This window comes from Aquabacterium lacunae, assembly GCF_004310865.1.
Classification (GTDB): Bacteria; Pseudomonadota; Gammaproteobacteria; order Burkholderiales; family Burkholderiaceae_C; genus Aquabacterium; species Aquabacterium lacunae.
Map to the genome: position 1 here is coordinate 627,068 of NZ_SIXI01000001.1, position 54,853 is coordinate 681,920.

Consider the following 54,853-nt stretch of genomic DNA (forward strand, 5'->3'; position numbering starts at 1 on the left):
TGCCGGCGGGCGCCCTGCTGTATTCACCCTGGACCGACCTGAGCTGTTCGGGCGAGACCATGCGCACCCTGGCCGACGTTGACGTGATGTTCAACCCGGAAGCCCTGCCCGAGGCCGCCAGCTTCTACGTGACCCCGCAAGACCTGAAGAATCCGCTAGCCTCTCCGCTGTTCGGGGACCTGACGGGCCTGCCCGAGATGCTGGTGATGGCCAGCAACCACGAGATCCTGCTGTCCGACTCGATTCGCCTGGTCGACAAGGCCCGACAGCAAGGCGTGAAAATCGAATTCATCCGCCGCGACAAACTGCCCCACGTGTGGCCCACCATGGTCATGCTGCCGGAAGCCCGCCGCGACCTGAAGCTCTCCGGCGAATTCGTTGCCCGCGTCACCCGCGGCTGATCCACCCCATTTCACATCCAGCACCATGAAGAATTTCAAGGGCAAGGTCGCCGCCATCACGGGCGCCGCATCGGGCATGGGCCGCTCACTGGCCATCGAACTGGCACGCCGTGGCTGCCACCTGTCACTGTCTGACGTGAATGAATCCGGGCTGGCGGAAACCGCCGCCATGGCCGGCAAGTTCGGCGTGAAGGTCACCAGCCAGAAGCTGGACGTGGCCAACCGCGAGGCCGTGTTCGCCTGGGCCGACCAGACGGTCATGGACCACGGCAAGTGCAACATGATCTTCAACAACGCCGGCGTGTCCCTGACCGTGAACCTGGACATCGTGCAGCAGCGCGATTTCGACTGGATCATGGGCATCAACTTCTGGGGCGTGGTCTACGGCACCCAGGCCTTCCTGCCGCACCTGCGCAAGGCCAATGAAGAAGGCCACATCATCAACACCTCCAGCCTGTTCGGCCTGATGTCGGTGCCCACCCAGGGCTGCTACAACGCCACCAAGTTCGCGGTGCGTGGCTACACCGAAGCCCTGCGCATGGAGCTGGAGATGGCTGGCGACAAGGTCAGCACCACCTGCGTGCACCCGGGCGGCATCGCCACCAACATCGCCCAGGCTGGCAAGATCGACCCGAACATGGAGCGGGTATCGGGCGTGAGCATCGAAAAGCAGCGCAAGATGGCCAACAAGATGATCAACCGCACCACGGCCGATTCCGCCGCGTTGCAGATCCTCAAGGCCGTGGAAAACAACGAACGCCGCGTGCTGGTGGGCGCCGACGCCAAGGCCCTGGACAAGGTGGTGCGCCTGCTGGGCTCGGCCTACCAGGTGCTGATCATGCGTCAGCTGGGTCGCATGCGCCCGCGCCCGGCCCGCTGAAACCGGGTCAGAATCGCGCTGTTCTTCGGCTGACACGGCGGTTCACGGCATGCGCATCTGGTTCAAGCGGCTGTTCACTTCCAGCGTGATCTTCGCGCTGGGTGTGGCCCTGGTCGTGTGGTCCACCTGGGAGCCCGACCGGCAACTGGGCAAGCTGGTCGAGCGTTGGGCGCAGCAGCCGTCGGCCTTCATCGAACTCGACGGCATGCAGGTGCACTACCGCGACGTGGGCCCGCGAGACGACACCGATCCCATCGTGCTGATGCACGGCATGTCGTCCAGCCTGCACAGCTTCGAGGTGTGGCAGCAGGTGCTGTCCGACCGCCGCCGCGTGATCACGGTCGATCTGCCAGGCTTCGGCCTGACTGGCCCCAGCCCTCAAGGAGAGTACCGCATCGAAGCCTACACACGCTTCACGCTGCGGCTGCTCGACGCACTGAACGTCAAGAAGGTGATCCTGGGAGGCAACGCCCTCGGCGGCGAGATCGCCTGGCAGACCGCCTTGCTGGCACCCGACCGCGTCAAGGCGCTGATCCTGGTCGATGCCGACGGCTACAAGCTCTCACGCTTCAGTCAGCCCATCGCGTTCAACATTGCCGGTGCCAAGACCTTGCGCTGGGTGTCAGAGCGCATCTTGCCGCGCAGCATCATTGCATCGAGCGTGCGCAATGTGTTCGGCGACCCGGAAAAGGTCAACGACGTGCTGATCGACCGCTACTTCGAGTTGAACCTGCGGGTGGGCAACCGACGGGCGCTGTTCCAGCGCATGGACCAGGCCGAACCCGGGGCACGTCAGGACAAGATCCGGCTCATCAAGCAGCCCACGCTGGTGCTGTGGGGCGGTCAGGACCGCATGGTGCCCGTGGAATGGGCCCACCGCTTCTGTGAAGACATCTCGTTGTGCACCAAGGTGATCTTCCTGCAACTGGGACACCTGCCTCAGGAAGAGGCCCCGTTCATGACCCTGGCGCCCGTGAAGGCCTTCTTGCGCCTGACCGACCAGCCCGCCGATTGACGCACGGATGGGTGCGCGACGGGCCGGCCGATGCAGGGTGCCTCAGCCTTGCAGGCGCCAGCGGGCCTGACGCACCACCGAGGCCACCACCTTGTCCAGCAGCTGGTCCATGGGTTCGCGCGTGAGGTTGCCGGCTTGGTCGAACGCATCACCGGCCGAACCCAATGCCATCTGCTCGGGCACGGCCACCATGGCGAAGTTGGTGCTCAGGTAGGTGCGCACGATGGGCAGCTGGCGAATGCCACCCAGCGCACCGGGCGAGGCGGCCAGCAAACCCACCGGCTTGCCCGCCGTGGCACCGGTGCCGCCGGGCAGGCTGCCTTCGGCCTTGACCACCGAGAGCCAGTCGAAACTGTTGATCAGCAGGGGCGTGGGCAGCGCGTTGTACTCGGGGCACGACAGCAGCAAGCCATCGTGGCTGGCGAACAGTTCGCGCAGCTGCAGCGCACCGGCCGGCATGCCGTCGCGGGCCAGCAGGTCGTCGTCATAGACCGGCAGGTTCAAGGCGCGCAGGTCGACCGTGGTCACGCTGGCGCCCAGGGCCTGGGCCTTGCGGCCGGCCAGTTGCACCAGGCGCTGGTTCAACGAGCCTTCGCGGGCGCTGCCCGAGATGAGCAGCAGTTTCGGGGAGGTGGTCATGTCATGCCTTCAAAAAATCAGGCCGAGAATTTAGCCGTCACAGCGGCCACGCGCGCTCCGAACAAACGCGCGGTCTCCAGGTCGCCCGGCAGCATCTCGTCGACGCTGGCGTCAGAGGGGGTCGATGCCATGGCGCCGCTGAATGAGGCCACGTAATTCACGTCGTTGCGGGTGGCGGCCTTCGCATTGCTGGGCATGAGGCCCGTGCCCACCCAGACCATGCTGTGCTGCATGGCCACGGTGAACAGGTAGTGCAGGGTCGACAGCTTGTCGCCGTTCATCGAGGCGCTGTTGGTGAAGCCGGCCGCGATCTTGTCCTTCCAGCCCTGGTTGAACCAGATGCGGGAGCTGGCGTCCAGGAACTTCTTGAACTGCCAGGGCACGTTGCCCATGTAGGTGGGCGCACCGAAGATGATGGCGTCGGCCGCGTTCAGCGTGGCCCAGCCGGCGTCAGCCAGGTTGCCCTCGGCATCGACCTCGACCAGCTCTGCACCGGCGCCGTTGGCGACCGATTCGGCCATGCGGCGGGTGTGGCCGTAGCCGCTGAAATAGACAACTGCGATTTCCTTGCTCATGGTGTTTCCTTTCGGGTGGTACCCTTGCGGGCATGTTCAGTTACCGACACGGCTTTCACGCCGGCAATCATGCCGACGTCCTCAAACACACGGTGCTGGTGCAGCTTCTGGCGCACCTGGCACAGAAGGACAAGGCCTTCTGGGTGGTCGACACCCATGCGGGTGGCGGCCTGTATGACCTGACGACCGGCTTTGCGGCCAAGAGCGGTGAAGCCGGTACCGGCATTCAGACGCTGTGGGCCGCGCGCAAGTCGGGTCTGCCGGAAGCGCTCAAGGCGCTGGTTCAGCAGATCCAGGTGTGCAACGAAGGGCCCGACCTGCGCTGGTACCCCGGCTCGCCCCAGCTGGCGGCGCAAATGCTGCGCCCGGGCGACCACCTGCGCCTGTACGAGCTGCACTCGACCGAAAGCCGCGCCCTGGCGGCCCACTTCGCCGACGTCAAGCGCGGCGTGAGCCTGCAGGTGGCCGACGGCTTCGCGGGCCTGAAAGCCTGCCTGCCGCCGCCCCCAAAGCGTGGCCTGGTGCACATCGACCCGCCTTACGAGAACAAGGACGACTACCGCCGCGTGCAGCAGGCGCTCAAGGAGGCCATGCTGCGCTTCCCCACGGGCACCTACGCCATCTGGTACCCCATGGTGGCGCGTCGCGAGTCCGAGCAGCTGCCAGGCCAGCTCAAGAAGCTGGTGCCGGGCAAGTGGCTGCACGCCCAGTTGCGCGTCAAGGCCACGGCCCGAGATGGCCTGGGCCTGCACGGCAGCGGCATGTTCATCGTCAATCCGCCCTACACCCTGTTCGACAAGCTGGCCGAGGCCCTGCCCTGGATGGTCGAGCACCTGGGCCAGGACATGCACGCAGCCTACGAGCTCGAGTCCGAAGCGGCCTGAGACCTGCTTCGGCAGGGCGGGGTTCAGGGCGACAGACATGGCGGTGATTTGCTGAATGTGGCCGCGGGCGCTCAGGCCGCCAGGTCGAACACCAGCACCTCGGCGCCTTCGCCGCGGGCCAGGGTCAGCAGCGATTCGCCCTCGATCTTGAGCGCATCGCCCTGCGCCAGGGCCTGGCCCATCACCTCGATGCGGCCCCGCGCCACCTGCACATAGGCCTTGCGGGCCGGGTTCAGGGGTACCTCGGCGCGCTCGTCGCCATCGAACAGGCCGGCATAGATGCTGGCGTCCGAGTGAATGGTCACCGAGCCCTCGGCCCCATCGGGCGAGGCCACCAGGCGCAGCTTGCCGCGCTTGTCGGCTGCCTCGAAATGCTTCTGCTCGTAGCCCGGCGCAATGCCCTGGGCCTTGGGCTGGATCCAGATCTGCAGCAGGTGCACCGGCTCGCGCGGGCTGGGGTTGACCTCGCTGTGCATGATGCCGGTGCCGGCGCTCATGCGCTGCACATCACCCGGCAGGATGGTCGCGCCATTGCCCAGGTTGTCGCGGTGGGCCAGCTGGCCTTCCAGCACGTAGGTCACGATCTCCATGTCGCGGTGGCCGTGCATGCCGAAGCCACGGGCGGGCGCCACCCGATCTTCGTTGATCACGCGCAGCGGGCCAAAGCCCATGTGCTGCAGGTCGTAGTAGTCACCGAAAGAAAAGCTGTGCTGGGCGTACAACCAGCCGTGGTCGGCCTGGCCCCGTTGGTCAGCGCGTCGCAGTGTCCACATGGTGTTCTCCTGAGTCGGGCACCGCGTCAGGCGGTGCGATGAACTGAACTTTAGGCCGCGCCCCCACCTGCACCGTGCCAGCCCAGTGATGGCATCATTCGATTTATTTGAACGACACCCGAGCCGCCATGCACAACCGCCGACAGGTGCTCACCCCCGACGCGCTGGAAATGATGGACACCATCGAGCGCACCGGCAGTTTCGCAGCCGCCGCGCGCGAGCTGGGCAAGGTGCCCTCGGCCTTGACCTACAGCGTGCGCCAGCTGGAAGACGCACTCGATGTGCTGCTGTTCGACCGCAGCAGCCGCCAGGCCCGCCTGACCGCGGCCGGCGAAGAGCTGCTGCGCGAAGGGCGCCACCTGCTGGCCCAGATCGACGCGGTGGCCAACCGCGTGCAGCGCGTGGCCTCGGGCTGGGAAACGCAGCTGACCCTGGCCATTGATGGCGTCATCAGCCAGGGGCCGGTGTTCGACCTGGTGGAGGCCTTTTACGCCCTGCAGCCCCCCACCCGCCTGAAGGTGCGGCACGAGGTGCTCAGCGGCACCTGGGAAGCCCTGGCCAGCGGGCATGCCGACCTGGCCCTGGGCGTGGGCGCGGCCCGCAGCGACAACCCCGACATCCGTGTGGAGCTGCTGGGCGAGATGGCCTTCTGCTTCGTGGTGGCGCCCCACCACCCACTGGCCAGCCTGCCGGAGCCCCTGCCCGCCACCGAGCTGATGCGCCACCGCGTGATCGCCGTGGCCGACACCACCCGCAACCTGGAAGGCCTGACCGTGGGCATCCTGCCCGGCCAGGACGTGCTGACCCTGCCCAGCCTGCGCGACAAACAGGAAGCGCTGCGGCGGGGCCTGGGCTGCGGCCACATGCCCCAGTACCTGGTGCAAAGTGATCTGGCGACCGGCAGCCTGGTGCGCAAGGCCGTCGACCAGCCTCAGCGCGTGGCTTCGCTGAATCTGGCCTGGCGGCACAAGGGCCGCGAGCCAGGCAAGGCCCTGCAGTGGTGGCTGGAGCACCTGCGCCACCCGGCCACACGCACGGCCCTGCTGTCGAACGCCCCGGTGTGCGCCTGAACGGCCAACCCGCCTGCCCGCTCGCGCCATGCCTGCCTACATCGGACGTTTCGCCCCCTCGCCCACCGGCCCCCTGCATGCGGGCTCGCTGGTGGCCGCGCTGGCCAGCTGGCTGGATGCCCGCGCCCATGGCGGCCAGTGGCTGGTGCGCATCGAAGACGTGGACACCCCCCGCTGCGGGCCCGGCGCCGCACAGACCATCGTGCAGCAACTGGCCGACTGCGGCCTGGTCAGCGACGGCCCGGTGCTGTGGCAATCGCAGCGTGAGGCCGCCTACAGGCGGGCCCTGGACGCGCTGGTGGCACAAGGCCTGGCCTACCCCTGCGCCTGCACACGCGCCGACATCGCCCGCGCGCAGGAGGCTTTGGGCTGGCGCAAAACGCGCCACGGCGACCTGGTCTACCCCGGCACCTGCCGCCCCGACCATGGTGGCCTGGCCGGTCGCGAAGGGCGCGCCTGGCGCCTGCAGGTGCCGCACGACACCCCGCTGTGGCACTGGAACGACCGGCTTGCGGGGCCGCAGCAGCAGGACCTGGCGCAGGCCGTGGGGGATTTCGTGATCAAGCGCGCCGACGGCCTGTGGGCCTACCAGCTGGCCGTGGTGGTCGACGACGCCGAACAAGGCGTCACCGACGTCGTGCGCGGGCTCGACCTGCTGGACAACACCCCCCGCCAGCAATGGCTGCAACGCTGCCTGGGCCTGCCCACACCGCGTTACCTCCACACCCCGCTGGTGATGGCGGCCGACGGGCAGAAACTGTCCAAGCAGAACGGTGCCACAGCGCTGGACACCAACCGCCCGCTCGAAGCCCTTCAGCAGGCTGCCACAGCCCTCGGGCTGCGTGTGGGCACGGCCACCGCCGTGAACCACTGGCTGGCCCTTGCCACACAAGCCTGGGCCGACAGCTCCTTCATGCGCCCGGCTGCTCGATGACCACGAAGTGCTTGCGCACCGGCGTCAGCACCTCGAACGCGCCCTCGAACCCGGCCGGGATCACAGCGCCCTGCCCGGCCACCACATCGGTGTAGCCTCCCTGGGCATCGTGCAGCCGCACGTGCCCCTCCAGCACGAAGAAATACTCGGCCTTGTCCGCTGGAAACACGATGCGCCAGCGCCCCACCTCGCAGGCCCATACCCCCACCGACAGGCCCAGCGGGCCCGATTCGTACAGCGACCAGGTCTGGCGCAGCGGGTTGCCTGCCTCCAGCCGGTCCGGCCGGGGTCGGTCAAACACCGGATCGCCCTGAGGGGGATCCAGGCGCACAATGCGGGGTGACAGCGTGCGGTCAGAGGCCATGCCGGGGTGCTTTCGGAAAACTCAGGCCGCGATGCTAGCAGCCACTCCCAGCCCTCCCTTGCCGCATGAACCTCCTGCTGCTCGAAGATGACCTTGACCTTGGCCAGGCCGTGGCCGACCACCTGCGTGCCCACGGCCACACCGTGCACTGGGCCCAGCGATGTGACGATGCCCGCCAGGCATTTGACAACCCGGCGCACGACATGGCCTTGCTCGACCTGCGCCTGCCCGATGGCAGCGGCCTGGACCTGGTGCGACAGTGGCGCCAGGGTGGCGACCGCCGGCCCGTGCTGGCCCTGACCGCACGCGACCAGATCAGCGACCGCATCGAAGGCCTGCAGGCCGGTGCCGACGACTACCTGGTCAAGCCGTTTGATCTGAACGAACTGCTCGCCCGCATCGACGCCATCTGGCGACGCTGTCAGCCCACACCCTCCGGCAGTCCGGTGCCAAGGCCGGGCACAGCGCCGGCCATCACGCCGCTGACGCTCGACTTCGACCGCCAGATCGCCCGCCGACACGGGCAGCTCGTCAACCTCACGGCCATGGAATGGTCGCTGCTGGCGGTGCTGTCGCGCCAGCCCGGCAGCACCGTCTCGAAAGAGGCCATCCGCCAGGCCTTCAGCCAGGGCGGCCGCTTCGACAGCGACAGCAACTCGCTGGAAGTGATCGTCAGCCGGCTGCGCCGCAAACTGGGCGCCGACCTGATCACCACCCACCGGGGCCTGGGCTACCGCCTTGAAATCAGCGCCTGAACACCCGCCCAGCCTGCGCCGCCAGTTGCGCAACCGGCTCTGGCTGATGATCGCCAGCCTGTGGGTGCTGGGCTCCGGCGTGGCCCTGTCGGTGCAATGGCACGAAACCGACCAGCTGCTCGACCACGCCCAACGCGAAACCGCCCGGCTGGCCCTGAGCCTGCCGCTCAATGCCGAGGGCCCCACCGCCACGCCCACACCCGACGCCAACGACACCTTGCAGATTCAGGTGTTCGACGCCCAGGGCGGCCTGGTGTGGCGCTCTCCCCGGGCACCCGACGCCCCCCTGGCATCCCTTGAAGGCCCCACCGAGTTTGAAGCCGACGACCGCCGCGTGCTGGTCATGCGCGACGCCGCCACCGGCCGTGCGGCCGTGGTGTCGGCCTCACTGGCCGAACGCGAATCGACGCTGCGCAATGCCACCGAGGGCATGGTGCTGACCCTGGTGCTGCTGCTGCCCCTGACGGCCTGGGGCCTGTCCTGGGTGCTGCGGGCCACCTTCGCGCGCCTGCAGACCATGCAGCAGGCCCTGGCCCGCCGCTCGCCCGAGGCGCTGCAGCCCCTGCACGTGCCCGGCATGCCTCGGGAGTTCATCCCCATGGTCAGCGAGATCAACCGCCTGCTGGCCCGGCTGGAGCAGGCCCGCCACGCCGAGCGCAACTTCGTGGCCAACAGCGCCCATGAACTGCGCACGCCGGTGGCCGCGGCCCAGGCCCAGCTGCAACGCCTGCAAGACGAACTGGCCCGCGGCCCGAACGGAGACGCGCAGCAGGCCCGCACCCAGGCGCTGGCCCGCCAGCTCGACCGGCTTCACCACCTGTGCGTCAAGCTCATGCAGCTGGCGCGGGCTGAATCGGCCGTGGTGCGTGACCGCAGCACCTTCGATGTGGTCACCATCGCGCAACTGGTGCACGAAGAGTTTGACCGTCAGGGGCACCGCGAACGCCTGCGCCTGCTGCACCCCTCCGAGGCCGTGCAGGCCCGGGGCGACATGGACGCCCTGGCCATCGTGCTGCGCAACCTCATCGAAAACGCCTTGCTGCACACCCAGGGCACCGTGACCGTGCAAGTGCACCCCGATGCCAGCCTGAGCGTGACCGACCAGGGCCCCGGCATCGAGCCCGCGCGGCTGGCGCAATTGTTCAAACCCTTCGAGCGGGGCGACACACAGGCCCAAGGCCACGGCCTGGGCCTGGCCATCGTGCAGGCCATGAGCCGACAGATGGGCTGGGGCCTGAGTTTCCAGAGCCCGCACGACCAGGGCCCAGGCCTGCGCGCCGTGTTACGCCTTCAGGCCCCCTGAACCGGCTCGTCAGGCGACACCTCCGGCGCTGACAGAAAGTGCGTGCGGTAGTACAGCAGCTCGTCGATCGACTCGTGGATGTCGGCCAGCGCGGTGTGCTTCTGTGCCTTGCGAAACCCGCTGACCAGCTCGGGCCGCCAGCGACGCGCCAGCTCCTTGAGCGTGCTCACATCGAGGTTGCGGTAGTGAAAGAAGGCTTCCAGCCGGGGCATGTAGCGCGCCAGGAACCGACGGTCCTGACAGATGCTGTTGCCGCACATCGGCGAGCGCGAGGCCCACACGTGCTTTTTCAGGAACGCGATCACCTCGGCCTCGGCTTCCGCCTCGGTCACGGTGGAGGCCTTCACGCGCTCGATCAGGCCGCTGCGGCCGTGAACACCCTTGTTCCACTTGTCCATCTTGCCCAGCGTCTCGTCGCTCTGGTGGATGGCGAACACCGGCCCTTCGACCCGCACGGTCAACTGCGGGTTGGTCATCACCACCGCGATCTCGATGATGCGGTCGCTGTCGGGCTTGAGGCCGGTCATCTCCAGATCGATCCAGATCAGGTTCAGCTCGTCCTTGGGCAGCAGGGGCTGTGCAGGGGCAGCGGGAACAGGGGGCGTCGTGTCGACAGGTGAAACGGCGTCAGGCATGAAACCTCGAAGGCGCAGGGGGCAGGCCCCGCATTGTCGCCCAGGGCATGGCGGGCAAACCGTACACTTGCGCGCATGTCTGCCGAACTCGCCACCTCCGTGACCGCCTCGCTGGCCCTGCCCAGCGTGCAGGCCCCTGCCCTCACCCTGGCCTTTGCCGTGCTGCTGCTGACCAACCTGCTGGTGAAGTTCTGGCTGGCCAGCCGCCAGATCCGGCACGTGGCCCAGCACCGAGGGCGCGTGCCCGAAGCCTTTGCCGCCACCATCACCCTGGAAAGCCACCAGAAGGCGGCCGACTACACCATCGCCCGGTTGCGCCTGGGCCTGGTGTCCACCGCCGTGGGCACAGCCACCTTGCTGGGCTGGACCCTGCTGGGCGGGCTGGATGTGCTCAACAGCACCCTGCGTGACACCTGGCAACTGCACCTGCCATGGGCCCAGCCCTGGCAAGACCTGGGCTATCAGCTGGCCCTGTTCGGCGCCGTCTCGGTCATTGGCGCCCTGATCGAATTGCCGCTGGACCTGTACAGCACCTTCCGCCTGGAGCAGCGTTACGGCTTCAACCGCATGACCTGGGGCCTGTGGCTGCGTGATGCGGTGGTCGGCACCTTGCTGGGCGTGGCCATTGGCGGCCCGCTGCTGGGCCTGATCCTGTGGCTGATGGCCGCCGCCGGCCCGCTGTGGTGGCTGTGGGCCTGGGCTGTGTGGACGGGCTTTTCACTGCTGATGATGGTGATCTTCCCCACCTTCATCGCCCCGCTGTTCAACAAGTTCGAACCCCTGACCGACGAGCCCGTGAAGGCCCGCATCGAAGGCCTGATGCAGCGCTGCGGTTTTGCCTCCAAGGGCCTGTTCGTGATGGACGGTTCGCGCCGCTCGGCCCACGGCAACGCCTACTTCACCGGCCTGGGCGCGGCCAAGCGCGTGGTGTTCTTCGACACGCTGCTGGCCCGCCTGAGCCCCACCGAGGTCGAGGCTGTGCTGGCGCACGAACTGGGCCACTTCAAGCACAAGCACATCACCAAGCGCATGGTCATGATCTTCGCCGTGAGCCTGGTCGCCTTTGGCGTGCTGGGCTGGCTGTCGCAGCAGGTGGGCTTCTACGTGGGCCTGGGCGTCAAGCCCAACATGAGCGCCCCCAACGACGCCCTGGCCCTGCTGCTGTTCATGATGACGATGCCGCTGGTGCTGTTTTTCACGGCACCGCTGATGGCCGGCTTTTCGCGCAAGGACGAGTTCGAAGCCGACGCCTACGCCTGCACCCACGCCTCGGGCGCTGACCTGGCCCGGGCCCTGGTCAAGCTGTACGACGACAACGCCTCCACCCTGACGCCCGACCCGCTGTACGTGCGCTTTTACTACTCGCACCCACCAGCGTCCGAACGGCTGGCTGCCATGTCGCAGCGCCGGGCAAGCGCCTGAGCTCGCACGCCTTGTCCAGCCTCACGTCCAGCCCTGTGTCCAGCCCCTTGTTCACCCCCCTGCACGCATGACCACGCCCACACCCTCGGCTTCGCTGCAAGCCCTGCACCTTCAACGCTGCGGCCACCAGAGCGGCCCAGCCCTCAGCCCGGCCGGCCAGACGGCCATGCTCACGCAAGTGCAAGGCTGGCAGGTCGATGCCAGCGTGCCCGGTGGCATGCTGTGCAAGACCTTCGAGTTCCCGGACTACGCCCGCACCCTGGGCTTCGTGAACGCCGTGGCCTGGATCGCCATCGAGCAGGACCACCACCCCGACATCGCCTTCGGCTACAACCGCTGCACCGTGCGCTTCAACACGCACTCGGTGGGCGGTTTGTCGGTCAATGACTTCATCTGCGCGGCCCGCGTGGATCAGCTCTTCGCATGAAGCGCGGCCACGGCAGCAGCCGTCCGCCCCGCCAGGCCGCCAAAGGCGCGCGCAAGAGCGCTCACGACGACTGCGAACAAGGCCTGGTCGTGGCCACCCACGGCCGCCATGTGGTGGTCGAGCAGCCCGACGGGCAGCGTCTGATCTGCCACCCACGCGGCAAGAAAAGCGAAGCCGTGGTCGGCGACCGGGTCAGGTGGCAACTCACGCAGGAAGCCTCTGACGAAGGCGTGATCGTGGAGGTGAGCGAACGCCGCAACCTGCTGTACCGGCAGGACGAATGGCGCAGCAAGAGCTTCGCGGCCAACCTCGACCAGCTGCTGATGTGGATCGCGGTGGAGCCCGTGTTCAGCGAAGCGCAGCTCACGCGCGCCCTGATTGCGGCCCATGCGGCCGACATCCCGGTCACCATCGTGCTCAACAAGATCGACCTGCCTGGCGCCGATGCGGCCCGCCAGCGCCTGGCCCCGTATGTGGCCATGGGCTACCGCGTGGTCGAGCTGTCGCTCAAGGCCGAAGCCGGTGCGGCGCGCGAGCAGGTGCTGCCCCTGCTGGAAGACCGTGCCTCGCTGGTGCTGGGCCCTTCGGGTGCGGGCAAGAGCACCCTGATCAACACCCTGCTGCCCGAGGCCCGCGCCGAGGTGGGCGAGATTTCGCAGGCCCTGAACTCGGGGCGCCACACCACCACCACCAGCCACTGGTACTGGCTGGACGACGCCCGGGTGGGCGCCGTGATCGACTCGCCCGGCTTCCAGGAGTTCGGCCTGCACCACATCCCGGCGGTGGAGCTGGCACGGCACATGCCCGACCTGGCCGCGCACATGAACGACTGCCGCTTCCACAACTGCACACACCGGCAAGAGCCGGGCTGCGCGGTGCAGGCCGCCGTGGCCGCCGGGCAGATCAGCCCGATCCGCCTGAGCCTGTTCACCGATTTCTTCGACGAGCTCAGCCAGCCCCGCTGGTGAGCCCTGCCCAGGCCCCTGGCCGTTTCGACCGACATGCGCAACACCCTCGCCCCACTGCCCGCCACCCTGGACGCGTTCCGCCAGGGACAGATCAGCCTGCCCGACCTGGCCCGCACCTGGCGTGATGCCGCCCAGGACCACGAACCGGGCCTGCCCCAGCGCTACCTCGATGTGCTGGAGCGGGTGCTGAACCAGCTGGAAAGCGCTTCGCTGTTCACCGAAGAGAGCTGTTCGTTCAGCCAGAACGACATGGTCGACGCGCTGGCCGACTGGCTGAGCCACGCCCAGCGGCTCTGAGGCCTCGGGGCCCTGGGGCGTCAGCCCACCAGGTTGGCCAGCGACAGCAGCGCCAGCAGCAGCATCCACAGCACCACCGAGCGCCAGATCAGCGCCACCACATGGCGCAGGTGGTCCATCTGGGGCGCCACACCACCGGTGCTGCCCACAGCGGCCACGGTTTCGGCACCATCACCCTCGGTCAAGGTGCGGCTCATGTCCTGGCCGGCGGCTGGGGCCACACGGCCACCCAGTTGCACCCCCACCGCACCGGCGGCGGCAGCCAGCAAGGTGCCCTCGTTGGCCTGGGCCCACAGCCCCGCATGGCGACGCCATGATTCGATGGCCTCTTCGAAATTGCCCACCACCGCAAAACCGAAGGCGGTCAGGCGGGCGGGCACGTGGTCCATCCAGGCAAACAGCTGGGCTGACAGGCGCAGCAGGCCGTCGTGGGTGCTCTCGCCCGTGGTGTGGCTCTTGTAGGCCCAGTACCGGCTGGAAAACTCGGCCATGCGGTACAGCACGGCGCCCATCGGGCCCAGTCCCAAAGAAGACAGGGCCACGAACCAGAAAAACACCCCGAACACATGGCGGTGTGCCGCCACCAGCGAAAACTCGATCACGTGCCGCAGCAACTCGGTGCGTGGCAGCTCGCTGGCATCGACATGGCGCCACTGCGCCAGCAGCTCGCGGGCACGGTCTTCCTTGCCGGCGTCGAGCGCGTCACGGATGTCGGTGAAATGGTGGCTGAACTGCCGAAAACCCAGCGTGAGGTACAGCACCAGCACGTCCCAGCCCAGGGCCAGCACCGTGCTGTAGGGGTTGAGCAGCCAGTAAATGCCGGCCACCAGCGCCGCCGGCCCCACCACCGAAATGGCCCACACCACGCGGGCATGCACCGGCGCACCCGCGTCAAAATTCTGCCCCACCCAGCGGGTCCAGCCGGACAGACCGTGGTGCACGGGGTTGCGTGTGGGAAGGGGCTTGAGCTGTTCGATCAGCAAAGCGAACAGCACGGCAAAGAAGCTCATGACCTCAGATCATAGCGGGCCCGCAAGGCCGGCGTGGGTTGCAGGGTCAGGCCGCCAGGAAACGATAGAAATTACGCAACATGGCTGCGGTGGCGCCCCAGATGAAGTACTCCGGCTCTTCGGGCTGGGCGCGCCAGGGCATCGAGAAATAGCTCAGGGCACGCCCCTCGTGCTCGACGGCGTGGCGCTGGTGATGGGCCGGGTTCATCAGGAAGTGCAGGGGCACCTCGAACACGCGGGCCACCTCGCCTGCATCCGGGGTCAGGCGCAGGCTGTCGTGTTCCTGAGGCTCGGCCTCGATCAGGCCCACCACCGGCGTGACCTCGAAGCCGGTGCCCGTGATGTAGGTGGGCAAGCTGCCCAGCACCTCGACCCGCTCGGGGGCCAGCCCCACCTCCTCGTGGGCCTCGCGCAAGGCCGTGGCCACCAGCGAAGCGTCGTCGGGCTCGGCGCGCCCGCCCGGGAAGCTGATCTGGCCCGCATGTTTTTTGAGGTGCTCGGTGCGCTGGGTCAGCAACACCTGCGGGGCCAGACCCTGGTCGGCGGCGTGGGGCCGCCACACCAGCGGGATCAGCACGGCCGCGGGCACCGTCTGCTCGGCCTGGATCCAGCGGTCGGTGTGCACGTCGGGCGCCCACACAGGCGGCGCCAGGAACCGTTGCCGCAAGGACTGCGGGTGCAACTGCGCCACCGACACGGGGGGCAAGTGCTCGTGGGCAGGCAGGATGGGGATGGAACGGGGGTCGAAGGACAAAGCCATGTCCGATGGTAGCCAAGAAAAAACCGCCAGGGCTTGCGCCGTGGCGGTTTTCGGTTCGACAAGGCCTGGGGCTTTGTCGATGCTGGCATTGCGTTGCAAGGGCCAGCCTTTGACTGCGTCGAAAGCTGGCTTGCCATGCGTTGCATGGCACCACTCAGCCTTCGGCCGAGTGGCTTCGCTTCGCTCAGGCCAGCTTTTCCTTGATGCGAGCCGACTTGCCCGAACGCTGACGGAGGTAGTACAGCTTGGCGCGACGGACATCACCGCGGCGCTTGACTTCGATCGAGGCGATCAGGGGGCTGTACAGCTGGAACGTACGTTCCACGCCTTCGCCGCTCGAGATCTTGCGCACGATGAAGCTGCTGTTCAGACCACGGTTGCGCTTGGCAATGACCACGCCTTCGTAGGCCTGGACACGCTTGCGGGTACCTTCCACCACGTTCACCGACACGATGACGGTGTCGCCGGGGGCGAACGAAGGGATGGTCTTGTTCAGACGAGCAATTTCTTCTTGCTCAAGTTGCTGGATGATGTTGGACATCAAAGGCTCCTGAATGATCGTGCCCGCGCGTGGTTGAAAATGGCGCCGCACCCGTTTTTGGGCACGGCAAAGCCGGGCAGAGGATCGGAAAAACGAAGATTATAGCAAAGTCTTCAAAAATTGCTCATCCTGCTTGCTGAGGCGGCCTTCGGCACGCGCCTGGGCGATCAGCTCAGGGCGGCGCGCCCACGTGATGGCCAGTTGCTGCTGGCGGCGCCAGGTGGCAATGCGGGCATGGTGGCCCGACATCAGCACCTCGGGCACGGCCGCCGAGGCGTCACGCACCGGCAGGCCTTCAGGCCACTGCAGCACCTCGGGGCGGCTGTAATGCGGGCAATCGAGCAGGCCGTCGGAAAAACTGTCCTGCTGGTGCGAGGCGGCGTCGTGCAGCACACCGGGCTGCAGCCGCGTCACGGCGTCGATCAGGGTCAAGGCAGGCAACTCGCCACCCGACAGCACGTAGTCGCCCAGGCTCACCTCTTCGTCGACAAAGGCGTCGATGAAGCGCTGGTCGATGCCCTCGTAGCGACCGCACAGCAGCACGGCGCCCGGCCCCTGGGCCAGGACTTCGACCCGCGACTGGGTCAGGGGCTTGCCGGCGGGGCTGAACAGGATCACGGGGGTGCGGGGCACGCCTCGCGCAGCCTGTTCGGCGCGGATGGCGTCCATGCAGCGCAGCAGGGGCTCGACCAGCATCACCATGCCGGGCCCGCCACCGAAGGGGCGGTCATCGACGCGGCGGTAGTTGTCGTCGGCGTGCTCGCGCAAAGGCCACAGGCGCACGTCCACGGCCTTGCTTTCGAAGGCGCGACGGGTCACGCCCACGCGCTGGAAAGGCTCGAACAGCTCAGGAAACAGGGTGATGACGTCGAATCGCATGGCGGCGTCCAATGGGCTCGCCAGGCGGCGCGCCGGTCAGTAGTCCAGGCCCCAGTCGACCAGGATCTGGCGATCGGCCAGGCTGACCTTGTCGATGTAGGCGCCGACAAAGGGGATCAGGCGCTCGGCCGACTGGCCTTCGTCGCCCGTGAAGGCGCAACGCAGCACGCAGTGCGGGCCGGTGTCGAGCAGGTCGGTCACGGTGCCCAGGGCCACGCCCTCGCGGTTCACCACGTTCAGGCCGATCAGGTCGATCCAGTAAAACTCGTCGTCGTCGGGGGTCGGGAAGGCCGACCGGGACACGAAAATGCGCGCGCCCTTGAGGGCTTCGGCGGCATTGCGGTCTTCGCAGCCTTCCAGCGTGGCCACCACGGCATCGCCCTGCTCTTTCGCGTTCTTCACGCGCAGCAGACGAGGCTCGGACAACTTGGGAAGGGCTTTGCCCGCGGCTTCGGCCGGGGCGGCACCGGGTTTGCGCACACCCGTGGGCTTTTCAGCCGGGAGCACGAACCACTTCTTGGTGCAAAAGAGCGCCTGGGGATCGGGCGAAAACGGCAGCACCTTGATGCCACCGCGCACGCCCCAGGCGTCGAGAACACGCGCGACTTCCACCGCATCGTCGGGCCAGGCGGTGCCACATGGCAGCACCTGGGGCGAAGCGGTCAGCGCGCGTTCAGTCATTCAGCCGGTACAGCAGCGAATGATCAGGCAGCGGCCTTGGCCTTGGCGTCGACCTTGATCAGGCGAGCCACGGCGTCGGACACCTGGGCGCCTTGGCCCACCCAGTATTCCACGCGGTCACCGGCCAGACGCAGGGTCTCGGCCTTGCCCGAAGCCAGCGGGTTGTAGAAGCCCACGCGCTCGATGAAGCGGCCGTCGCGGCGATTGCGCGAATCTGCAGCAACGATGTAGTAGAAGGGGCGCTTCTTGGAGCCGCCGCGGGCCATACGAATCACGACCATGGTGTGTCTTTCAAAAATGATCTGGCGACCGCTGCCCCGGGGAGACACTCGCGGAAACAGCCGTCAGTTGCCCTGCCCGGCACGTTATGCTGCACGAACAGGTCTGCTTGACTCCGCCCTGGTTAGATACGCGCTCAGCTTGCAAGCACCCCCAAACCCACTGGGTTCCAGTTGAAACCAGTTGATTTGAGTGCGCACCACAGGCCCCGCCCAGGTCGGAAAACCGCAGATTATAGCGAGCACTTGCGGCACACGGCAACATGCAGAAGTCCAAAACCTTGAGCACCTGGCTGGCCTTCCTGGGCGGCACCCTCGGCCTGCACCGTTTTTACCTGCACGGCCTGCGTGACATCTGGGGCTGGCTGTGCCCCCTGCCCACCTTGCTGGGTGTGTACGGCCTGCTGCGCCTGCGGCATCTGGGGCTGGACGACACCTGGGGCGCAGTGGGCGTGTGCGTGCTGGGCCTGATGCTGGCCGGCGGCATGTTGCAGGCCATCCTGATCGGGCTGACGCCGGACGATCGCTGGCATGCGCGCTTCAACCCCACCCTGGCAGGTCGCCCAGGCGCGCCTGTGGCGGGGTGGGGCAATGTGTTCGCGATCGCCCTGTCGCTGCTGATCGGCGCGGCGGTGCTGATGGCCACCATCGCGTTTGCCGGGCAGCGTTACTTTGAACACCAGATCGAAGAAGCGCAAAAACTCAGCCAGTGAGCCTTGGCGCTGACGCAGGCTCAGTTCCGGAACATGAAATAAGCCGCACCCACCAGGCACAGGGCCGCCCAGAGGTAATCGGTCTTGAACGGCTGCCCCAGGTAGAACACCGCAAAAGGCACGAACACGCTCAGGCTGATCACCTCCTGCATCACCTTGAGCTGCCCCACGTTCAGGGCCGTGGCCCCGATGCGGTTGGCCGGTACCTGCAGCAGGTATTCGAACAAGGCAATGCCCCAGCTCACCACGGCGGCGTACAGCCAGTGGCGATGGCTCATGCTCTTGAGGTGGCCGTACCACGCGAAGGTCATGAACACGTTGGAGGCCACCAGCAGCAAGGCGGTCTGCAGGGGCACCGGCAGCATGTGTTGCAGGGAGGAAAGCAGGCTTGTCATGCAGGCAGTCTAAGCACGGGGGGCGACACGGCACGCCTTGTACGGGATAATCCCGCTTTTGCGCCCTGACCTTTCCGCCACGGACTGCCCCATGACTGCTGCCACGCCCAACACCCCGCTGACTTACGACCAGGCCGGTGTCAACTACGACCTGATCGACCCCCTGAAGGTGGCCGCTCAACGCGCAGCAGCACAGACCGGCGCCCACCTGGCCAGCCACGGCTTCAGTGAAGTGCTGGCCTCGCGCGGCGAATCGGCCTATGTGGTCGATGTGGGCCCGATGTACCTGGCCTCCATCGTGGAATGCCTGGGCACCAAGACCCTGGTGGCCGACGAAATGGCCACCCTGACCGGCAAAAGCTACTACGACAGCATCGCCCAGGACACCATCGCCATGGCGGTGAACGACCTGATCACGGTGGGCGCCACGCCCCTGGTGGTGCAGGCTTACTGGGCCGCAGGTGGCTCCGACTGGTTCGGCGACAAGGTGCGTGCCAACGCTCTCGTGGCCGGCTGGAAGAAGGCCTGCGAGGTGTGCAACGTGGCCTGGGGTGGCGGCGAAACGCCCGCCCTGGCCGGCATCGTGGCCGACGGCCGTGTCGACCTGGCCGCCTCGTGCACCGGCATCATCAGCCCCAAGACCCGCCTGTCGGTGGGCGACGAACTCGGCGCCGGTGACGCCATCGTCTTCCTGGCTTCCAGCGGCATCCACGCCAATGGCCTGTCGCTGGCCCGCAAGCTGGCCGAGCGCCTGCCCCAGGGCTACCTGACCGACATCGGCAACGGGCAAACTTACGGCGAGGCCCTGCTGGCCCCCACGGTGCTGTATTCGCCCGTGACCGAAGCCATGGCCGCCGAAGGCATCATCCCGAACTACTGCGCCAACGTGACCGGCCACGGCTGGCGCAAGCTGCTGCGCCACCCCAAGCAACTCACCTACCGCATCACCACCGTGCCGCCCAAGACCCCGGTGCTGGCCTTCATGCAGAAGGAATGCGCCCTCGACGACCACGAGGCCTACGGCACCCTGAACATGGGCGCAGGCTTCGCCCTGTACGTCAAGCCCGAGCACGCCGAACGCGTGGTGGCCATTGCCAAGGCCCAGGGCATCGACGCCTGGGTGGCCGGCCGCGTGGAAGATGGCCCCAAGCAGGTCGTCATCGAGCCGCTGGGCGTGACCTACGGCGCCGAAGAGCTGCAGCTGCGCTGAACGCCCCCGCTTTTCGCCACACGAAAGCCGCACGTGGGCAGCCGCTCATGGGCGGCTTTTTCATTTCTGCGCTTCAGTCTGCAACTCCTGCGTCGATATCAGGCCATATCGGGCAGTTTCCATGCAATCTGTCCCCCACGCACCGCAGGCAGACTGAGCATGAACATCAGAAACATCCGCATCGGGCAGCGCCTGACCATCGGGTTTGGCCTTGTGATCGCCTTGCTGGCCCTGCTGGCAGGCCTCGCCGTGTTGCGCATCCAGAGCCTGAGCACGGAGATCACCTCCCTGATCGAGGTGTCTTACCCGCGCAGCGTGGTGTCACATCGCATCAAGGCCGACATGAACGAGGTGTCTCGCAGCATGCTGAGCATCCTGATCATGTCCGACGACGGGCAGATTGCGGAAGAACTCAAGAAGGTCGAGAAATTCTCGGCCTCGTCCGACACGCTGTTCGCCCAGTTGCAGCAGAACGTGGCCGATGAAGACGGTCGCAAGCTGCTGGAAGACATCACCAAGACGCGCGAAAAGGTCAAGAAATCGCAGAAATCCTTCGTGAGCATGATCCAGGAGGGGCAGAAGGAAGACGCGATGACCAAGTTCCTGTTCTCGATCCGTTCGGCCCACACCAAGTACTTCGAACAGCTGGACCAGCTGGTGAAGCTGGAGGAAGCGCAGATGGTGGCTGCAGGGCAGCGTTCGACCCGGCAGGCCCACAAGACCGAGCTGCTCATCCTGGGCCTGGCCCTGGCAGCGGTGGTGGCCAGCGTGTTCGTGGCCATGTTCTCGACCCGCAGCATCACCCGCCCGCTGAACCGAGCGGTGGAGGTGGCCCAGCGTGTGGCCCGCGGTGACCTGACCGCCACCATCACTTCGCAAAGCGAAGACGAGACCGGCCAGCTGATGCGGGCGCTCGACGAAATGAACCGCAGCCTGCAGCAGATTGTGGGCAATGTACGCCAGGGCACGCAGGCCATTGCCTCGGCCTCGGTGCAGATCGCCTCGGGCAACTCCGACCTGTCGATCCGAACCGAAGAGCAGGCCGCGTCGCTGCAGCAGACCTCGGGCGCCATCGGCGAGCTGACCCGCATCGTGCGCCAGAACGCCGACAACGCCTCGCAGGCCAACCAGCTGGCCACCTCGGCCTCCAGTGTGGCCAGTGAGGGGGGCTCGGTGGTGCAGCAGGTGGTCAGCACCATGGGCGCCATCGACGCTTCGTCGCGCAAGATCGTGGACATCATCAGCGTGATCGACGGCATCGCCTTCCAGACCAACATCCTGGCGCTGAACGCGGCCGTGGAAGCCGCCCGTGCAGGCGAGCAAGGCCGCGGCTTTGCCGTGGTGGCCGGCGAAGTGCGCACCCTGGCGCAGCGCTCGGCCACGGCGGCCAAGGAGATCAAGTCACTGATCAACGAGTCGGTCGAGAAGGTCGAACAAGGCAGCCGCCTGGTGTCTGAAGCCGGCCAGACCATGGACAACGTGGTGGCCAGCGTGCGCCGCGTGACCGACATCATTGGAGAGATCACGGCCGCCAGCCACTCGCAAAGCGAAGGCATCGAGTCGGTGAACCGCACCATCCACCAGATGGACGGTGTGACCCAGCAGAACGCGGCCCTGGTGGAACAGGCCGCAGCCGCCGCCGAATCCATGCAGAACCAGGCGCAGAACCTGGCGCAGATGGTCAGCGTGTTCAAGCTCGATGGCCGCGACGAACATCACCTCTGAACGGCCTGACACGGCCATGCGACACAAGGAGTCCAACTCATGAAAACACGCATCACCGCCTGGGCCCTGAGCGCCCTGATGGGCCTGAGCGCCACTGGCGCCTGGGCCGCAGAAGTCAATGGCATCAAGTTCGACGACAGCATGACCGTGGGGGGCAAATCGCTGGTACTCAACGGCCTGGGCGTGCGCCACAAGGTGGTCAAGGTGTACGCCGTGGGCCTGTACCTGACGGAAAAAAAGACCGACACCGCTGGTGTGCTGGCACTGAACGGCCCCAAGCGGTTCCGGCTGGTCACGATGCGGGACATCAGCTCTGAAGAGCTTGCACAGGCCGTGCTCACGGGGGTGAACAAGAACCTCGACAAGGACGAAAAGAGCAAGTACGTGAGCCAGCTGGTGAAGTTCGGCGAGTTGTTCAATGAAATCGAGACCGGCAAGAAAGGCGATGTGATCATTGGCGACTACATCCCCGGCACGGGCACGGTGATCACCTTCAACGGCAAACAGCTGGGCCAACCGCTGCCCGACCTGGGCTTTTACAACGCCATCCTTCGCATCTGGATCGGCAGCAGCCCGGCCGACCCCACCCTCAAGCCGCTGCTGCTGGGCGACAAGCCTGACGCCTGACACCTGCACCCCACACGAAGCCCGGACCTTGACCCGGGCTTTCGCATACAATGGTCGGCGACGGGCCTCCCTGCATGGGGGCGCGGCCAACCGGGTCAGGTCGGGAACGAAGCAGCCCTAACCGTTTGCCTTCAGTGCCAGGGTTCAGGCTCGTCACCTCATTCCAAGTAGATGCCCCGTGCGTCGCGGCCAGGACCGAACTTCCGCGAAAGTTCGGGGCACCCCTGAGCAAGCCATGGCATCTTCGTCTCCCAGCACCCCCGGCATCGACACTTCCACGGTCCACATCGACCTGGGCGATCGCAGCTACGACATCCTGATCGGCGAGGGCCTGCTGGGCCAGGCGGCCACTTACCAGGGCCTGCCCAAGTCGAGCACGGCACTGATCGTCACCAACACCACGGTGGGCCCGCTGTACACGGCCACGCTGCGTGCGGCCCTGCAAGGCCAGCACAAGCAGGTGCTGGACGTGGAACTGCCCGACGGCGAGCAGTACAAAGACTGGCCGGCGCTCAACACCGTGTTCACCACGCTGCTGGAAAAGGCCGCCGACCGCAAGACGGTGCTGTACGCCCTGGGCGGTGGCGTGATCGGTGACATGACCGGCTTTGCCGCGGCCTGCTACATGCGCGGCGTGCCCTTCGTGCAGGTGCCCACCACCCTGCTGGCCCAGGTCGATTCCAGCGTGGGCGGCAAGACCGCCATCAACCACCCGGCCGGCAAGAACATGATCGGCGCGTTCTACCAGCCCCAGCGCGTGGTATGTGACCTGGCCAGCCTGGACACCCTGCCCCAGCGCGAACTGCTGGCCGGCCTGGCCGAAGTGATCAAGTACGGCCCCATTGCCGACGCCGAGTTCCTGGCCTGGCTGGAGGCGAACATGCCCCGACTGCTGGCCCGCGACAAAGCGGCCCTGAAACACGCCATCCAGCGCTCGTGCGAGATCAAGGCCTGGGTGGTGGGCCAGGACGAAAAGGAAGCCGGACTGCGGGCCATCCTGAACTACGGCCACACCTTCGGCCACGCCATCGAAGCCGGCCTGGGCTACGGCGAATGGCTGCACGGCGAGGCCGTGGGGTGCGGCATGGTCATGGCCTCCGACCTGTCGCAGCGCCTGGGCCTGATCAGCGCCGACACGGCCGCGCGCATCACGGCCCTGATCGAACGCACGGGGCTGCCCATCAAGGGGCCGCAACTGGGCGCCGACCGCTACATCGAGCTGATGCAGGTCGACAAGAAGGCCGAGGCCGGCGAGATCCGCTTTGTGGTGATCGACGAACTCGGCAAGGCCAGCATGCGGCCCGCGCCCGACGCCATCGTGCGTGACGTGATCGCCGCCAACACCTGACACGCCCGCACCCATGTGGCTCGCCCCCTACGCCAGTCTTCCAGAACGGACTCGGGGGCGTCGTCACCCCGAAGCACCCGCCCCCACGCGCAGCGACTACCAGCGCGACCGCGACCGCATCGTGCACAGCACGGCGTTCCGGCGCCTGGTGTACAAAACCCAGGTCTTCCTCAACCACGAAGGTGACCTGTTCCGCACGCGGCTGACGCATTCGCTGGAAGTGGCACAGCTGGGCCGCTCGATCGCCCGCTCTCTGGGGCTGAATGAAGACCTGGTCGAGGCCATTGCCCTGGCGCACGACCTGGGCCACACCCCCTTCGGTCATGCCGGTCAGGACGTGCTGAACGAGTGCATGGCCGAGCATGGGGGCTTCGAGCACAACCTGCAGTCGCTGCGGGTGGTCGACACCCTGGAAGAGCGTTACCCCGCGTTCGATGGCCTGAACCTGAGCTTCGAAACCCGCGAGGGCGTGCTCAAGCACTGCTCGAAGCGCCATGCCGAGCTGCTGGAAGCCCAGGAGCCTGACGGCGTGGCGCGCCGCTTCCTGGACGGCACACAGCCCAGCCTGGAGGCGCAGCTGTGCAACCTGGCCGACGAGATCGCCTACAACGCCCACGACATCGACGACGGCGTGCGTTCGGGCCTGGTGACCCTGGAACAGTTCGACGAGGTGCCGTTGTTCGTGAAATTCCGGGAAGAAACCCTGCGCGAACACCCCCAGGCGCGCGGCCGACGGCTGCTGTTCGACGCCATCCGGCGCATGCTGTCGCAGCAGGTGTACGACGTGATCGACGCCACGCGCGCCCGCATCGCCGACCACATGCCCGTGTCGGCCGACGAGGCCCGGCGCTGCCCGCCGCTGGTGCGCTTCACCCCTGAAATGCGCGAAGCCAGCACCCAGCTCAAGCGCTTCCTGTTCCGCGAGCTGTACCGCCACCCCCAGGTGAACGAGACCACGGCACAGGCCAAGCAGGTGCTGCACGAACTGTTCGAGGCCTATGTGCAGGCCCCTGAAGAAATGCAGGTCGGCTTTGCCAACCGCGACGACCAGCACCGCGCCGTGGCCGATTACATCTCGGGCATGACCGACCGATTTGCCGTGCGCGAGCACGAGCGCCTGACCGGCCGCAAGGTGTTCTGAGGCCATGAGCACCCCTCAAACCGTGGCGCCCTCCTACCGCCTGGCGCTGGTCATGATCGTGAAGAACGAGGCCCGCGGCCTGGCGCGCTGCCTGCAAAGCGTGCAGGGCGTGGTCGACGAGTGCATCGTGCTGGACACCGGCTCCACCGACGACACCATGGCGATCGCGCAGGCCCATGGCGCACGCGTGGCCCACTTTGGCTGGGTGGACGATTTCTCGGCGGCGCGCAACGCGGCCCTGGCCCTGAGCACGGCCGACTGGCACCTGGTGCTCGATGGCGACGAGTGGCTGCCTTCTGCCGAAGAAAGCCCAGCCGGTCGGCAGGCCATCGAATCGCTGCGGCAACTCAAGGAACAGGCCCCGACCTTCCTGGGGCTGCTGGAGGTTCATTCCGCCTTTGACGCACAAGGCCAGTCGGCCAGCAGCTGGCTGCCCCGGGTGCTGCCCGGCCCGGTGCGCTACAGCGGGCGGGTGCACGAACAACCCGAGTGGCAGGGGGCACGTCAGCGCCTGCCCGTGCGCGTGCACCATGATGGCTACCTGCCCGCGCAGCGCGTGAGCAAAGGCACACGCAACCAGCAGTTGCTGGAGCGTGCCCTGCAAGAGCAGCCGACCGACGCCTACCTGCACTACCAGCTCGGCAAAGACCTCGAGGTTCGAGACCAGTTCGAACCCGCCCTGCAGGCCTACCGACAGGCCCTGCAGCTGCTGGGGCCCAAGGCTGGCCGCAGCCCGGCCTGGCGGCATGACCTGCTGTTGCGCACCCTGTTCGTGCTGCAGGCCTGCGGACACACCGACGAGGCCATTGCACTGGCCGAGCCGGAAATGGCCCATTGGACCGACTCACCCGACTTCTATTTCGTGCTGGGTGACGTGCTGCTGACCCGCGCACTTGCACATCCTGAAACGGCCAACGACCTGCTGCCCATGATCGAATCATGCTGGCAGCAATGCCTGGCCCTGGGCGACGGCTCCTCGCTGGAAGGTCATGTGCATGGCCGGGGCAGCCACCTGGCGGCCCACAACCTGGTCGTGTTCTACGAAAGCCTGGGCATGCAGCAGCAGGCCGACACCTACCGCGCCCGGGCGAAAGCCCCCTGAAATCGGCTTCTTTCGGGGCTTTCTTCGGCGTTTGACGCCCTCAAGTTGGCCGGTACGCTCACTTCACCCTTGAGAACTGGGCGTGGGCGCTCAGTCTCGCTTGACCGGAGCGACCCCATGAGCACCCTCCCCCCCGTGCACCTGACCGTGATGCAGCCGGCCGGCTATGTGCATTCGCTGGGATTTCTGGACCAGGCCCGCTATGTGAGACACCAGCTGCGCCGCTTCGGGGCCTCGGTGACACTGGGCAAGAACCGGTTGAGGGAAGATGCCGTGAACATCGTGTTCGGTGCCCACCTGGGCTTCCCTCAGGCCATGCGTGAGCGGCATGCCTGCATGTTCTTCAACCTGGAGCAGCTCGGTGAAGGCGGCGCACAGGTGCCTGCCGATTACCTCCGGCTGCTGCAGACCTCGGCCGTGATCGACTACGACGCGCAGAACGTGGCGGCCTACACCCAGCACCACGAAGATGTGCCGATCGCCACCTTCCAGTACGCCCCCTACCTGCAGGGCGCCCCCGGCACGCCGCTGCACGAACGCCCCATCGACCTGCTGTTCTTCGGCAGCATGAACGCGCGCCGTCGCCAGTTCATCGAGCGCATCGAGGCCTGCGGGCTGTCGGTGTCCACGTTCGATGCCCCCATCTACGGCCCCGAGCGCGATGCGTACATCCGCCAGGCCAAGGCCGTGATCAATTGCAGCTTCTATGAATCGAGTCGCTTCGAGCAAGTGCGGGTGTCGCACTGCCTGTCTCTGGGCACGCCGGTGATCTCGCACCGCAGCCCCCGCAGTGCACCCCCGGCCGCGTTCGAAGACGCCGTGTTCTGGGTGGACGACGACACGCTGGAATCGTTTTTCACCGGGCAATTCGGCACGCCCGCCTTCTTCGACGTGGCCCAGGCCCGCCTGCAGGCCTTTCGGCAACACGATCCGGTGGAGCAGTACGCCGACCTGATGGCTTTTGCCAAAGGCTTCAAAGAGGGCTTTGACCGGTTGCACAGGCCCCTGCACTGGGCGCCGCAGCACCTGAACCTTGACACCCGCAACGACTACCGCCTGGGCTGGCTGAATGTCGACGACGACGACGCTTCGCAGCCCGACCTGCAGCTGGACCTGGGCGCACCGCTGCCTCTGCCCCTGGACACCCGCACCCGCATGGGCGTGGCCACCAGCCTGGAAGCCGGCACCATCACACGCATCCATGCCGGGGAAGTGCCCAGCCAGGTGGAAGACCTGGAAATGTTCATGAGCAACGCGCTGACGTTGCTGGCCGACGAAGGCGTGATCACGGTGGAAGTGCCGATGGATCAGGCACCTGCCTCGTGGACCAACCCTCGCATGAAGCGGGCGCTGAATGAGCACTCGTGGCGGTACTTCACCGAAGGCTTCTGGCGACTGGGCTGGCTGACCCACCGCTTCGCGCTGGAAGCGGTGACACCCCTGGACCTGCACCGACGCCCTTGCACCCGCGAGGCCGCTGTCTACTTGCGAGTGGACCTGCGCAAGGTGGCCACCACCGCGCGCGAACGCACGCTCGCACGCACCATGCTGAGCGATTTCGGCGGGGTGGAGGAAGACACCGGTGCACCCGGTGCGCCGCCGGCGGCACCGCTGCAGGCATTGACACCGGCGCTGGCATCCACCGAGCCCGTCACACCCGCCACGGTCAGTGACCGCGCCGCCCGTCTGCCCGACGTGGAAGCCCAGGTTGACGCCCTGATCGACAACGACCAGATGACCCAGGCCATGGTGACCATGGCCAATGCCATCAATGCGCACTTCATGCAGGAAGGCGTGGCCCACCATGCCCTGTACTACCCGGTGTTCGACCAGCAACTGTGCCGCATGGCCGCCCGCCTGGCCGAGCACCGACCGACCGGTGAAGTACCCGCCACGCACGAGAACCACCTGTTCATCGCGTCCGAGCTCTACCAGATCGGCGGGCACTCGAAGGTGCTCGACGACATGTCGCGCATGGTCCGCAACCCGGTCATCGTGCTGACCGACACCTTCGGCAACATCGCGAACCACCCGGAGCAGTACGCCTGGATCGAAGCGCACTACGCGCACGCCCAGGTGCTGGTGCTGCCCGAAGCCACGCTGTGGCAAAAGGCCGAGATGCTGCGCGACCTGGCCTGCCGCCTGCAGTCGGCCTCGATCACCTACTTCAACCACCACCAGGACCCGGTGCCTTTCGTGGGCACGCTGGAAGTGGCCGGCAGCCGCAAGCTGCTGGTGCACCACTGTGACCACAACCCCAGCCTGGGCTGCACCCTGCCGCAGGTGCGGCATGTGGACATCACCTTGAAGCTGCAGGAGACCTGCTCGGCTCAACGGCAGGAAGCCACCGACATCCTGCGCCTGTTCGTGGCCGACCAGGGCTGCAAGCCGATGCCCGCGTTGAACGGCATGGCGTACAACGTCGTCACGGCCGGGCGGGCAGGCAAGTTCAGCCAGGGTGGCCAGGTGTCCTTGCAACGACTGATTGCCACGACACTGCAGACCGTCGAAGGGCGACACATTCACATCGGGCCGTTGTCGCCCGAGTGGCTGCGGGACATCGAACAGCATCTGCGCGGGCAGGGCATCGACCCATCCCGCTTCGTGCACGTGGGTGCTGTGCCCTCGCTGTGGGCCACGCTCAAGCAGCTCGACGCCGCGGTGTACATCGGGTCGGCGCCGGTGTCCGGTGGTCGCGGCGCCATCGAGGCACAAGGCTGTGGCTACCCGGTGTTGCCGTTCACGGGCTTCGAAGAGGGCTCATTGCTGGCCGACTACTCCTCGTATGCCGACCTGTCGCTGGGTTGGGCCGACCTCGGCACCCTGCGCCAGCAGTTGCTGGCCTTGCCCAATCGGCATGAGGCCCTGTGCGCGCAGGCCCGTGCCTTCTACGACGCGCACTTCTCCCTGGCGCAGTTCCATGACACCGTGCAGACGCTGACCCAGGCATGAGCCTGCCCTGACGTTCCTTCCTGAGCTGTCACCATGCCGTGCGCACCCACTTTTCGCTTCGTGCGACACCGGGCCGACCCTGGCGCTCACCCGCCGCTGTGGGACACCCTGGTGGCCCAGGCGCGCAACGGCACCTTCCTCATGCGGCGCAGCTACATGGACTACCACGCCGATCGGTTCGACGACGCGTCGTGGCTGGTGTTCAACGAAGACCGCCTGGTGGCCGCCCTGCCCGCCCACCAGGAGCAGCGTGCCGAGGGCTCGGTGCTGATCTCGCATGGCGGACTGACCTTCGGGGGCCTCGTGCTGCACAGCAGCCTGGGTGCAGCCGACACCCATGCGCTGGTGGCCCAACTGCGTGATCACCTGCAGCAACAGGGCATCCGGCAGCTGATCTACAAGCCCGTTCCCCACATCCTGCACCGCCTGCCCTCGGAAGACGATGTGCATGCCCTGCACCTGCTGGGCGCACGCTGCACCCGCATGGACCTGTGTCACACGGTGGACCTGGCGCGTCGGCCCGCCTTGTCGAAAGGCCGCAAACACGCGCTGAGCAAAGCCCGCCGTGAAGGTGTCGAAGTGCGCACTGGCCAGCCTCTGGCCGCTTTCTGGGCCGTGTTGAACGAGGTGCTGCACACCCACCACAACACCCGCCCGGTGCACAGCCTGGCCGAGATGCAGGGCCTGATGCAGGCCCATCGCGAGATTCGCCTGGTGACCGCCCACGCTGGCCCTGCCCCAGAGGCTCCCGTGCTGGCAGGGGCCGTGGTCTATGACTACGACGGGACGGTGCACACGCAATACATGGCCTCTTCAGAGGCCGGGCGGCAATGCGGCGCACTCGACGCTGTGATTGCCTCGCTGATCGAATCGGCCGGGCCGTCGCACCGCTGGCTGAGCTTCGGTGCATCGACCGAGCAGCAGGGCCTGGTGCTCAATGCCGGACTGGCCGCTCAGAAAGAGATGTTCGGTGCCCGCAGCACCACCTTGCACACCTACACCCTGGACCTCTGACCGGAGCAGCCCATGCCATCGACCCAAGCGCGCAACATCGGGGCCTACGAGCAGGCCTACCTCAGCAGCGACTTCGAAGCGACCCAGGCCACCATGCGCAAGCGCATGCTGCTGAACCTGCTGCAAGCCTGGCAACCGCAACGGGTGCTGGAAGTGGGGTGTGGCACGGACCCGCTGTTCAACCACTGGCCCGCATTCGAACGCTGGACCGTGGTGGAACCCGGCCCCCGGTTTGCCGCACTTGCACGGGAGCAAGCCGGCACCGATGCGCGCATCGAGGTCATCGAAGCCACGCTGGAATCGGCCGCCGGGCAGATCGCCGCCGGGCAGTACGACTGCATTCTTCTGTCGGGCCTGCTCCATGAAATCGACGATTGCGGGCAGTTGCTCGCCGCCACCCGTCGCCTGTGTGGCGCCGACACCCGCGTGCACGTGAACGTGCCCAATGCACGCTCGCTGCACCGCCTGCTGGCGCAGGAAATGGGCCTGATCCCCAGCCTGCATGTGATCTCCGACCGGCAACGACAACTGCAGCAGCACCACACGTTCGACCTCGACAGCCTGCAACGCCTGTGCACCGCACATGGCTTTGCCGTGCTGGATTCGGGCTCGTACTTCATCAAGCCCTTCACCCACCAGCAGATGGCGCAGCTGCAAGACATCGGCCTGCTGAGCCCTGCCCTGCTGGACGGCCTGTTCCGCCTGGAGCGGCACCTGCCGGGCATGGGCTCGGAGATCTTCGTGAACCTGCAGCCTGGCGCTGCCACCGCCACAGAAGGAGCCTGCCATGGCTGAGAACACCCCCAGCGTCACCCTGGTCGGCAACACCCTCGCGGTGCTGGTGGCCGCCGCAGAACGCACACAGCGCGGCCTGCCCACCCGCATCATCTCGCCTGGCGGCCCCTGGGGGGGCTACTTCGCCGGCGTCAATGCTGGCGGGCGGCTGTGGGACGCCGGCATGGTGCTGTACGAGTTCACCTCCTTCCGTGACCCCGGTACACCACCTGACCTGGCCACCTATGAAGCCACGCGTCGCAATGACATCGGACGCTTCTGTGGCGTGGTGCGGGACCACGTGGCCCAGTTCCAGCGCACCCAGGTGGTCAGCACCCCCTTGATGCACCTGGGTGGGCAATGGCTGCCTGACCTGATGCTGTCGAACCAGCTGGACGCCCTGCAGGCGTTGCCCGAGCGCCAGCTGCTGGCGCAGGAGATGCGCCAGCAAGGCTGGCCTGCAGCCGATTCCGCACCACAGCGATGGCACCCACGTCACAAACAGCAGTGGCCAGCCGACGGCACCGATGGGCATGGCCGACCGGTGACCTTCGATGAGGTGTCGCGCCAGGTGCATGGCCACGGCCTGCATGACGCGGTGATGGTGCCCTTCATCCGCAAGGTGATGAACCAGGACGACAGTGGGCTGGCAGCGCTGTACCACCGCATGACCTGGCTGCCACTGTTCTGGCCAGAAACCACACTGAGCTGGCTCGAAGGGGAAGGCCAGGCCCTGCCGCCCACCCTGTTTCACCAACCGGTGGACGAACCGGTCGCGGCCTTGTGCCAGCGGCTGGTGGCCCTGCTCAATGCCTCGCCACTGGTGCGCATCGACAGCGGTGCCCTGCCCCATGTGCGCCGTACGCGCACTGGCTTCGAACTGACCCTGCCACAAGGGTTGCCCGAACACACCGACCGGCTGGGCTGGGCGCTCACGCCACGTCAGGGCCTGCAGGCTTTCGGCTTGCCAGTCGATGACTTCCAGGAAGACCGGCTGCCCGTGACCCTGATGTTCCTGCGCATGGCCGCACAGGACGTGCAGCACCTGCCTTCGGTGCTGCATTGCCTGGATGCCTGCACGGGGGCTTACCGCGTGTCGAGTGCCGTGTCCACGCCGGAGGCTCGCCGTGATGGCCTGGTGGACCTGGTGGTCGAGGCCAACCCGCACCACTTCGACGCAGTGCATGGTGCCGGCACAGACGATTCCCGCGTCGTCGCGGCTGCCTGTCACGACCTGCACACCATGGGCGTGCTGCACGCCCATGCCTCACCGCGTTTCAGCAAGGTGATGCGCCTGGCCGGTGCCTTGCCACTGCCCACCCACCGCAGCCTGCACCACTACCAGCAAGAACATCAGACCTTGCGCCAGGCCTGCCCTGGCATCGAACTGATCGGACCGTCAGCGGGACCATTCGCCAACTCGCTGTCGGAACAGATCATCCAGGGGCTGTGCCTGGCGCGCGCCAGCCTGTCGACCAGCCTGCCCGAGCCTGAAGGCGTGGTTCATTGAGGCAACTGAGGGCGCAGTGCAGCGCATATCGCCGCACTGCCCGATGTTGTGCCTGCCTAGACTGATGCATGCCCATCGCATGCGACAGATGCTCGCAGGAGGTTCACATGGCCATTGCCGATTGCCGGATCCACGAATTGCCCAAGGTGCATGACCCTCGGGGCAATCTCACGTTCATCGAATCGAACCGTCAGATCCCCTTCCCGATCCAGCGCGTGTACTACCTGTACGACGTGCCAGGCGGTTCCGAGCGCGGCGGGCACGCCCACCTGGCCCTGCACCAGTTCGTGATCGCCATGTCGGGCAGCTTCGACCTGGTGCTCGACGATGGCTTCACACGCAAGCGCGTGCACCTCAACCGGCCGTACAACGGCCTGTACATCCCGCCCATGACCTGGCGGGAACTGGACAACTTCTCGTCGGGCAGCGTGTGCATGGTGCTGGCCTCGGCCGTCTATGACGAAGCCGATTACCTGCGCAACTACAGCGAGTTCATGTGCCGCGTGCACAGCCAGCACCAAAGCGAACCCACCCACCGGATCACCACCGACGAAACCATCGGAGCCCTGTGATGCCACCGCGCACCGTGCCCTTTCTCGACCTGGGGGCCATCAATGCGCGCCACGCGGCGGGCTTTGCAGCAGGCCTGCAACGCGTGCTGCACAGCGGCCGCGTGATGCTGGGCCCTGAGACCGAAGCGTTCGAGCACGAGTTCGGGGCCCTGTGCGACAGCCCCCATGCCATTGGGGTGAGCAACGGGCTGGATGCGCTGCACCTGGTGCTGAAAGCCTGGGGCTTGGGTCCGGGCGACGAGGTGATCGTGCCCTCGCACACCTTCATCGCGACCTGGCTGGCCGTGAGCCTGACAGGTGCCACACCCGTGCCCGTGGATGTGGACGAGCGCACCTGCAACCTCGACGCCGATCGGGTGGCTGCCGCAGTGACACCGCGCACCCGCGCATTGATCGCGGTGCACCTGTACGGCCGGCCAGCGCCGATGGACGCACTCATGGCACTGGCCCATCGGCATGGATTCAAGGTGCTGGAAGATGCCGCTCAAGCCCACGGTGCGCGCCTGAACGGCCGCCGGGCCGGCAGCCTTGGGCATGCAGCTGCCTTCAGCTTCTACCCGGGCAAGAACCTGGGCGCCCTGGGCGATGGTGGCGCCATCACCACTGCCGACACCGCGTTGGCCCTGCAGTTGCGCAAGCTGCGCAACTACGGCTCTGAGGTGAAGTACGTGCACGAAGTGGCCGGCATGAATGCCCGGCTGGACGAACTGCAGGCGGCCTTCCTTCGCGAAAAGCTGCCCCATCTGCTGGGCGACAACGCACGGCGTCAGGCACTGGCACGGCTGTACCGGCAAGAGCTGGCCGACACCCCGGGGCTGATCTTGCCGGTGCCCGACGACGACGCACATGAATCGGTGTGGCACCTGCATGTGGTGCGACACCCGCGCCGGGACGAACTGGCCCAGGCCCTTCAAGCCGCAGGCGTGGGCGTGCTGGTGCACTACCCCACCCCCCCACACCGTCAGGGTGCTTACGCACACCAGCCGGTGGCCCACAACCACCTGCCGGTGGCCGACCTGCTGGCCGCACAAGTGCTGAGCCTGCCCATGGGTCCCACCCTGAGCGACGACGACGTGCGCTGGGTCTGTCAGCAGGTGCGTGAGGCCTGCAACCGGCTGCGCTGAAGCCACCACGGTCTTTCTGCCCCGCACAGCACAAGGCCCCCGTTGCAGCCGCATCGGGGGCCTTGTGCCATGGCGACCCTGGATCGCCTGTTGTCAGTGTGCCGGCTTTGCTCCGCCAGATTCAGTGTGTTGCCAGTTGCAACGGTGCCGGCGCCAGCCCTTGCACGCGACGTTCGTGCATGCGCTGGAACAGGGCCACCAGATCCTGGGCCAGGCGCTCGGTGTTGTAGAGGGGCGCCGTGTCGCGGGCCTGCTCCAGTCGTTGCCTCAGGGCCTGACGGCGTTTGCCGTCGCGGGCCAGTGCCACGGACAGGGCTTCGTACTGGGCCAGGTCATGGCAGATCAGCTCCTCGCAGCCCACCGCCCGCAGCAGGCTGGGGGCCACACGCGATGCAAATGTCTGCCCCTGGAGCGCCACGGTCGGCACGCCACCCCACAAGGCGTCGCTGCATGTGGTGTGCCCCCCGCAAGGGAAGGTGTCCAGGTGCAGATCGGCCAACCCGATGCGCAGCCGATGCTGCTCGATCGGCTCGAAACCGGCAAAGATCAGGCGGGCAGGGTCCAGCCCACGCGCCTGCGCCTCTTCCCGCAACTTCTGGCGCACAGGGTCGTCGGGCGTCAACACCCACAGCACGCTGTCGGGCACCTGACGCAGCACACGGCACCAGGCGTCGAACACATCGCGGTTGATCTTGTACGACTGATTGAAGCTGGCCAGCACCACCTTGTCCTCGGGCAGACCGCATTCGGCGCGCGTGCGGGTGCTTGTGCGGGCCCGGGTGCGGTCATTGGGCTGGTAACACACCGGCAACTGCGCGATGCACTCGGTGTAAGCCGACTGGGCCTCAAACGGCGTGACCACCGGATCGCCCACCACGTAGTCGATGAAGGGCGCACCACAGCTGCCCGGGTAGCCCAGCCACGCCACCTGCACGGGCGCCGGTCGGTAACTGAACACCGAGATGCGGGTGTCCATGGTGTAGCCCTTGAGGTCGACCAGCACATCGATCTGGTGATCGCGGATCAGCTCGGCCTGTGCCCGTGTGCTCAGCCCGCGGCACTCGATGAAGTGATCGGCCGATCGCACCACGCGGCTGCGCAGGGTCGAACCATCGTCCGGGCCGTGTGAGAACAGGTACAGCTCAACCTGCGCGCGGTCCAATGTCTCCAGCAAATCCACCATCAACATGCTGGTGGCGTGGTGATGGAAATCGCAAGAGACCATGCCCACGCGCAAGCGCTGCCCAGGCTCCCGGGGCCAGGCCTGTTCGGTCATGGGTGCGGGCAAGGGGTCAAAGCGACGCATGTCCCAACGGGCCATGGCCTGTTGCAGGTGGGGGTCGTCGGAGATCGAGAGCAGACAGAAAGGACTGATGGCGCCACAGTCGGTCTGGTCGTCGACGAGGTCGATGCAATCGGCCAGCGCATCACGGTCGCGGTCCACTGCCGGCCAGTCGCACCCCCAGGCCGCGTAGTGCACGGCATACAGCGCACAGTCCAGCGCCTGAGGCCTGAAGGCCAGCACCGTGCGGAAGCACTCGGCGGCATCGGCATGTCGCCGCATCTTGGCCAGGTTGAAGCCCAGTTGCATGTAGGCTTCCTCGTGGTCAGGTTTGAGCGTGAGTGCATCCAGGAAAGTCTGAGAGGCCTCCACTGTGCGCCCCAGGTCGGTCAGCGTGGCGCCCAGCAGCACATGGTAGGTCGGGTCTTTCGGCACATCGGCAGACAAGGACAGCAACACCGCCAGCGCCTCCTCGTGGTGGGCGCGATCGCGGTGCAGTCGCGCCACCATCTGCACGGCCAGCAGGCTGTCCGGGTCCAGTGTCAGGGCCCGCGTGGCCGCGGCCAGTGCCTCATCGGGCAAGTGCAGGCGAACGCAGCAACGACTGAGGTTGAGCCAGTACAGCGCGTCATGGGGATCATGCTCGACCGCGCGCTTGAACTGCTGACGTGCCTCGGCGTACTGACGGCGTGAGACCAGGTCCACACCGGCCTGCCAGGCCTTGTGTGCCTTGAGCTGCGAGGCACTCGGCGGCGCTGGCGGGCGCTTGGCTGCGGCATGAGACACAGGGGTGGCGAGGCGGCTGTCGCTGATCATGTAGAACTCCGTCAAGCATCGGCGAACACGGCCGATAACGGCATGTCGGTCCATGCCTGGGTCTCACCGAATGTATCGAGGGCCCTGCTTGAGAGGTCGCAGAAATGAGCAGTCTTTCACCTGTTCATGAAACGACACAAGAACTTCGAAGATGTCAAGCGAAATCTCTAAAGTTCTCGTGAAGGCTCACCGATAAGCAAAACAACGGGCTCGCCAAAACGGGTTCGGGGTCCGGTTAGAAGACCTGGCACTGCCGGCAGCGATGCAGGCACCAAGGTTCAACTAACGCCGGGCGACAAAGGAAGTCGCAAGACGACCGGAATTGTCCGGCTCAGTGCCGGGATTGATCGAACCACTAGGAGTACACCATGCCTTCTGTAGTCAACACCAACCTGATCTCGCTGAACTCGCAGCGCGCTCTGTCCTCCAGCCAATCGACGCTGGCCACTTCGATGCAACGCCTGTCGTCGGGCCTGCGCGTCAACTCTGCCAAGGACGATGCCGCCGGTCTGGCCATCTCCGAACGCATGAACGCCCAGGTGCGCGGCATGAACGTCGCCATCCGCAATGCCAACGACGGCATCTCGCTGGTGCAGACGGCTGAAGGCGCGATGGCCAAGGTCGGCGACTCGCTGCAACGCATGCGTGAACTGGCGGTGCAGGCCCGTAACGCCACCAACTCGTCGAGCGACAAGGATTCGCTGGACAAGGAGTTCGGCGAGCTGGCCAAGGAAATCCAGCGCGTGATCGGTGGCACCACCTTCAACGGCGTGAACATCATCGGCAGCAATGCGGGCACCTTGACCTTCCAGGTGGGCGCCAACACCACCACCGATGACACGATCGACATCATCACGACCAACATGGGCTCAGCCACCGAGATCTCGGTGGTGGCAGGCACCAGCAACACCGGCCTGGGCCGCGCAACCATCAACAGCGCCGCCACGGTGGGCGACATCAAGGATGTGATCGACAACCTGGACGCGGCCATCAACTTCGTGAACTCCGAGCGCGCCACCATGGGTGCCTCGCAGAACCGTTTCGATGCCGTGATCTCGAACCTGCAGGTGTCGGTGGAGAACCAGTCGGCCGCCAAGAGCCGCATCACCGACGCCGACTTCGCCGCAGAAACGGCGAACCTGTCGAGAGCGCAGATCCTGCAGCAGGCCGGCAACGCGATGGTGGCGCAGGCCAACCAGCTGCCCCAGCAGGTGCTGTCCCTGCTGCGCTGATCCAGGTCAGCCGGCACCAAGCCCCGCCCCGGCGGGGCTTTTGCTTTTCAGGGGCATGAAATGGTGGGCATTGCGGGGCCTTATCGTCTGTTTGCACCCCTTGCACCAATCTCACAATCGGTCCAACAGGTTTAGAGACAGAACCTGTGGTCCGGCTCAGGCATTGTGTAACGCCTCCGCCGGGAGTCACTGGCTTCTAGTGGAGTGCTTGCAATGCCTCAAACCATCAACACCAACCTCGTGTCGCTCAATGCACAGCGCAACTTGACAGGTTCGCAGGGTGCGCTGGCCACTTCCATGCAGCGTCTGTCGTCTGGCCTGCGCGTGAACTCCGCCAAGGACGACGCAGCCGGCCTGGCGATCGCCGAGCGAATGAACGCCCAGATCCGCGGCATGAACGTCGCAGCGCGCAACGCCAACGACGGCATCTCGATGGCCCAGGTGGCTGAAGGTGCGCTGAGCAAGGTGGGTGATGCCCTGCAGCGCATGCGTGAGCTGGCCGTGCAGGCCCGCAACGCCACCAACTCGTCGAGCGACAAGGATTCGCTGGACAAGGAGTTCGGCGAGCTGGCCAAGGAAATCCAGCGTGTGCTGGGCGGCACCACCTTCAACGGCAAGGCCATCCTGGGCCCCGATGCCGGAACCCTGACCTTCCAGATCGGCGCCAACACCACCACCGACGACACGATCGACATTGGCACCGAGAACCTGCAGAGCTCCACGGTGATCACCGTGGTGGCTGGCACCGACAACACCGGCTCACTGCGCGGCACGATCAACTCGGCGGCCACGGTCGGCGACATCAAGGACGTGATCGACAACATCGATTCGGCCATCGACCTGGTCAACAACACCCGGGCCACCTTCGGCGCCACGCAGTCGCGCTTCGATGCCATCGTGTCCAACCTGATGGTGTCGGCCGAAAACCAGACCGCAGCCCGCAGCCGCATCATGGACGCCGACTTCGCTGCCGAAACCGCGGCCATGTCCAGAGCACAGATCCTGCAGCAGGCCGGCAATGCGATGGTCGCCCAGGCCAACCAGCTGCCCCAGCAGGTGCTCAAGCTCCTGGGTTGAACCTGGCGCATTCAATTTGTCACGGTTCACCCCCTCAACTCTTTCAGAGGGGCGCCGAAAAAGAGGTCGTCATGGCGTGATTCCTTGCGGGAACGCGCCTGTTGGCCCATGTGGGGCCAGCACAGCATGAGGACGTGAGGGTAGTAGCATGGCCACAATCACTTCTGCAGGTCTGGGCAGCGGGCTCGATGTATCCACCATCGTTTCCAAGCTGACAGAGCTCGAGCGGACACCGATCACGCAGCTTCAGCGAGAAGCGAGCACGATCCAGTCCAAAATTTCGTCATTCGGATCGCTGACGAGCGCGGTGTCGTCCTTGAAAGACGCCGCCGCCAAGCTCAACCAGGCCAGCACCTGGTCGGCCACCACCGCCACGTCGGCCGATGCCTCGGCGGTGGCCGTGTCCACCGACAGCAATGCCGCCACGGGCAACTACAGCGTGGCCGTGCAGTCGCTGGCCATGGGACAGACCACCGCCAGCGCCACCTACGCGTCCAGCGGGGCCACCATCGGCATCGGCACGCTCACCTTCGACATCGGCACCTACGGCGCCGGGCAGAGCACCTTCACCACCAACCCGAACTGGCCCCGGGCCACGGTGGAGATCACGGCCGCTGACAACAGCTTGGAAAAGGTGCGTGACAAGATCAACTCTGCCGGTGTCGGCGTGGTGGCCTCGGTGGTGACCGACGCCACGGGCTCTCGCCTGGTGTTCCGCTCGGCATTGACCGGCGCTGCCAACGCGTTCAAGGTGAGCGCCACCGACGGCGATGGCAACGACACCGACGGTGCGGGCCTGTCGGCATTGGCCTACGACCCCACCCTGTCGATCACCAACATGGCATCGATGCAGCCAGCGGCCAACGCGAAGCTGACCATCAACAACCTGCCGGTGGAATCGGCCACCAACACCGTGACCGGAGCCGTGGAGGGGCTGACCCTCAAACTCAACAAGGTCACCAGCAGCCCGGTCGACGTGGGTGTGACACAGGACACCGAATCCATCAAGAAAGCCATCACAGGCTTCACGACGGCTTACACCAACCTGAACTCGCTGATCAAGGACCAGACCAAGTACGACGCGACCACCAAGAAGGCTGGCACCCTGCAGGGAGACTCTGCCGCCATCTCGATCCAGTCGCGCATGCGGGCGATCCTGTCGCAAACCTCGGGCGCCTCCAGCGTGTACGGCCAACTCAGCCAGATCGGCATTTCGATCGATGCCAATGGCGCACTGAGCGTGAGCAGCAGCAAGCTCGATGGCGCGCTGTCTGCCAACCTCGGTGAGGTCAAGAAGCTGTTTTCCAACCTGGACACGGCCAACACGGCCAACAACGGCTTCGCGCAGCGCTTCACCGACCTGGCCAGCGAAGTGACCAGCTTCGAAGGCACGCTGAGCACCCGCACCTCGGGCCTGCAAAAGCGCCTGTCGGACAACACCAAGCGCCAAGCTGAACTGGAAGACCGGGTGGCCCTGTTCCAGGCCCGCCTGACCAAGCAGTACAACTCGCTGGACACCACCATGTCCAACCTCAACGGTCTGTCGACCTACGTGAGCCAGCAGATCGCCGCCATGAACAAGTCGAACACCTGAGATCTGGCGTTGATATTCGAGGTTTATGCACCCCTGTGGTGATCAAGACCTTGACAGCAGTGCCGATAACTACTTCAACACAGCACACATCGCGAGTAGTTCCAGATGTACGCCACTGCCACCCAGACCTCCCCCAGCGTGTTTTCGTCGCGCTCTGTCTCGAACGCCTATCGCCAGATCGGCGTCGAGACAGGCATCGCCGGCGCTCACCCCCACAGCCTGATCACCATGCTGTTCGATGGGGCCCTCGAAGCCATCGCGCAAGCGCGCGGTGCGATCCAGAAGGGCGATATCGAGAGCAAGGGCCGCCTCATCGGCAAGGCCGTCAGCATCGTCGAGGAGGGCCTCAAAGGCGGCCTCGACCTGAAGGCGGGCGGCGAGATCGCCCAGAACCTGCATGCGCTGTACAGCTACATCGCCGGACGCCTGACCCAGGCCAACCTCCGCTCCGACGCCCAGGCGCTCGAAGAATGCGCCAGCCTGCTGACCCCCCTGCGTGACGCATGGGTCAGCATCCGCGCCGAAGCCTCCGCCCAGACCACTCACAAGGTGTCCGCATGAATGCCCCCGAACTGTTGAATGTCCTCGAGGACGACACCCAGAGCCAGGGCCTGCTGAGCTTCTACGAAGCCATCGAGCACGCCAGCCAGGACATGCTGGACGCGGCACGCGCTGGCGACTGGGACACCGTGGTGCGCCTCGAAGGCGCCTGCGCCGTGCTGATCGGCCGGCTCAAGCAGGCCGCAGCCGATCGCCGACTGGGCCGCGAGGAAGCCGCGCTGAAGTCGCGGATCATGCAGCGCATCCTGCTCAATGACTCCGAGATCCGCAACCTGGCCGAGCCCTGGATCAATGACCTGGGCCGCATCAACGGTCACCCGGACGGCGGCCACCTGCACTGAGCATCAAGGGCCTCATGTCTGCCACTGTGGACCTCGACGAATACCGCATCTCTTCGGCCGCCGAGGTTCAGGCGCTGCTGAAACAGTTGCAGGACAAAGGCACCCTGGTCACGCTCAGTGGCCCGGGTGGCCTGTCGTACACCACGGTGCTGTGGAGCGCTGACGCGCAGCGCAAGGTGCTGAGTTTCAGTGCCGAATCCGGCGATCAGCGCCTGCAGCAACTGCTGGAAGGCGATGAAGTGGTCGCGGTGGCCTATCTGGATGCCATCAAGCTGCAGTTCGACGTGCTGGGCGCCATGCTGGTGCGCGGCGGACAGACCACCATCACCGCCCGCTACCCGGAGCAGCTGTACCGGTTCCAGCGCCGCTCCAGCTTCCGGGTCAAGCCCCTGGGCAAGGAACCCACCATCCGCTTCAAGCACCCGGCACACCCGGCCACGGTGCTCACCTTGCGCGTGCTGGACATCAGCCTGGGCGGCGTGGCCTGCCTGATGCCCGACAACGTCCCACCCATGCCGGCGGGATGCACCGCACGCAGTTGCCTGCTCACCCTGGACGACGACACCACGCTCGAAGTCGACATGGTCATCCACCATGTCTCGGTGATGAATCCGGAAGTGCGCAGCGCCCGGCTGGGTTGCGAGATGATCAACCTGCGCGGCAGCGACGAGCGCGCCCTGCAGAACTACATCAACCTGACGCAGAAGCGGCGCATCGCGCTGACCCGTTGAACGGGAACCGGCCGCCCGGCTGGTAGCATTCGGCGCATGAACACCGCTGCGCCCTGGATCATCGCTACCCGTGAAAGCCGTCTTGCCCTGTGGCAGGCCGAGCATGTCCGTGACCTGCTGCAAACCTTGCAGAGCCGCCCCGTGCAGCTGCTGGGCATGACCACCAAGGGGGACCAGATCCTGGACCGCGCCCTGTCCAAAGTCGGCGGCAAGGGGCTGTTTGTCAAAGAGCTGGAAGTCGCCCTGGAAGAGGGCCGCGCCCACCTGGCCGTGCACTCGCTCAAAGATGTGCCCATGGAGCTGCCTGAAGGCTTCGTGCTGTCGACCGTGATGGAGCGCGAAGACCCGCGCGACGCCTTCGTCTCGCCCCGCCATGCGCGACTGGAAGACCTGCCCGAAGGCGCCGTGGTGGGCACCTCCAGTCTGCGTCGGCAGGTGCAGATCCGGGCCATCCGCCCCGACCTGCGCATCGAACCGCTGCGCGGCAACCTCGACACCCGACTGCGCAAGCTCGATGAAGGCCAGTACGACGCCATCGTGCTGGCAGCGGCGGGGCTCAAGCGGCTGGGGCTGGCCGATCGCATCCGGTCGGTGATCGAGATCGACCAGATGCTGCCGGCCGCCGGGCAAGGCGCCCTGGGTCTGGAGGTGCGTGCCGTGCAGACCGACCTGATCGGCCAGCTGGCCCCCCTGAACCACGCCCCCACCCGCATGGCGGCCCTGGCCGAGCGCGCCGTCTCGCGCGCCCTGGGCGGCAGTTGCTCCATGCCCCTGGCCGCCTACGCGGCCTGGCAGCCCGATGGCCAGTTGCTGCTGCAAGGCCTGCTGGGTCACCCCGAACGCGAGGGCCTGTTGCGCGCCCAGGCCTCGGGCGCACCACGCACCGATGCCGAAGCCGACGCCCTGGGCCAGCAAGTGGCACAAGGCCTGATCAGCCAGGGCGCACGCGACTGGCTGGCCACATGCTGACCCTGGTCACCCGACCAGAACCCCAGGCCAGCCAGTGGGCGGCCGACCTCAACGCACTGGGCCTGCATGCGCAGCCCCTGCCCTTGCTGGCCCTGACCGCTCCCCCTGACGCCGCGCCTGTGGCACGGGCCTGGCAACAACTGGCCGAGGTGGCCTGCGTGCTGTTCGTGAGCCCCGCTGCCGCCCACTGGTGGGCACAGGCACGCCCCGCTGGCGCCTGCTGGCCAGCCGGCACCCTGGCGGCAGCCCCCGGCCCTGGCACGGCGCTGGCCTTGCTGCAGTCCCTGGGGCATGCAGGGCTCACGCCCGAACAGGTGATCAGCCCTCCCGCCACCGCCGCGCAGTTCGACTCCGAGCACCTGTGGCCCTGGCTGGCCCCGCACCCTTGGGCCGGACGCCGGGTGCTGATCGCCAGCGGAGGCGACCAGGGCGAGGCGCGCGGGCGACAATGGCTCAGCGCGCAGTGGCAGGCCCAGGGCGCCACGGTCGACGCTCTGCTCGCCTACACCCGGGGCCCCGCCCCCTGGACCGACGCAGACCTGGCCCAGGCCCGCCAGGCCTGGGCCCAGCCTGGGCACCATGCCTGGCTGTTCAGCAGCTCGCAGGCCATCGACGTGCTGCAAGCGCGGATGGGTCGGGCCCCGGCACGCGCCGTGGCCGTGTGCACCCACCCCCGTGTGGCCGAACGCGCCGCCCAGGCGGGCTTCGGCCGCCTTGTCGACACCAGACCACAGCTGGCCGAGGTGGCCTCAGCCCTTCAAGTCTTGTCATGCGAGCCCCATGCGTGATCGATACAATCGATTGCATCGTGAGTGACGCCCCGCCCTCCCCCACCGAAGCGCCCATGGCCTCCCCATCCCCTGCGCCGTCTGGCGCTGTGGCCACCGTGCCGCCCGCTCACCCTGCGCCGCCTCCTGCCCCGGCATGGCAACCCTGGGCCCTGGCGGGCCTGGCGGTGGCAGCCGCCATCGGAGGCTGGTCGGGCTGGAGCGCCCAGCAACGGCTCAGCCAGCTCGAATCCGAACTGGTCCGCCGCCAGCAGGACAGCCAGACCCTGGCCCAGGAATCGCGCCTGCTGTCGAAACAGGCCCAGGAACAGGCCAAGGAAGCGGCCGCGCGAGCCCAGCTGCTGGAAACCCGACTGGCCGAAGTGGCGCTGCAACGCAGCCAGGTCGAAGACCTGGTCAAGTCGATGTCACGCTCTCGGGACGAAAACCTGCTGGTCGACATCGAGGCTGGCCTGCGCGTGGCCTTGCAGCAGTCGGCCATGACTGGCAGTGTCGAGCCGGTGATGACCGCCTTGCAAACGGCCGACGAACGCCTGGCCCGCGCCCAACAGCCCCGCCTGGAGTCGGTGCGTCGCGCCGTGGCCAAGGACATCGACCGGATCAAGGCCACCCGAGTCGCCGACCTGCCCACACTAGCCATCCGCCTGGATGAAGCCATCCGGCTGGTCGATGAAGTGCCTCTGGTCAGCGAACGCGTCAACGCCCCGGGGCCTTCGGCAGCCGCTGCGTCGGCCACGGCCTCGGCCAGCCAGACCGCCAGCGATGTACCGGCCGGCACCCTGGGCCAGCTGCTGCAATGGGGGCAGCAAGGGGTTCAGATGGTGTGGCGCGAAGCGCGCTCGCTGGTACGCATCACGCGCATCGATCGCCCCGAAAGCATGCTGGTGGCCCCCGAGCAGGCGTTTTTCCTGCGCGAAAACCTCAAGCTGCGCCTGCTGAACGCGCGCCTGGCCCTGCTCAGCCGCCAGACCTCCACCGCACAATCCGACCTGCAGCTGGCGCAGGGCGCCCTGGCCCGGTATTTCGACATGGGTTCGCGCAAGGCCCAGCTGGCACAGGGCCTGATGGCCGATGTGCTGATGCAGGCCAACCTGACCACCACGCCCCGCCCTGATGACACCCTGGCCGCCCTGGCGACCCTGGGTGCAGGCCGCTGAGGACATCGCCATGCGCACCATCGTCTGGCTGTTGATCCTGTCCGTCGCTGCCGTGGTGGCTGCCACCTCGCTCGGGGCCAATGACGGGCTGGTCAGCATCTACTGGCTGGGTTGGCGAACCGACCTGTCGCTGAACTTCTTCCTGTTCACGCTGGTGGTGATCAGCCTGGGGGTGTATTCGCTGGTACGCGGTCTGGACAGCCTGCTGGGCCTTCCTGAACGTGCGCGCCGCTGGCGCACCAGCCAGCGCGACCGTGGTGCACAGGCGGCGCTGCGCGAGGCCCTGAGCATGTACCTGGCGGGGCGCTACTCGCGGGCCAACAAGGCGGCCCAGCGCGCCGTGGGCATCCAGTCCGACAGCCCGGACCTGGCCCCTGACACCGAGTTCGCAGCGCTGGCGCATCTGCTGTCTGCCGGCAGCCTGCATCGCCTCCAAGACCGCAAGCAGCGCGACGAGCACCTCCAGCGCGCCCTCGACCTGTCGCGCCTGACACGCAAGCCTCGCGCTGTGGAGGAGGGAGCCCGCCTGATGGCCGCCGAATTCGCGGTGGAAGACCAGGACGTGGCCCGCGCACAGCGCACGCTGGCCGAACTGCCCGCCGGCGTGGCGCGTCGCACCCAGGCTCTGCGACTGCGCCTGAGCGCGTCGCGCCTGGCGCGCCAGCCACTGGAAGGCCTGCGCACAGCGCGCCTGCTCGCCAAACACCAGGGCTTCACCCCCGTGGCGGCGGAAGGGCTGATCCGCTCCCTGGCCTCCGAGGCCCTGTCCACGGCACGGGACACCGACCAGCTGCGTCAGGTGTGGCTGAGTCTGGACGGCGCAGAGCGCCAAGATCCCCTGGTGGTGGCGCGTGCTGCCACCCGCATGGCACGCCTGGGCGCACCGGCCGAGGCGCGTGCCTGGCTGGCCCCTCTTTGGGAGCGCCTGCCCCAGATGGGCAGCGAGGCGGTCGACTCCGTGGCCCTGGCCCTGGCCGAGGCCACGGATGGGCTGGAAACCGACTGGCTGGCTCGGCTGGACCGCACCCAGCAGACCGCACTGCGCGCCCCGGCCCTGGCGCTGGCCACCGGCCTGGCCCTGTGCGAGCGGCAGCTGTGGGGCAAGGCCCGCACCTTGCTGATGTCGGCCGCTTCGGACCGTGACCTGCACGCCGACCGCCGGCGACAGGCCTATGTGGCACTGGCTCGCCTGGCCGAGCAGGAACAAAAGATCGATGAAGCCCAACGTTTCTGGCGTGAAGCCGCGCTCATGAGCCCGCTGGTCCTCCCAAAAAAGTGAGCACTGACGGCGCCCAAATTCACACAGCGCCAAAAACATGCTATAGTTTCACCTCTCAGCGCGGCTGTAGCTCAGTTGGATAGAGTACTTGGCTACGAACCAAGGGGTCGTGGGTTCGAATCCTGCCAGCCGCACCAGAACACCAAGCCCGTGAACGCAAGTTCACGGGCTTTTGTGTTTTCAGGTCCCCCGCGGAAAGCGCCACGGCTGCTGCGCGGCGCCTCAAGTGTGAGGGGTCAGGTGGCCGCGCGCTGCGGCCGACGGCGCTTCCACCACAGCCCTGCCAAAACCACCGTGATCACGGCCGCAGCCAGCCAGGCCCAGTCGGTGGACGTGGCCGAACTGAGCAGGCGCGTGAGCTGCTCGGTGAACAGGGAAATGATGATGGTACCCGGCAGCAGACCCAAGGCCGTGCCAAGCACATAGTCACGAAGGCGCACTCGCAAGGCGCCGCAACTCAGGTTGATCAGCACGAAAGGTCCGACCGGGAACGCCCGTACGAACACCACGGCCCAGAAGCCTCGGCGCTCGACCAGAGCGGCCAGCCCCTTGAGCTTGCCGGTGTTCGACCAGCTGTCCATGGCCTGCGCCCCCAGGAAGCGCCCGACCATGTAAGTCACGGTGGCGCCACAGACCATGCCGCACAGGGCGTAGGCCATGCCGGGCCAGGGCCCGAAGATCAGGGCACCGGCCGTGACCAACAGGGCCACCGGTGCTGCCATCAGGCAGGCCAGCACGTAGCCGCCCAGCACCAGCGCCGAGCCCATGGGCATGGCCAGCAGCTGCTTGCCCCAGCGGGCCAGGGCGGCGGGCTCCAGGTGCTGGCGAAACGTGTCGTCGCGCAGCGCCCAGCTGACGCCCGCGATCACGCCGACGTACAGCAGCAAAACGGCCCAGCGAAGGCCTTTGAGCGCAGGAGAAGCAGACACGCGAAGGCCCCGGGCACACAGAAAACAACGATGAAATCAGTGTGCACCAGGCCCAGCTGGCTGAACAGCCGTGATTACCTTCACCCGGTTCATGGGGGTACCAGCGTGTCAGTGGGTCGCGGCCAGATCTTCGCTGAGCGCCGCCGCACCCTGCCCCAGCACAGGCACCCACAGCACCACGGTCGTGCCCGTGCCGTGCTGGCTGCTGAGCACCACCTGGCCCCCGTGCAGCTCCACGATCTCCTTGACGATGGTCATGCCCAGGCCGGTGCCCGGGATGTTGCCCGAGGTGTCGGCCCGGAAGAAGCGCTCGAACACCCGGGCCAGCTGCTCATCGGTCATGCCGATGCCATGGTCGGTGACCCGAATGCCGCATTCCTTGTGGCCATCGCGGTCACGCCAGACCAGGTCCAGCTCGATGTCGCCACCCTGGGGCGAATACTTGTAGGCATTCGACAGCACATTGGTGATGGCCAGCGACAGCTTCTCCGAATCCACATCGACATCGATCTGGCTGGGCGGCAGGCTGAGCTGCACCTTGCGGTCGTCGTTGTGGATCAGCAGGCCGCTGACCACCGATTCGATGATGGGCTGCAATGTCTGACGCTTGCGCTTGAAGTCCTTGCCTCGGCGCGATTCGATCCGGGCCAGGTCGAGCAGTTCATTGACCAGGTTGATCAGGACACTGGCCTGTCGGTGAATGGTCGACAACATGTCCTGGCGACGTGCGTCGTCGAACTTGCGCTTGAGCAGCAACTCGGTGAACCCGAAAATCGAGGCCATCGGGGTGCGCAGCTCGTGCGCCGCCATCGACAGGAACTCGCTCTTCATGCGGTCAACTTCCAGCTCGTGGGTGATGTCGCGGAAGTACATGACGGTTTCGTTGTCATGCCCGCCATGTCGCACCCGGCGCACCAGCGTGCGTGGCGTGGGGCTGTGCAGGTGCAGCAACTCGCGGCGGCTGCCCGGCATGCCGGAATCGTTTTCTGCGCCAGAGGTCTTGTCGTCCTTTTCCACCGAGGCGCACAGGGACATCAGGTGCTCTTCAAAGGCGTCCAGGCTCTGGCCCACCAGCGTGGTGGCGTCCAGGCCCGTCATGCGCTCGAAGGCCGGGTTCACGATGCTGAGCTCGCCGCGCTTGTCCAGCACCACAAAGCCATCGGGGCTGAGGTCGAACACGGCATTGAGCCGCTCGGTGCGCAGGTTCAGCACCTGTTCGGCCGCGATCCGGTCGGTGATGTCCGATGCGATGCCCACGTAATGCGACACCTTCTCGTCCAGCCCGCGCACTGGCGAAATGGTCAGCTCGTTCCAGAACAGCGAGCCATCCTTGCGGTAGTTGCGCAGCACCACCTGGCAGGGGCGGCCCTGCTCGATGGCCAGGCGCATGGTGGCAATGGCGGGCTGCTCCCGGTCATCGCGCTGCAGGAAACGGCAGTTGTGGCCCAGCACTTCGTGCACCTCGTACCCCGTGATGCGCTCGAAGGCCGGGTTGGCGAAGATGATGGGCTGCCCAGGCAGGCACATGTCGGTGATGAACACGGCATCTTCCGACGATTCCAGGGCACGCTCACGCAGCAGCAATTCCTGTTCGGCCCACTTGGCGTCGGTGGTGTCGCGCACGATGAAGGTGTTGATCACGTCCTTGTCCAGCTCGGACCGGCTGGCCGACACCGCGATCGGGAACTCGGTGCCTTCGGCGCGACGGCCTTTGCACTCGTACGACAGCACCCGGTTGGCAATGCCATGGTCGCGGAACCAGTCCTGCATCGATCGCCCTTCCAGGGCGGGCACCACAGCGCTCAGGGGCTTGCCGCGCAGGTCGTCCAGGTTCTGCCCGAAGATGCTGACGGTGGCCTGGTTGCACCACTGCACACGAGCCTGGTCGTCGACGGTGATGATGGCATCCGGGGCGGTGTCCACCACGGCGCGATTGCGCGATTCGCTGCGCTGCAGTTCAGCCGTGTTCTTGCGCGCCAGGGCCTGTGCCCGCAGCCGGATGGAAATCAGCACCACATAGGCGTACAGAGCCCCCAGGGTGGTCACGATGCCAGCTGCAGCAGCAATGCAGACACTGGCGTAGCGCGCCAGCCAGCTCATCCAGCCGTCCAGGTGCACGCGGCCTTCGAGGTGCAGCACCGGTCCGCCCAAGTCCCCTTGTGGCAGCAGCGCTGTGTGCCACACATGGGCCTCACCGGCTCCAGCGTCATCCTGATCGGAGGCCAACCGCGCAGACATCTGCCAGCCCGCCACATCCTGCAGCAAGGGCAGCAGAACGGTCTCGTCCACACGGGTGACCAGCCAGCCCGCCGGCCGGCCGTCGGGTTGCTCGGCCTTGGCCGGCTGCACCATGAGCCACAACACCCGGTTGCTGGTGTCGGTCAAGGCAGGGCTGATCAGGGGTTCGTCGTAGTGAGAGGCGGCCGCCACCTGCTGCGTCCAGAAGCGTTGCAACGAGGCGCGTGAGGTTTCGGCCAGTTTCTGCCAGCCCATGATCTGTGGGATCTCGCCGCCCGGGCGCAAGGCCACGAGCTCGCCCGGCGCGAAACCCGTGCCCGCGCTGGACGGCGGCAGTGGCCCCTGACTCCAGCGGTCGGCTGCGTGCACCAGCATCCAGCGACGGTACATGAGGCGGTCACCGGCCTGGGCCTGAATCTGGGAGGCCACGGCCCGAAAAGCCAGCTGCTCGCGGTGGAACGAGGTGTTCCACAAGGAAATGCACAACAGCAGCGTCAGCACGCTGCCCACCAGGACGATGCCCAGCACGGCCCGCCAGGGGCGACTGCCATCGGTCAGCTTCTCGAGCTTGTCCAGCGAGCTGAACACCAGCTTGAAGAAGAATCGATCTTTCGAGCGCTCGGTCATGGGCCGCTCCTCGGGTGGCGGCGCAGCGCATTGCCGGCGGCAGCGGTGCGCTCGTCAGGTTCAGGCCACCTGACTGACCATGCCTTCCACGCGGTCGATCAGCTCCAGCGGGCTGAAAGGTTTGACCAGGTAGGCGTCGGCGCCTGCCGCCTCGCCCATCTCCAGGTCGCTGGCCTGCCCGCGGGCCGTCAGCATGATGACCTTGATGTGCCGGAGTGCAGGGTCCTGCTTGATGCGCTGGCAGACCTGGTAGCCATCCAGCAGGCCGGGCATCATCACATCCAGCAGCATCAGATGGGGGTTCACAGCCTTGGCCATGGCCAGCCCCGATTCACCATCGTGTGCCTCGTGGATTTCGAAATCGCCAAACTCCAGCGTCATGCGGATGAGTTTGCAGATGTCTGGCTGATCTTCTGTGATCAGGATCCGATGGGTCATGGGGACCTCCTGGGGTCGGGTCAGATGGGTGCTTGACTGGTTGTCGACCGTTCAAGCTCACCCTGTAGGGCGCGTGTCAGTTGCCCTTGCCAGTGGTGGCTGGCGTGCGTGACATCTTGCGCGCCATCAGCTGGGCCATGTCTCGGGCATAGCGCTGGGCCTGCTCTACCGACAGCTGGGCATCCTGGGTGGCCGGTGCACCCGCTGGAATCTCCATCACGAAATCGACCGAGTCGAAGTCGTCTTCGATGCGCACATTGCCGCCATGCTGCTCCAGGATGCGCTGGCTCAGGGCCAGGCCAATGCCCGGGCGGGTGGTGCCCTGCTCGTAGCCATCGCCCACTCCGAAGGGCACAAAGGCGCCACGTCGCTCGTGGTTGGACACAAACAGGCCGCGGTTGCGCGCGCGCAGCAGCAAGCGGGTGCCAAGGGCCGAGATCGACAGCTCGATCAGGCCACCTTGCTGGGCGCTGCGGATGGTGTGTTCGAGGTACTCGACGAGCGCTTTGGACAACCAGGCGCTGCTGCCATAGACCGCCGGCAGATCGCCCTCCAGGCCCTCGGTGGCCACTGTCACCTCACGGGACTGGGCCAGGGGCATGGTCTCGCCCAGCACCTGCTTGAGCAGCTCTACCATGTTGATTCGTTCATCGCGCTGGATAGCGCCCTGTCCGAACACGCTGACCAGGTCTCGCAGCTTGCCCAGCTTGCCCGACAGGGCTCGGGCCTCCTGCACCAGCGGCAGCAGCTCGGGGTTGGCGCTGTTGGCCTGGGCCACGCTTATGGCCGTTGGCATCTTCTGGATCAGGTGTTCGATGGGTGCTGCCATCTCGGCCTCGATGTAGCCGATCAGGTTTTCCAGCGCCGACGAATACCAGCGCTCTTCGCTGACGTTGTTGAGCACCAGCATCAGGTCGCCACCCACCGGGGCATTGATCACCACCGCCCGGATGGTGTCAGGGTGTTCTTCCTGCGTGGTCAGCTCGAACTGGAAGGGCAGCTTGATCAGGTCCTGCCCCGCGGCCTTGACCGTGCGTTCAGCCACCGGGTCCATCAAGGGACTGCCCAGCAGACAAGGCGTCATCTGCACGGCGGCCTTGTTGGCATAGCGCACCGTGCCATTGCGTTGCAACCAGATGATGCCGCTTTTGACCTGGTCGAACATCAGTCGGAAGGCGTCATTCATGATGGGCTCCTTGGGTTGCAGCCTGACGCTGCAGCAGACAACGGCCGGCGCGGATGGCCAGCGCTTCAGGACTGACCGGCTGGTACAGCACCTGCACACCACCCGGCAGGTTCTGGGCCAAGCCGGCTGACAGATCGTTGGAAGGCAGAAGGGCGATCACTTCGAGGCGCGGCAGCACCTCGCAGCGCTCTAGCGTGCGCAGCATGTCCAGGCCGTCCATGCCAGGCAGCTCGAGGGTGGTCACCAGCAGGTCGGGCGCATCGCGCCCCACCATCAGCAACGCCACATAGCCGTTGTCGGCGACCTGCACATCCACCGCTGAGCCAAACACCTCCAGCGCCGACTGACACCCTTGCAACCAACTGGTGTCACGCGAGACCAGCAAAAGCTTCATGGGCGCTGCGGGCATTTCGGCAGTCGGGGCTGCTGTGGCCGGCAATTCAACTGGCGCCAAGGCCGGCACGGCGCGCAAGGCAGAGACTGGCTCGGCATCAGCCAGCCCCATGCTCATGGCCAGGGCCTCGACCGCGTTGTAGGGAATTCGACGGTGACCGCCGGGTGTGCGGGCAGCGGGCAGGATGCTGGCCTCCACCCACAGCTGCACGGTGCGCAGCGAGACCCCCAGCCTCAAGGCGGCCTCCCGGGTGGTCAGCATGCGGGCGCCGGGGCCCAGGGCAATGACTTGAGACATGGTGCGTACCTCTCGATCTGTCACCGGCGGGTGCCGGTTCGGTTCGCGTTTTCATTTTTGCGAGAACTGGCAGATCTGAGGGGTTTATCGGCCGTGCACCGGGCGCCTTGACGTGACGAATTGGCGCTTTGTGCGTTTGTGTGCGCACCTTCCCTCCACCTTGGCACAATCCGGGACATGAGCAAGGCATTCACCAAGGAATCGGACAGCGCTGACGACGAAGATGAGGTCGGCCTGCCACCGCTGCCAGCTGGCACGAAGAACTACATCACGCCACAGGGCTACCAGCGTCTGCGCACCGAGCTGCTGCACCTGATCGACAACGAGCGCCCCAAGGTGGTCGAAGTGGTGCACTGGGCCGCGTCCAATGGCGACCGCTCGGAAAATGGCGACTACCTCTACGGCAAAAAGCGCCTGCGCGAAATCGACCGCCGCATCCGCTTCCTGACCAAGCGGCTGGACATCGCGGAAGTGGCCGACCCCACCTTGCACCATGGCAACGACCAGGTGTTCTTTGGCGCCACCGTGACCTACGCCAACAGCAAAGGCGAAGAGCGCACCATCACCATCAAGGGCATCGACGAGGTCGACAACCTGCAGGGCGAGGTGAGCTGGGTCTCACCCATTGCCCGCGCCCTGATCAAGGCAAGGGAAGGAGACGAGGTCACCTTGATGACCCCAGGTGGGCTGGACAGGCTGGAAGTGCTGGAGGTGCGCTACCCGGCCCCGACACAGCCCGACTGAAGACAGCCCCAGCCCGTCAGGGCATCACACGCGAGGCCCGCAGCACCACCGGGCAGCGCTTGAGCGTGCGAAGCACATCTTGAAGGTGGTCGCTGTCGCGCAGCGACAGCGTGAGCTTGAGCTCGGCGGTTTCACCGAGGCGCTCGTCGCCCATCTCGATGTGGGTGATGTCGGTCTCGGCCGTGCTGATGCTGGCCGCCACCTGGGCCAGCACGCCTTTGCCATTGGCCACCAGGACCGAAATGGCGGTCTCGAACTGGCGGGTGGGCTCATCGGACCAGGCCACGTCGATCCAGCGTTCGGAATCGCGCTCGAACAGGCGCTTGCCAGTGCCGCACATCTGGGTGTGCACGACCAGGCCTTCGCCGCGCCCCAGGTAGCCGGCAATCGGGTCACCCGGGATGGGCTTGCAGCAGGGCGCCAACTGCACAGTGGCACCTTCGCTGCCGTCGATCACCACCGAGCCCTGCGCATGGCTGTCGTCTGCAGTGAACCGGCCCAACGTGAGCGTGAGCGCATCGGGGCGCTCTCCCGCTTCGGCCAGGGCCTGTGCGATGCGCTTGGCCACCATGGTGGCGATCTTGCGACCCAGGCCCACTTCGGTGACCAGGTCGTCGCGCGAGCGGTTGCCCCCCCAGCGGATCAGTTGCTGCCAGAGTTCGCCATGACGGCCCTCGCTGTGCTCGTCACCTGGCGGCAAGGTCAAGCCTTCGGCCCGCAGCGCCTGCGACAGCAGCTTCTCGCCCATCTCGAGCGACTCCTCCATCTCCATGTTCTTGAGGTAATGGCGGATCTTGGAGCGCGCACGGCCAGTGCACACGAAATTCAGCCAGGCCGGGTTCGGGCGTGCGCCAGGCGCGGTGATGATCTCGACCACGTCACCGCTGGACAGCTTGGCGCGCAGCGGTGCCGGCTCGCCATTGACCTTGGCCGACACGCAGCGGTCGCCCACGCCCGAGTGAATGGCGTAAGCGAAGTCGACCGGTGTGGCGCCCTTGGGCAGCGCCACGATGCGCGACTTGGGCGTGAGCACGTACACCGACTCCGGAAACAGGTCGATCTTCAGATGCTCCAGGAACTCGGCCGAGTCGCGGGTTTCGTGCTGGATGTCGATCAGCGACTGCAGCCAGGTGGCGTCTTCCTGTGGCGAGGCCGTGCGGGCAGAGCCTTCGCTCTCCTTGTACATCCAGTGGGCGGCAATGCCCTTTTCGGCCACGGCGTGCATGGCCTGCGACCGGATCTGGAACTCGACCGCGGTGCCCACCGGGTTCACCAGCGTGGTGTGCAGCGACTGGTAGCCGTTGGCCTTGCTGATGGCGATGTAATCCTTGAAGCGCCCAGGCAAGGGGCTGTAGAGCTGGTGCAGCACGCCCAGGGCGCGGTAGCAATCCAGCAGCTCACGCGTGACGATGCGAAAGCCGAAGATGTCGCTGACCTGGGCAAAGCTCAGGTGCTTTTCGAGCATCTTGTGATAGATCGAGTAGATGGTTTTCTCTCGACCATAGATCTCCACCTGCATGTCGGCGTCGTCAAAGGCCTTGCCCACCTCGCGCTGGATGCGCTCGACCAGGTCGCGCCGGTTGCCCCGGGTCTTGCGCACGGCCTTGGACAGCACGCCATAGCGCCAGGGGTGGATGTACTTGAACGACAGTTCCTGCAGCTCGCGGTAGGTCTGGTTCAGGCCCAGCCTGTGCGCAATGGGCACATAGATGTCGAGCGTTTCGCGGGCAATGCGGGCCTGCTTGTGCGGCGCCATGGCTTCCATGGTGCGCATGTTGTGCAGCCGGTCAGACAGCTTGATCAGGATGACGCGCACGTCGCGCGCCATGGCCAGCAGCATCTTGCGGAAGGATTCGGCCTGCGACTCTTCCTTGGTCGAGAACTGCAGCTTGTCCAGCTTGGTCAGCCCGTCGACCAGTTCGGCCGTGGGCGATCCGAAGCGCTCGATCAGCTCGATCTTGGTGACGCCGCAGTCTTCCATGGCGTCGTGCATGAGCGCAGCCATGATGGCCTGGGCGTCGAGCTTCCAGTCCGCGCACAACCCGGCCACGGCAATCGGGTGCGTGATGTAGGGCTCGCCACTGGCCCGAAACTGTCCCAGGTGGGCCTCGTCGGCAAAGCGGTAGGCCTCGCGCACGCGACGGATGTCGGCTTCATCCAGGTAATCGAGCTTGTGCAGCAAGGCCGCGAACGAGGCGGCAGACGGATCGAGAGCGGTCTGGGACATGGAACTACTTTAGCTTGGAAGCCTGACCCTTGTCTCGTGAAAGACATGGGAAAGCGCGACCCAGAAAAAAACCCGCCATGACGGCGGGCTTTTCAGGCGCCCGAAGCGGGCTCAGGCGCGAGGGGCAGCGATCAGGTCGGGACCTTGCGCAGCATTTCCAGGCCGACCTGACCGGCGGCCACTTCACGCAGGGCGGTCACGCCCGGCTTGTTGCGCGACTCGATCTTGGGGGTGTGGCCCTGGCTCAG

The 54,853-nt window shown here is 66.4% G+C and carries 56 protein-coding genes, 1 tRNA gene and 1 other RNA gene (2 of these 58 cut by a window edge); 38 read left to right on the plus strand and 20 right to left on the minus strand.

The window, feature by feature from the left end; all coding sequences use genetic code 11:
- The 3 genes in view from EYS42_RS02685 to EYS42_RS02695 are tightly spaced (at most 49 nt apart) and all read left to right on the plus strand, a layout consistent with a single transcriptional unit that may run on beyond the window.
- Window positions 1–401: the final stretch of an alpha/beta hydrolase gene (locus EYS42_RS02685; RefSeq protein ID WP_130966295.1), read on the plus strand. Its footprint begins 505 nt before the window's first position; only the last 401 of its 906 coding nucleotides appear in the window; its start codon lies beyond the left edge, outside the window; it ends in the stop codon at window positions 399–401.
- A gap of 25 nt (window positions 402–426) precedes the next feature.
- Window positions 427–1,281, plus strand: coding sequence for an SDR family NAD(P)-dependent oxidoreductase (locus EYS42_RS02690; protein ID WP_130966296.1), 855 nt, complete (start codon window positions 427–429; stop codon window positions 1,279–1,281).
- Window positions 1,282–1,330: 49 nt separating this feature from the next.
- Window positions 1,331–2,296 (plus strand): alpha/beta fold hydrolase, encoded by a 966-nt coding sequence (locus tag EYS42_RS02695; protein WP_130966297.1) that lies wholly within the window; start codon window positions 1,331–1,333, stop codon window positions 2,294–2,296.
- A 42-nt stretch (window positions 2,297–2,338) separates the two neighbouring features.
- On the opposite strand, the gene EYS42_RS02700 is transcribed toward EYS42_RS02695, so the two are convergent.
- Both EYS42_RS02700 and EYS42_RS02705 read right to left on the minus strand, forming a co-directional pair.
- Window positions 2,339–2,935: an NADPH-dependent FMN reductase gene (locus EYS42_RS02700; RefSeq protein WP_130966298.1), complete on the minus strand. Its 597-nt coding sequence runs from the start codon at window positions 2,933–2,935 to the stop codon at window positions 2,339–2,341.
- A gap of 17 nt (window positions 2,936–2,952) precedes the next feature.
- Window positions 2,953–3,510, minus strand: a complete 558-nt coding sequence (locus EYS42_RS02705; RefSeq protein ID WP_130966299.1) for a flavodoxin family protein — start codon at window positions 3,508–3,510, stop codon at window positions 2,953–2,955.
- A gap of 32 nt (window positions 3,511–3,542) precedes the next feature.
- Here EYS42_RS02705 and EYS42_RS02710 point away from each other — a divergent pair, with 32 nt between their 5' ends.
- On the plus strand, window positions 3,543–4,394 hold the full coding sequence (locus EYS42_RS02710; RefSeq protein WP_130966300.1) for a 23S rRNA (adenine(2030)-N(6))-methyltransferase RlmJ: 852 nt from the start codon (window positions 3,543–3,545) through the stop codon (window positions 4,392–4,394).
- Window positions 4,395–4,465: 71 nt separating this feature from the next.
- On the opposite strand, the gene EYS42_RS02715 is transcribed toward EYS42_RS02710, so the two are convergent.
- Window positions 4,466–5,167, minus strand: a complete 702-nt coding sequence (locus EYS42_RS02715) for a pirin family protein (protein WP_130966301.1) — start codon at window positions 5,165–5,167, stop codon at window positions 4,466–4,468.
- A gap of 128 nt (window positions 5,168–5,295) precedes the next feature.
- On the opposite strand from EYS42_RS02715, the gene EYS42_RS02720 reads away from it, so the two are divergent.
- Entirely contained in the window at window positions 5,296–6,237 is a 942-nt protein-coding gene (locus tag EYS42_RS02720; protein ID WP_130966302.1) for a LysR substrate-binding domain-containing protein, read from the plus strand.
- Window positions 6,238–6,265: 28 nt separating this feature from the next.
- Window positions 6,266–7,171: a tRNA glutamyl-Q(34) synthetase GluQRS gene (gluQRS, locus tag EYS42_RS02725; protein WP_130966303.1), complete on the plus strand. Its 906-nt coding sequence runs from the start codon at window positions 6,266–6,268 to the stop codon at window positions 7,169–7,171.
- Here the strand turns inward: gluQRS and EYS42_RS02730 are convergent.
- Window positions 7,149–7,535, minus strand: coding sequence for a cupin domain-containing protein (locus EYS42_RS02730; protein WP_130966304.1), 387 nt, complete (start codon window positions 7,533–7,535; stop codon window positions 7,149–7,151). The two genes, gluQRS and EYS42_RS02730, sit on opposite strands and share 23 nt — an antisense overlap.
- 65 nt (window positions 7,536–7,600) lie before the next feature.
- Between EYS42_RS02730 and EYS42_RS02735 the strand changes: the two genes are divergently transcribed.
- Window positions 7,601–8,290, plus strand: coding sequence for a response regulator transcription factor (locus EYS42_RS02735; protein WP_130966305.1), 690 nt, complete (start codon window positions 7,601–7,603; stop codon window positions 8,288–8,290).
- Entirely contained in the window at window positions 8,274–9,593 is a 1,320-nt protein-coding gene (locus EYS42_RS02740) for a sensor histidine kinase (protein WP_130966306.1), read from the plus strand. The genes EYS42_RS02735 and EYS42_RS02740 overlap by 17 nt, the downstream gene beginning before the upstream one ends.
- On the opposite strand, the gene orn is transcribed toward EYS42_RS02740, so the two are convergent.
- Window positions 9,581–10,228 (minus strand): oligoribonuclease, encoded by a 648-nt coding sequence (gene orn / locus EYS42_RS02745; RefSeq protein ID WP_130966307.1) that lies wholly within the window; start codon window positions 10,226–10,228, stop codon window positions 9,581–9,583. The genes EYS42_RS02740 and orn overlap by 13 nt on opposite strands.
- Window positions 10,229–10,303: 75 nt before the next feature.
- Between orn and EYS42_RS02750 the strand changes: the two genes are divergently transcribed.
- The 4 genes from EYS42_RS02750 to EYS42_RS02765 all read left to right on the plus strand — a co-directional run bounded on the left by EYS42_RS02750 (window position 10,304) and on the right by EYS42_RS02765 (window position 13,342).
- A complete protein-coding gene (locus EYS42_RS02750) occupies window positions 10,304–11,650 on the plus strand; it encodes a M48 family metallopeptidase (protein ID WP_207301091.1) in 1,347 nt (448 codons plus the stop codon).
- A 67-nt stretch (window positions 11,651–11,717) separates the two neighbouring features.
- Complete coding sequence (locus tag EYS42_RS02755; protein WP_130966308.1) at window positions 11,718–12,077, plus strand: 4a-hydroxytetrahydrobiopterin dehydratase; 360 nt, start codon at window positions 11,718–11,720, stop codon at window positions 12,075–12,077.
- Window positions 12,074–13,045 (plus strand): ribosome small subunit-dependent GTPase A, encoded by a 972-nt coding sequence (gene rsgA / locus EYS42_RS02760; RefSeq protein ID WP_130966309.1) that lies wholly within the window; start codon window positions 12,074–12,076, stop codon window positions 13,043–13,045. Before EYS42_RS02755 ends, rsgA begins: the two co-directional genes overlap by 4 nt.
- A gap of 33 nt (window positions 13,046–13,078) precedes the next feature.
- Window positions 13,079–13,342, plus strand: a complete 264-nt coding sequence (locus EYS42_RS02765; protein ID WP_130966310.1) for a hypothetical protein — start codon at window positions 13,079–13,081, stop codon at window positions 13,340–13,342.
- Between the two features lie 20 nt (window positions 13,343–13,362).
- Here the strand turns inward: EYS42_RS02765 and EYS42_RS02770 are convergent, their stop codons facing one another.
- The 6 genes from EYS42_RS02770 to rpsP all read right to left on the minus strand — a co-directional run bounded on the left by EYS42_RS02770 (window position 13,363) and on the right by rpsP (window position 17,494).
- Complete coding sequence (locus EYS42_RS02770) at window positions 13,363–14,352, minus strand: CobD/CbiB family protein (protein WP_130966311.1); 990 nt, start codon at window positions 14,350–14,352, stop codon at window positions 13,363–13,365.
- A 46-nt stretch (window positions 14,353–14,398) separates the two neighbouring features.
- Complete coding sequence (locus EYS42_RS02775) at window positions 14,399–15,112, minus strand: CoA pyrophosphatase (RefSeq protein WP_130966312.1); 714 nt, start codon at window positions 15,110–15,112, stop codon at window positions 14,399–14,401.
- 184 nt (window positions 15,113–15,296) lie between these two features.
- Window positions 15,297–15,653, minus strand: a complete 357-nt coding sequence (gene rplS / locus EYS42_RS02780; RefSeq protein ID WP_058088201.1) for a 50S ribosomal protein L19 — start codon at window positions 15,651–15,653, stop codon at window positions 15,297–15,299.
- A gap of 99 nt (window positions 15,654–15,752) precedes the next feature.
- On the minus strand, window positions 15,753–16,532 hold the full coding sequence (trmD, locus tag EYS42_RS02785; protein WP_130966313.1) for a tRNA (guanosine(37)-N1)-methyltransferase TrmD: 780 nt from the start codon (window positions 16,530–16,532) through the stop codon (window positions 15,753–15,755).
- 36 nt (window positions 16,533–16,568) lie between these two features.
- Window positions 16,569–17,213, minus strand: a complete 645-nt coding sequence (rimM, locus tag EYS42_RS02790; RefSeq protein ID WP_130966314.1) for a ribosome maturation factor RimM — start codon at window positions 17,211–17,213, stop codon at window positions 16,569–16,571.
- Window positions 17,214–17,236: 23 nt separating this feature from the next.
- Window positions 17,237–17,494, minus strand: coding sequence for a 30S ribosomal protein S16 (gene rpsP / locus EYS42_RS02795; protein WP_130966315.1), 258 nt, complete (start codon window positions 17,492–17,494; stop codon window positions 17,237–17,239).
- Window positions 17,495–17,754: 260 nt separating this feature from the next.
- Here rpsP and EYS42_RS02800 point away from each other — a divergent pair, with 260 nt between their 5' ends.
- Window positions 17,755–18,204 (plus strand): hypothetical protein, encoded by a 450-nt coding sequence (locus EYS42_RS02800; RefSeq protein WP_130966316.1) that lies wholly within the window; start codon window positions 17,755–17,757, stop codon window positions 18,202–18,204.
- Window positions 18,205–18,224: 20 nt separating this feature from the next.
- Here the strand turns inward: EYS42_RS02800 and EYS42_RS02805 are convergent, their stop codons facing one another.
- On the minus strand, window positions 18,225–18,599 hold the full coding sequence (locus EYS42_RS02805; RefSeq protein ID WP_130966317.1) for a DMT family protein: 375 nt from the start codon (window positions 18,597–18,599) through the stop codon (window positions 18,225–18,227).
- A gap of 91 nt (window positions 18,600–18,690) precedes the next feature.
- On the opposite strand from EYS42_RS02805, the gene EYS42_RS02810 reads away from it, so the two are divergent.
- From EYS42_RS02810 to EYS42_RS02870, 13 genes are all read left to right on the plus strand, one after another.
- Window positions 18,691–19,809 carry an AIR synthase-related protein gene (locus EYS42_RS02810; RefSeq protein ID WP_130966318.1) on the plus strand — a complete coding sequence of 373 codons (1,119 nt, stop codon included), beginning with the start codon at window positions 18,691–18,693 and terminating at the stop codon, window positions 19,807–19,809.
- Window positions 19,810–19,968: 159 nt separating this feature from the next.
- Complete coding sequence (locus tag EYS42_RS02815; protein ID WP_130966319.1) at window positions 19,969–21,534, plus strand: methyl-accepting chemotaxis protein; 1,566 nt, start codon at window positions 19,969–19,971, stop codon at window positions 21,532–21,534.
- 39 nt (window positions 21,535–21,573) lie between these two features.
- On the plus strand, window positions 21,574–22,161 hold the full coding sequence (locus EYS42_RS02820; protein WP_245503472.1) for a chalcone isomerase family protein: 588 nt from the start codon (window positions 21,574–21,576) through the stop codon (window positions 22,159–22,161).
- Between the two features lie 59 nt (window positions 22,162–22,220).
- Window positions 22,221–22,319: signal recognition particle sRNA small type (gene ffs, locus EYS42_RS02825), an RNA gene on the plus strand.
- A 77-nt stretch (window positions 22,320–22,396) separates the two neighbouring features.
- Window positions 22,397–23,509: a 3-dehydroquinate synthase gene (aroB, locus tag EYS42_RS02830; RefSeq protein WP_130966320.1), complete on the plus strand. Its 1,113-nt coding sequence runs from the start codon at window positions 22,397–22,399 to the stop codon at window positions 23,507–23,509.
- 13 nt (window positions 23,510–23,522) lie between these two features.
- Window positions 23,523–24,650, plus strand: coding sequence for a deoxyguanosinetriphosphate triphosphohydrolase (locus EYS42_RS02835; protein WP_130966321.1), 1,128 nt, complete (start codon window positions 23,523–23,525; stop codon window positions 24,648–24,650).
- Between the two features lie 4 nt (window positions 24,651–24,654).
- Window positions 24,655–25,752: a glycosyltransferase family 2 protein gene (locus tag EYS42_RS02840; RefSeq protein ID WP_130966322.1), complete on the plus strand. Its 1,098-nt coding sequence runs from the start codon at window positions 24,655–24,657 to the stop codon at window positions 25,750–25,752.
- A gap of 117 nt (window positions 25,753–25,869) precedes the next feature.
- Complete coding sequence (locus EYS42_RS17150) at window positions 25,870–28,704, plus strand: hypothetical protein (RefSeq protein WP_207301092.1); 2,835 nt, start codon at window positions 25,870–25,872, stop codon at window positions 28,702–28,704.
- A gap of 33 nt (window positions 28,705–28,737) precedes the next feature.
- Window positions 28,738–29,718, plus strand: coding sequence for a GNAT family N-acetyltransferase (locus EYS42_RS02850; protein ID WP_130966323.1), 981 nt, complete (start codon window positions 28,738–28,740; stop codon window positions 29,716–29,718).
- A 12-nt stretch (window positions 29,719–29,730) separates the two neighbouring features.
- Window positions 29,731–30,513, plus strand: coding sequence for a class I SAM-dependent methyltransferase (locus EYS42_RS02855; RefSeq protein WP_130966324.1), 783 nt, complete (start codon window positions 29,731–29,733; stop codon window positions 30,511–30,513).
- Complete coding sequence (locus tag EYS42_RS02860) at window positions 30,506–32,002, plus strand: hypothetical protein (RefSeq protein ID WP_130966325.1); 1,497 nt, start codon at window positions 30,506–30,508, stop codon at window positions 32,000–32,002. The genes EYS42_RS02855 and EYS42_RS02860 overlap by 8 nt, the downstream gene beginning before the upstream one ends.
- A gap of 107 nt (window positions 32,003–32,109) precedes the next feature.
- A complete protein-coding gene (locus tag EYS42_RS02865; protein WP_130966326.1) occupies window positions 32,110–32,574 on the plus strand; it encodes a sugar 3,4-ketoisomerase in 465 nt (154 codons plus the stop codon).
- Complete coding sequence (locus EYS42_RS02870) at window positions 32,574–33,698, plus strand: DegT/DnrJ/EryC1/StrS family aminotransferase (protein ID WP_130966327.1); 1,125 nt, start codon at window positions 32,574–32,576, stop codon at window positions 33,696–33,698. The genes EYS42_RS02865 and EYS42_RS02870 overlap by 1 nt, the downstream gene beginning before the upstream one ends.
- A 121-nt stretch (window positions 33,699–33,819) precedes the next feature.
- Here the strand turns inward: EYS42_RS02870 and EYS42_RS02875 are convergent, their stop codons facing one another.
- The gene (locus EYS42_RS02875) at window positions 33,820–35,796 is read right to left on the minus strand and encodes an O-linked N-acetylglucosamine transferase, SPINDLY family protein (protein ID WP_165456613.1); all 1,977 of its coding nucleotides are present in this window, start codon (window positions 35,794–35,796) and stop codon (window positions 33,820–33,822) included.
- A gap of 368 nt (window positions 35,797–36,164) precedes the next feature.
- Here EYS42_RS02875 and EYS42_RS02880 point away from each other — a divergent pair, with 368 nt between their 5' ends.
- The 11 genes from EYS42_RS02880 (at window position 36,165) to EYS42_RS02930 (ending at window position 45,662) form a co-directional block, all read left to right on the plus strand.
- Window positions 36,165–37,028 carry a flagellin N-terminal helical domain-containing protein gene (locus tag EYS42_RS02880; protein WP_130966329.1) on the plus strand — a complete coding sequence of 288 codons (864 nt, stop codon included), beginning with the start codon at window positions 36,165–36,167 and terminating at the stop codon, window positions 37,026–37,028.
- A gap of 213 nt (window positions 37,029–37,241) precedes the next feature.
- Complete coding sequence (locus tag EYS42_RS02885) at window positions 37,242–38,105, plus strand: flagellin domain-containing protein (RefSeq protein ID WP_130966330.1); 864 nt, start codon at window positions 37,242–37,244, stop codon at window positions 38,103–38,105.
- A 148-nt stretch (window positions 38,106–38,253) separates the two neighbouring features.
- Entirely contained in the window at window positions 38,254–39,699 is a 1,446-nt protein-coding gene (gene fliD / locus EYS42_RS02890) for a flagellar filament capping protein FliD (protein ID WP_130966331.1), read from the plus strand.
- 105 nt (window positions 39,700–39,804) lie between these two features.
- The gene (fliS, locus tag EYS42_RS02895) at window positions 39,805–40,260 is read left to right on the plus strand and encodes a flagellar export chaperone FliS (RefSeq protein ID WP_130966332.1); all 456 of its coding nucleotides are present in this window, start codon (window positions 39,805–39,807) and stop codon (window positions 40,258–40,260) included.
- The gene (locus tag EYS42_RS02900) at window positions 40,257–40,601 is read left to right on the plus strand and encodes a flagellar protein FliT (protein ID WP_130966333.1); all 345 of its coding nucleotides are present in this window, start codon (window positions 40,257–40,259) and stop codon (window positions 40,599–40,601) included. The genes fliS and EYS42_RS02900 overlap by 4 nt, the downstream gene beginning before the upstream one ends.
- A gap of 14 nt (window positions 40,602–40,615) precedes the next feature.
- Entirely contained in the window at window positions 40,616–41,332 is a 717-nt protein-coding gene (locus tag EYS42_RS02905; RefSeq protein ID WP_245503473.1) for a flagellar brake protein, read from the plus strand.
- Between the two features lie 36 nt (window positions 41,333–41,368).
- Complete coding sequence (hemC, locus tag EYS42_RS02910; RefSeq protein ID WP_130966334.1) at window positions 41,369–42,301, plus strand: hydroxymethylbilane synthase; 933 nt, start codon at window positions 41,369–41,371, stop codon at window positions 42,299–42,301.
- Window positions 42,295–43,089 (plus strand): uroporphyrinogen-III synthase, encoded by a 795-nt coding sequence (locus tag EYS42_RS02915; protein ID WP_130966335.1) that lies wholly within the window; start codon window positions 42,295–42,297, stop codon window positions 43,087–43,089. Before hemC ends, EYS42_RS02915 begins: the two co-directional genes overlap by 7 nt.
- A 56-nt stretch (window positions 43,090–43,145) precedes the next feature.
- On the plus strand, window positions 43,146–44,246 hold the full coding sequence (locus tag EYS42_RS02920) for a uroporphyrinogen-III C-methyltransferase (protein WP_130966336.1): 1,101 nt from the start codon (window positions 43,146–43,148) through the stop codon (window positions 44,244–44,246).
- A gap of 10 nt (window positions 44,247–44,256) precedes the next feature.
- Window positions 44,257–45,525 carry a heme biosynthesis HemY N-terminal domain-containing protein gene (locus EYS42_RS02925; RefSeq protein WP_130966337.1) on the plus strand — a complete coding sequence of 423 codons (1,269 nt, stop codon included), beginning with the start codon at window positions 44,257–44,259 and terminating at the stop codon, window positions 45,523–45,525.
- A gap of 60 nt (window positions 45,526–45,585) precedes the next feature.
- Window positions 45,586–45,662 (plus strand) — tRNA-Arg (locus EYS42_RS02930).
- Window positions 45,663–45,761: 99 nt separating this feature from the next.
- Here EYS42_RS02930 and EYS42_RS02935 read toward each other — a convergent pair.
- The 5 genes from EYS42_RS02935 to EYS42_RS02955 form a co-directional block, all read right to left on the minus strand.
- Window positions 45,762–46,454 carry a TVP38/TMEM64 family protein gene (locus tag EYS42_RS02935; protein ID WP_130966338.1) on the minus strand — a complete coding sequence of 231 codons (693 nt, stop codon included), beginning with the start codon at window positions 46,452–46,454 and terminating at the stop codon, window positions 45,762–45,764.
- Between the two features lie 108 nt (window positions 46,455–46,562).
- A complete protein-coding gene (locus EYS42_RS02940) occupies window positions 46,563–49,319 on the minus strand; it encodes a PAS domain S-box protein (protein ID WP_130966339.1) in 2,757 nt (918 codons plus the stop codon).
- Window positions 49,320–49,379: 60 nt separating this feature from the next.
- Window positions 49,380–49,757 carry a response regulator transcription factor gene (locus tag EYS42_RS02945; RefSeq protein WP_130966340.1) on the minus strand — a complete coding sequence of 126 codons (378 nt, stop codon included), beginning with the start codon at window positions 49,755–49,757 and terminating at the stop codon, window positions 49,380–49,382.
- 76 nt (window positions 49,758–49,833) lie between these two features.
- The gene (locus tag EYS42_RS02950; protein ID WP_130966341.1) at window positions 49,834–50,943 is read right to left on the minus strand and encodes a sensor histidine kinase; all 1,110 of its coding nucleotides are present in this window, start codon (window positions 50,941–50,943) and stop codon (window positions 49,834–49,836) included.
- Window positions 50,936–51,634: an excisionase family DNA-binding protein gene (locus EYS42_RS02955; RefSeq protein WP_130966342.1), complete on the minus strand. Its 699-nt coding sequence runs from the start codon at window positions 51,632–51,634 to the stop codon at window positions 50,936–50,938. Before EYS42_RS02955 ends, EYS42_RS02950 begins: the two co-directional genes overlap by 8 nt.
- A 177-nt stretch (window positions 51,635–51,811) precedes the next feature.
- On the opposite strand from EYS42_RS02955, the gene greB reads away from it, so the two are divergent.
- Window positions 51,812–52,378 carry a transcription elongation factor GreB gene (gene greB / locus EYS42_RS02960; RefSeq protein ID WP_130966343.1) on the plus strand — a complete coding sequence of 189 codons (567 nt, stop codon included), beginning with the start codon at window positions 51,812–51,814 and terminating at the stop codon, window positions 52,376–52,378.
- A gap of 16 nt (window positions 52,379–52,394) precedes the next feature.
- Here the strand turns inward: greB and EYS42_RS02965 are convergent, their stop codons facing one another.
- A complete protein-coding gene (locus tag EYS42_RS02965; protein WP_130966344.1) occupies window positions 52,395–54,605 on the minus strand; it encodes a RelA/SpoT family protein in 2,211 nt (736 codons plus the stop codon).
- Between the two features lie 131 nt (window positions 54,606–54,736).
- Window positions 54,737–54,853: the 3' portion of a DNA-directed RNA polymerase subunit omega gene (gene rpoZ / locus EYS42_RS02970; RefSeq protein WP_130966345.1), read on the minus strand. 87 nt of this gene lie beyond the right edge of the window; the window shows 117 of its 204 coding nt (coding positions 88–204); its start codon lies beyond the right edge, outside the window; its stop codon occupies window positions 54,737–54,739.

Excerpts from the sequence above, each read along its gene's own strand:
- EYS42_RS02925 (WP_130966337.1), top strand. The coding sequence starts at position 44,257 with ATGCGCACCATCGTCTGGCTGTTGATCCTGTCCGTCGCTGCCGTGGTG.
- EYS42_RS02835 (WP_130966321.1), top strand. The coding sequence starts at position 23,523 with ATGTGGCTCGCCCCCTACGCCAGTCTTCCAGAACGGACTCGGGGGCGT.
- EYS42_RS02950 (WP_130966341.1), bottom strand. The coding sequence starts at position 50,943 with ATGAATGACGCCTTCCGACTGATGTTCGACCAGGTCAAAAGCGGCATC.
- EYS42_RS02720 (WP_130966302.1), top strand. The coding sequence starts at position 5,296 with ATGCACAACCGCCGACAGGTGCTCACCCCCGACGCGCTGGAAATGATG.
- EYS42_RS02860 (WP_130966325.1), top strand. The coding sequence starts at position 30,506 with ATGGCTGAGAACACCCCCAGCGTCACCCTGGTCGGCAACACCCTCGCG.
- EYS42_RS02775 (WP_130966312.1), bottom strand. The coding sequence starts at position 15,112 with ATGGCTTTGTCCTTCGACCCCCGTTCCATCCCCATCCTGCCTGCCCAC.
- orn (WP_130966307.1), bottom strand. The coding sequence starts at position 10,228 with ATGCCTGACGCCGTTTCACCTGTCGACACGACGCCCCCTGTTCCCGCT.
- EYS42_RS02880 (WP_130966329.1), top strand. The coding sequence starts at position 36,165 with ATGCCTTCTGTAGTCAACACCAACCTGATCTCGCTGAACTCGCAGCGC.
- EYS42_RS02770 (WP_130966311.1), bottom strand. The coding sequence starts at position 14,352 with ATGAGCTTCTTTGCCGTGCTGTTCGCTTTGCTGATCGAACAGCTCAAG.
- EYS42_RS02705 (WP_130966299.1), bottom strand. The coding sequence starts at position 3,510 with ATGAGCAAGGAAATCGCAGTTGTCTATTTCAGCGGCTACGGCCACACC.
- EYS42_RS02900 (WP_130966333.1), top strand. The coding sequence starts at position 40,257 with ATGAATGCCCCCGAACTGTTGAATGTCCTCGAGGACGACACCCAGAGC.
- EYS42_RS02800 (WP_130966316.1), top strand. The coding sequence starts at position 17,755 with ATGCAGAAGTCCAAAACCTTGAGCACCTGGCTGGCCTTCCTGGGCGGC.
- EYS42_RS02815 (WP_130966319.1), top strand. The coding sequence starts at position 19,969 with ATGAACATCAGAAACATCCGCATCGGGCAGCGCCTGACCATCGGGTTT.
- EYS42_RS02840 (WP_130966322.1), top strand. The coding sequence starts at position 24,655 with ATGAGCACCCCTCAAACCGTGGCGCCCTCCTACCGCCTGGCGCTGGTC.
- rpsP (WP_130966315.1), bottom strand. The coding sequence starts at position 17,494 with ATGGTCGTGATTCGTATGGCCCGCGGCGGCTCCAAGAAGCGCCCCTTC.
- EYS42_RS02915 (WP_130966335.1), top strand. The coding sequence starts at position 42,295 with ATGCTGACCCTGGTCACCCGACCAGAACCCCAGGCCAGCCAGTGGGCG.
- gluQRS (WP_130966303.1), top strand. The coding sequence starts at position 6,266 with ATGCCTGCCTACATCGGACGTTTCGCCCCCTCGCCCACCGGCCCCCTG.
- EYS42_RS17150 (WP_207301092.1), top strand. The coding sequence starts at position 25,870 with ATGAGCACCCTCCCCCCCGTGCACCTGACCGTGATGCAGCCGGCCGGC.
- EYS42_RS02855 (WP_130966324.1), top strand. The coding sequence starts at position 29,731 with ATGCCATCGACCCAAGCGCGCAACATCGGGGCCTACGAGCAGGCCTAC.
- rsgA (WP_130966309.1), top strand. The coding sequence starts at position 12,074 with ATGAAGCGCGGCCACGGCAGCAGCCGTCCGCCCCGCCAGGCCGCCAAA.
- EYS42_RS02700 (WP_130966298.1), bottom strand. The coding sequence starts at position 2,935 with ATGACCACCTCCCCGAAACTGCTGCTCATCTCGGGCAGCGCCCGCGAA.
- EYS42_RS02870 (WP_130966327.1), top strand. The coding sequence starts at position 32,574 with ATGCCACCGCGCACCGTGCCCTTTCTCGACCTGGGGGCCATCAATGCG.
- EYS42_RS02750 (WP_207301091.1), top strand. The coding sequence starts at position 10,304 with ATGTCTGCCGAACTCGCCACCTCCGTGACCGCCTCGCTGGCCCTGCCC.
- greB (WP_130966343.1), top strand. The coding sequence starts at position 51,812 with ATGAGCAAGGCATTCACCAAGGAATCGGACAGCGCTGACGACGAAGAT.
- EYS42_RS02850 (WP_130966323.1), top strand. The coding sequence starts at position 28,738 with ATGCCGTGCGCACCCACTTTTCGCTTCGTGCGACACCGGGCCGACCCT.
- rplS (WP_058088201.1), bottom strand. The coding sequence starts at position 15,653 with ATGTCCAACATCATCCAGCAACTTGAGCAAGAAGAAATTGCTCGTCTG.
- EYS42_RS02820 (WP_245503472.1), top strand. The coding sequence starts at position 21,574 with ATGAAAACACGCATCACCGCCTGGGCCCTGAGCGCCCTGATGGGCCTG.
- hemC (WP_130966334.1), top strand. The coding sequence starts at position 41,369 with ATGAACACCGCTGCGCCCTGGATCATCGCTACCCGTGAAAGCCGTCTT.
- EYS42_RS02940 (WP_130966339.1), bottom strand. The coding sequence starts at position 49,319 with ATGACCGAGCGCTCGAAAGATCGATTCTTCTTCAAGCTGGTGTTCAGC.
- fliS (WP_130966332.1), top strand. The coding sequence starts at position 39,805 with ATGTACGCCACTGCCACCCAGACCTCCCCCAGCGTGTTTTCGTCGCGC.
- EYS42_RS02920 (WP_130966336.1), top strand. The coding sequence starts at position 43,146 with ATGGCCTCCCCATCCCCTGCGCCGTCTGGCGCTGTGGCCACCGTGCCG.
- EYS42_RS02805 (WP_130966317.1), bottom strand. The coding sequence starts at position 18,599 with ATGACAAGCCTGCTTTCCTCCCTGCAACACATGCTGCCGGTGCCCCTG.
- fliD (WP_130966331.1), top strand. The coding sequence starts at position 38,254 with ATGGCCACAATCACTTCTGCAGGTCTGGGCAGCGGGCTCGATGTATCC.
- EYS42_RS02690 (WP_130966296.1), top strand. The coding sequence starts at position 427 with ATGAAGAATTTCAAGGGCAAGGTCGCCGCCATCACGGGCGCCGCATCG.
- EYS42_RS02885 (WP_130966330.1), top strand. The coding sequence starts at position 37,242 with ATGCCTCAAACCATCAACACCAACCTCGTGTCGCTCAATGCACAGCGC.
- EYS42_RS02715 (WP_130966301.1), bottom strand. The coding sequence starts at position 5,167 with ATGTGGACACTGCGACGCGCTGACCAACGGGGCCAGGCCGACCACGGC.
- EYS42_RS02945 (WP_130966340.1), bottom strand. The coding sequence starts at position 49,757 with ATGACCCATCGGATCCTGATCACAGAAGATCAGCCAGACATCTGCAAA.
- rimM (WP_130966314.1), bottom strand. The coding sequence starts at position 17,213 with ATGACTGAACGCGCGCTGACCGCTTCGCCCCAGGTGCTGCCATGTGGC.
- EYS42_RS02865 (WP_130966326.1), top strand. The coding sequence starts at position 32,110 with ATGGCCATTGCCGATTGCCGGATCCACGAATTGCCCAAGGTGCATGAC.
- EYS42_RS02755 (WP_130966308.1), top strand. The coding sequence starts at position 11,718 with ATGACCACGCCCACACCCTCGGCTTCGCTGCAAGCCCTGCACCTTCAA.
- aroB (WP_130966320.1), top strand. The coding sequence starts at position 22,397 with ATGGCATCTTCGTCTCCCAGCACCCCCGGCATCGACACTTCCACGGTC.
- EYS42_RS02710 (WP_130966300.1), top strand. The coding sequence starts at position 3,543 with ATGTTCAGTTACCGACACGGCTTTCACGCCGGCAATCATGCCGACGTC.
- EYS42_RS02730 (WP_130966304.1), bottom strand. The coding sequence starts at position 7,535 with ATGGCCTCTGACCGCACGCTGTCACCCCGCATTGTGCGCCTGGATCCC.
- EYS42_RS02735 (WP_130966305.1), top strand. The coding sequence starts at position 7,601 with ATGAACCTCCTGCTGCTCGAAGATGACCTTGACCTTGGCCAGGCCGTG.
- trmD (WP_130966313.1), bottom strand. The coding sequence starts at position 16,532 with ATGCGATTCGACGTCATCACCCTGTTTCCTGAGCTGTTCGAGCCTTTC.
- EYS42_RS02955 (WP_130966342.1), bottom strand. The coding sequence starts at position 51,634 with ATGTCTCAAGTCATTGCCCTGGGCCCCGGCGCCCGCATGCTGACCACC.
- EYS42_RS02765 (WP_130966310.1), top strand. The coding sequence starts at position 13,079 with ATGCGCAACACCCTCGCCCCACTGCCCGCCACCCTGGACGCGTTCCGC.
- EYS42_RS02965 (WP_130966344.1), bottom strand. The coding sequence starts at position 54,605 with ATGTCCCAGACCGCTCTCGATCCGTCTGCCGCCTCGTTCGCGGCCTTG.
- EYS42_RS02905 (WP_245503473.1), top strand. The coding sequence starts at position 40,616 with ATGTCTGCCACTGTGGACCTCGACGAATACCGCATCTCTTCGGCCGCC.
- EYS42_RS02695 (WP_130966297.1), top strand. The coding sequence starts at position 1,331 with ATGCGCATCTGGTTCAAGCGGCTGTTCACTTCCAGCGTGATCTTCGCG.
- EYS42_RS02810 (WP_130966318.1), top strand. The coding sequence starts at position 18,691 with ATGACTGCTGCCACGCCCAACACCCCGCTGACTTACGACCAGGCCGGT.
- EYS42_RS02875 (WP_165456613.1), bottom strand. The coding sequence starts at position 35,796 with ATGATCAGCGACAGCCGCCTCGCCACCCCTGTGTCTCATGCCGCAGCC.